Consider the following 57,671-nt stretch of genomic DNA (forward strand, 5'->3'; position numbering starts at 1 on the left):
AGTAAGCGTAATTCTGTTTCTTCACCATTCCGCTTAGCAACAGCAACAGCCTTCTTGAAAGCTAATTCTGCTTCTTCAGAACCATCTACTGGAACCAAGATATGTTTGTATTGTTGAGCCATGTTATGGTGCCTCCTTAATTATTTACTTCTATTATACACTGAAATAAAAATGACAGTAAAGCCTCAGGTGTCTAGTTTTTTCGTTGCTCTGCTTGGAAATAACCCATGAGTGAATAGGCCATTAAAGTTTCACAAATACAACCAATTACCACCATCGTAACGATAAAGAAAATTGAATTTGTCCATGCTGCAGTAATTGCAAGAATTCCAATTACTAAAAGGATAGTTCCCCATACCAGGAGCGCTTTTGAAAGTGCTGAGTGCTGTTTGGGATGAAAGATCAGAAAGGGCTTATGAAGATGAGTTAGGAAAAAGCAACCTTCATAAGTGGCGATTAAACCAAAAATGGTCATAAGGATAGCTAGTAGCATGATTTAAACCTCATAATTTATGATATTTAGAAAGAGAAAAGACCGGTAAAACATTAACGCTTTCCGGCCCTTTTAACTATTATGTACGAAAACTCCGTTAGTGCCGTTAATTGTCATTCAGTGTTGACCTGTGTTTAAGACAGGTGGGACACGGTTGCTAGTTATTCAGTTACCAAGTGAAAAGGCATACTGGCCAACTAGCAAAACACTAGTCCCAATTTTATAAGACTGTAAGGCAAACCTGCGTTTAGACAACGCGTACACCACAGAATTTTCATTAATTATGTTAGCATGATCTGGTGTAATGATCAATCGATCAGTGATTATGGGGTTGTTGGTAAAGCCCCTTTTTCTGGGCGTTTTTAAGTTGCCAATATTGATTACCAAATGCTTGCTCAAAGCGACCATTTTTCTTTGGATGAAAGTACTGGGCATTCTTAATGCGGTCTGGAAGGTACTGCTGGGCAACCCAATCTTGCGGATAGTCATGAGGAAAAAGGTAATCGTTTCCGTGTCCTAACTTATGCGCCCCTTTATAATGGGCATCTTTTAGGTGGTTAGGGACTTCCCCAACTCCGCCGGCCTTTACTTGTTCAAGTGCACTATCGATTGCACTGATTCCGGAGTTTGATTTTGGCGAGAGGCATAACTCAATCACAACGTCAGCTAAAGGAATTCGTGCCTCAGGGAGCCCAATTTGTTGGGCTGCTTGGACAGCTGTCACGGCACGTTGAACGGCAGGCATATTTGCCAAACCAATATCTTCATAAGCAATTACGATTAGACGTCGACAAATACTAATTAAGTCACCAGCTTCAATTAAGCGCGCAAGGTAATGTAAAGCGGCGTCAGTATCTGATCCCCGAATTGATTTTTGAAAAGCAGAGATAACATCGTAGTGAGCATCCCCGTTCCGATCGCTGTTAATTATTTTCTTTTGGACACTTTCTTCAATTACCGAAAGGGTAAGGTGAATGATATTATCTTCATTCGGATCAGTTGATTTAGCTGCTAGCTCTAGACCGTTTAAAGCACTTCGGAGATCGCCATTTGTTGCGGTTAAAAGGTGTTCTTCAGCATCTAAATCTAATTTAATGGGCATTTTACCTAGACCACGTTCTGAATCAGTGAGAGCACGTTTAACAGCAATTTTCATTTCACTAATACTTAAAGGGTGAATCGGAAAAATTTGGGTACGACTTCGGATGGCTGGATTAATACTAATATAAGGATTTTCGGTTGTTGCACCGATTAAAATAATTCGGCCACTTTCTAAGTGAGGAAGTAAGAAATCCTGTTTGCTTTTATCCAAACGATGGATTTCATCGAGCAAAAGGATTACGGTACCACTCATTTTTGCTTCTTCGGCAACAATCTGCAGATCCTTTTTGGTATCTGTGGCTGCGTTAAGTTTACGAAAAGCATACTTAGTTGAACCAGCAATTGCACTTGCAATACTTGTCTTTCCCGTACCAGGGGGCCCATAAAGGATAAGAGAAGAGAGCATCTTGGCCTTTACCATCCGGGAAATAATTTTACCAGGACCCACAAGATGTTGTTGGCCGACAACCTCATTAAGGGTTCGTGGCCGCATTCTATATGCTAGAGGCTGCAAAACTACTCTTCCTTCCTATCAAATAATCTTTCCCAAAAATGTTTTTTTGGCGTAGACTGCTCAGTTCGTGACTGAGCAGAAGCACCGGGATAACGTTTTTGAACATCAATTGGTGATTGGTAAACAGCGGTTTTAGCTGCTACAACAACTGCTAATGAATCAGGAGTAGTGCGAAATTCTGGTTCTGTTTTTAAGGTAAAATTAGCATTAGCATCAGTAGCAACTTTAATGTAATTTCGGAATTTTGAATGAGGAAGGTTATCGTTCAAGAAAACTTGATTACCAATTCCACGTTCTAGTTCTTTGGCAACCGCAAAGGACCAATCACGTTCCTCAAATTCAGTAACACTGATTGTTAAACAAACTCGTTCGCGAAAGGTACCAAGATATTTTCGTTGCTCGTCCGGTTTGATTTTCGGGGCTCCATAGATTGCATTATCGATTCGTTGCTCCATTGCGGATTTATCTTCTACCATAGCATTAACCTCCCGTTAATGTTTTTACTATTATACCAAGAATAATTAATTGGAGATATATTAAAAGCCCCTTAGCAGTATAGCTGCTAAGGAGCAAAAAATTAATTACCAATGTCCAATGCTTGGTGTTTTAATTTGGGGAAGATCTTCTTGTCAGCCCAACCAGTAATTGCTCCTTGGAAAACAAGGGCAAATAGGGTACCAAGACCAAAGTTGTAGATCCCACCTTGCATGAATGCTGCAATGATTGCCATGATTGTTGGTGGAATGTATGATAACCACATTGCGATTGTTGCATTCCCCTTGCAATAACGAAAACGAATAATTTGAAACAGATCATCGGCTGGATGAAGGACAAGATTAGCTCGTTGGTAAATAGAAATAGCTGTTCCGATGAAGGCAACCCCTAAGAAGTTAATAAATACGTAGAGGATAATCATGGGAAGAGTAGTGGCATCAGGCATAATTCGGTTGAAAATATTTGAGAACCACTGGATAAATAGTGAAAATGGCAGCATGAAAATAAAGTTACCCCCAATTCGTCGCCAATCCCACTTATGTAGCAAAATAGCATTTAAAACGGATATCAACATTCCCAGAACCATAAATGCCCAGAAAAGAGTTGTTGGCTTATTACCTAAAACAGCAATTCCTAGGTTGTTTTCAGCAGCAGTCCAGTATGCTGAACCTAAAAACTGAGGGTGAATATGAGAACTGGTTACCAGGGTTAAAACATTCCCCATTGAATTAATTATAATTGAAAAAGCAAAGAAAGCCCAACTTGCTGCTAAAGAAATTGTGCGTTCTTGTACTTTTCCTTGCGTTAGAACATCGTTGTTCATTATTATCCTCCTTTAATGAGTTAACTTATAATCGTGAAAAAATTCACGCTCTTTACAAAAAGTAAATTTACAACCTTCTGTAGGGGTTGTCAATAGTGTAATAATAATATATTAAAATGATATAATTTTTTTAATAAGACTATATGTTAACCGGTTAACATATAAGTGATTTTAAACACAAAATTTGCCAATTAAAAAAATTTTAGTTATTTTGATTAGGAGGAGGGAAAGGCAATGAAAATTATTATTTCACCAGCAAGAACAATGAAAAGTGATCTAGACTCTTTGCCGTATTCTGGTCTTCCTAAGTATTTGGCACAAAGTAAAGAGATATTAAGCTGGTTAAGAACGCGTAATTATGAACAATTGCACCAATTATGGTGGAATTGTAGTGAACGACTGACAAAAATAAATTACCAACGAATTAAAAAAATGGATCTTACTACGAATTTAACCCCAGCAATTCTAGCTTTTCAGGGACTTCAGTATCAATATATTGGAGCAGGAGTGATGACTGATCAGCAGTTAAAATACCTTCAAGAACATTTGCGGATTTTATCGGGATTTTATGGAATATTAAGGCCTTTTGATGGGATTACTTTATATCGTCTTGGGATGGGAGATAAGGCAACGGTTAACAATACTAAAAGCTTATACGAATTTTGGGGTGACCGATTATACCAAGATCTTTTTACGAACAATCATTTGGTAGTCAATTTAGCTTCAAATGAATATAGCAAAATAATTCGGCCCTTTTTGAAGAGTAACGACAAGATGATTACCTGTATTTTTGGTGAAATGGTTGATGGCAAAATTAAACAAAAAGCAACTTTAGCAAAGATAGCTCGGGGAAATATGGTCCGGTTTTTAACGGAGATTGGTGCTAAAAAAGTAACTGATCTTAAAAAATTTTCTACTGGTGGATATAGGTTCAGGGCTGATCTCTCTACTGAAAAGACATTTTATTTTGAATTGGTTAAGTCATGAACAAAAAAAGATCTAGAAACTTGTTAGTGGTTTCTAGATCTTCAGCTTTTAATTAATTAAAGGTATTTCTTGTAATACAATACTTTATGGAAAGGAAAATGGTTGTTTAAGATATTCACTAGTGACTAAACTTAACTTTTAATTTTATTAGTCCTATGATCTAATCAATTCTTGAACATCATAGTTTATAAGTTAAAACAACAGATGATTTATTGAATTTTTAGAAGTGAGAAAGTAGGAGATTAGCACTTTTAAGTGAGCGGTATCTACTTATTCAAATTATTCATCTGGCGAAAACGGTTCTTAAAGATTTAGTATCTCGTTGTAACATGGCTTAGTAAAAGATACCTATATCTAAAAACTTGATCTAAAGAGTTCCTTTAATTACAGTAATCATTAGTAAATTGAGATAGGCATATTTTATTTAAGGAAGTATAAGGGAACTCCTGGCTGAGGGAATTAGACTAATTGCCCAATTAATTAGTTGAACATAAATAATAATTATCATTTACTATTATGGATATATAATATTTTTAATATTTTAGCAAATGAAGTGAACTTAAATCTAAGTTTTTACTATCAATTGATAATTAATTTAAACAAAAAAGGAACCGGAATTTCCGGTTCCTTTTTTGGGAACAAGTAATAATTAAATATTACTTGTTGTAGAATTCAACGATAAGTGATTCGTCGATATCAGCATCCATATCTTCACGAGCAGGGATACGGTTTAACTTACCTTCAAGCTTATCAGCGTCGAAATCAACGTATGATGGACGAGAAACAACTGCTTCAACAGCGTTCTTAATAACATCAAGGTTCTTTGACTTATCACGAACAGCGATAACTTGATCAACGTTAACTTCGTATGAAGGAATGTCAACACGCTTACCATCAACTGTGATGTGACCGTGGTTAACCAATTGACGAGCTTGACGACGAGTAGTAGCCAAACCAAGACGGTAAACCATGTTGTCAAGACGACGTTCAAGTAAGGCCATGAAGTTAGCACCGTGAGTACCTTCCTTGATCTTACCAGCACGTACGAAAAGATTTGAGAATTGACGTTCAGTCATTCCGTACATGAAACGAAGCTTTTGCTTTTCACGAAGTTGAGTACCGTATTCGGAAAGCTTACCATGGCGGTCACGACCGTGATCACCAGGAGCATAAGCCCGACGAGCTAATTCCTTACCAGTACCTGAAAGTGAAACACCTAAACGGCGTGAGAGACGCCAACTAGGACCTGTATAACGTGACATAAATAAAATCCTCCAATATTTTTGTTGGAGTAAAATAATCCGATGTGAGATTGACATTCGTGCAGGTTGATTTGAATCTTTCACCCTTGCAGCTGGGTTACTAAAAACACCTTTTGGGCACCAATCTGTTGACGAGCTTGCCCCTCACTGCTGCATTATTTTACACAAAGACTAATATACAACAGCTAGCCCTATTTAGTCAATAGTAGACATAAGCCGCTTAGCAAATTCATTCATTTGATCAGCAAACGATTGATCAAACCGACTAAGTACTGGAGCATCAAGGTCAAGAACGCCGTAAAGAGTGCCATCTTTCTTTAGCATCGGGACGACAAGCTCTGATTTAGCGGCGCTATCACAAGCAATGTATGAAGAAAACTTAGTGACGTCGTCGACAATTTGGGTTTGTTTAGTTGATGCTGCAACTCCACAAACTCCCTTGCCAAGCTCAATATGCATGCAGGCGACTTTTCCTTGAAATGGTCCAAGATCAAGTTGGTTACTTTGAGAATTGTAAAGGTAAAAACCAGCCCAGTTTAAGTCAGGGATACTTTCGTTAATTAGCGCACTGGCGTTTGCTAAGTTTGCAACCGCAGAGTGCTCACCAGTTAAAAGTGCTGAAATTTGTTCATTTAATAGGGAAAGCTCTGTCATGTTCAATCCTTCTTTCATAAGTGTTAAATTGATCCCAGTAATGATGGTTCATTATGGTATAATTTTCATAGAATTTTAGAGCCTTTATAGACACTTTGTCAATAATGGCTTAAAGATGTAGGTGGATAAATTGGTTTTTCAAATAATAATTGGGATTTTAATTGTTTTTGCTATTGTTTTAGCTAGCTTGTTTTATTACCAAAAACGGGTTATTCGGCAATATGAGCAAGTAAATATGCAGTTAGAAAGAATAAATGATATGAAGATTGGTCAGCAATTCGAAAAGGTTGATCAACTGAGTGTCACTGGTGATTCACAGGAACAATTAAAGAAATTAAAAAGAGAATTTCAAGAGAAAGTTGATCCACAAAAAAAGAAACTTACGGATCAACTAAAGGCAATGAAAGCACTTATTCATACAAGTAAATTTCTTACTCTTTCTAGTAAACTGAATGATTTAAGTACGGCAATCCAGGAATTAAGTGATCAGTACTTACAAATTAAGTCGGCCCTTCATCACTTAGAAGAACTTCATCGAGCGCACAAACAAGCAATTGATCAAATTAAACAGCGTTATCGTCATTTTCATCATGTCCTTGATGAAAAGAGTTTTGAGTATGGCGACAGCGTTAAGGCATTGAATAAGCGGCTTAATGATCTTGAACAACAATATGAACAGTTCACTAAGCTTAGTCAATCTGGCGATTATGATGCGGCTCAACAGGTTTTAACTGATTTAAAGAAAGAAAATCAACGTTTAGCTGATCTGATTAACCAAGTTCCAAAACTTTATAAGCCATTGATAGCTGAATTTCCAACCCAGTTAGATGAGTTGACAAGTGGATATCAACAATTAACGAGCCAAAATTATCGCTTTACTACAGATAATATTCCAGGAAAGATTGACCAACTTCGTCAATTATGTCGGGAGAACTTAGAGCAAATTAATCGACTCGAGCTCGACGGGGTTGAGAACGCAAATAAGGATATTGCCGATCAAATTGATGACTTATACGCGACAATGCAAAGTGAAATTGATGCACAACCACAAGTTAAACATTTGATGGGTGTGCTAGGCGAATTCATCACTCATGCAGCAAAGCAAAATACCGAATTAACTACTGAATTGGATCGCTTGAGTATTAACTACACGTTAAATAATCATGAAGTTGAAACGGCTCGATCATTGAATGAACAGATTATTAATATTAAGAAGGAATATGAAGATGATCAGGAAGCTATCAGGGATCATACTGCAATTTATAGCCAGGTACTTGTTCGACAAACTAAGAATGATCAGTCGTTAACTGAAATTGAAAAGCAACAGGCAAAAATTAATGATGAAGTTGCTAAGTTGCAGGGAGATCAGCAACGGGCTGAGCAAATGCTACAAAAATATTCAACCAGATTAAGAACCACTAGGCGGCAAGTGGAACGATTAAACTTGCCTGGTTTGCCAAAAGATTACTTGAACTATTTCTTTGGGGTAAGCGATGAAATCAAGCGCTTAGCTGATGAATTACGAAAATACAAGGTTAATATGGATGAGGTAACTAAACAATTAATTATTGTTGAATCTGATTTGGAAACCCTTGGTGAAAAGACTAGTGATATTCATGATAGTGTTGAATTAACTGAGCGCCTTCAACAATATGCAAACCGTTTTAGCGATAACCAAAAGATTGTTGCTGCGGCAGCAAAATCACAAGAAGAATTTAATAAATTTAATTACACTGCTAGTTTGGAGACGATTGCAACGGCATTAGAAGAAGTCGAACCAGGTAGCTATAAGCGAATTGAGGATAGTTACTACCACGAAAAGCAGTAATTAGTAGTATAAAACGCAGATCTTTTGTCTATTAAGGAGAAAAGATCTGCGTTTTTAATTGTTATCTGTTATAATTAAAAATCGGTTTAATGGCGTCGCAACCAAAATATCTATCCAATTTTAGCGCATTGATAAAATTTATAATCAAGCTTTGTTTGATGAAAGGAAAATAAGCATGATCTATTTTGATAATAGTGCGACAACTCAGGTAGCACCTGAAGTTCTCCAAACCTATAACACGGTTAGCCAAAAAATTTGGGGTAATCCAAGCAGTCTTCATAATTTTGGGGAAGAAGCTTGGAATTTATTGGAACAGGCACGGCAACAAATTGCTAACCTATTTCACGTTAAACCTGGTGAAATTATTTTTACCAGTGGAGGCTCTGAGGGAGATAACTGGGTAGTTAAGGGAACTGCGATGGCTAAACAACGATTCGGTAAGCATATCATTACTACTTCCGTTGAGCATGCAGCTGTTCGGAACCCGGCTGAGCAGTTAAAAGAACTTGGCTTTGATGTGACCTATCTTCCGGTTGATAAGGAAGGGCGGATCAATCCGGCAGACTTAAAGGCGGCAATTCGTCCTGACACGATTTTGGTTTCAGTTATGGCAGTTAATAATGAGATTGGGACAATTCAACCAATTAAAGAGGTTGGTGAAGTTTTGAAGGATTATCCCAATATTCATTTTCATGTTGATGCGGTTCAAGCAGTTGGTAAAGGTCTCGATAATATTGTCTTTAGCGATCGTGTTGACTTTGCAACTTTTTCTGGACATAAATTCCACGCACCACGGGGTACTGGATTTGTCTATGTTAAGGCCGGTCGGAAAATTGCACCATTAGTTGCAGGTGGGGGACAAGAACGTGGCCTTAGAAGTGGAACGGAAAACACGCCTGGTGTTGTCGCAATGGCACGGGCAATTCGTTTGGTCAAAGAGGGCGAAGATGCTACTGTTAAACGGGAACAAGCTATCAAGGAACGAATTTATAATCACATTAAGCAATTTGATCACGTGAAAATCTTTTCCGGACGTGATCAAGGATTTGCTTCCCATGTCCTTTGTTTTGCAATTGTAGGTGTTCGGGGCGAAACGATTGTCCACGCATTTGAGGATCAGGGGATTTATATTTCTACTACTAGTGCCTGCTCATCAAAGAAGCATGCTGAGGCCGGCACCCTTGCTGCAATGAAGGTACCCGAAAAGGAAGCAACCAGTGCAGTGCGGATCAGCCTAGGTGACCAAAATACGCTTGAAGAAGCAGATAAATTTAATGAAACCTTTGATAAACTTTATATGGGTTTTAAGAAGATTATTGAATAAAGAGGGGGAAGATTAGTGGATTACACTGAAATTATGGTTCGTTATGGTGAGCTATCGACCAAGGGCCATAACAAGAAAAACTTCATTGATCGTCTTGGTGCGAATGTGCGGAAAGCACTTCACCAGTTTGATCAAGTTAAAGTCCATGCACAACGTGACCGGCTTCACGTTGAATTAAACGGAGCTGACTATAACCAAGTAATGGAACGTTTACAAGATGTTTTTGGAATTCAAAATTTTTCACCGTCTGTTAGAGTTGAAAAGACATTTGAGGCGACTGCTAAGGCTGCTGAACAGATGATTCGTGAACAAGTTAAGAAGCCAATTACATTCAAGATTAATACTCGTCGCTCAGATCATAAGTTTCCTATTGATACGTTTGAAATGAATGATCAGCTTGGTGGTTATCTTTTAAAAAAGTTCCCGAACTTGTTAAAGGTGGATGTTCACGATCCTGATTTAACTCTTCGGGTAGAAATTCGCCTAAACGGGATTTTCCTTTCAAGTGAAACAATTGCTGGGGCTGGTGGTCTTCCTGTTGGAACTGCTGGCAAGGGAATGATGATGCTCTCCGGTGGAATTGATTCACCGGTTGCTGCTTACTTAGGGATGAAGCGTGGCGTTTCCATGGAAATGGTTCACTTCTTTAGTCCTCCATACACTAGTCCTCAAGCTTTAGCTAAGGCAAAACAATTAACGAGTAAACTTGCTCGTTATAGTGGTAGTATCCGTTTTATCCAAGTTCCATTTGCTGAAATTCAAGAAACCGTTAAGGAAAAGATTCCTGAAGGTTACCTGATGACAGTCCAACGTCGGATGATGTTGCGGTTAGCGGCAGCAATTACAATGAAGCGTCATGGCCTTGCAATCTTTAATGGTGAATCTTTAGGTCAGGTAGCTTCTCAAACAATGGAAAGCATGTTAGTGATTAATGACGTTACTAATCTTCCGGTATTACGACCGGTTCTTTCCTACGATAAGACAGAGATTATTGATGTGGCGAAAAAAATTGATACGTATGATCTATCAATTATGCCGTATGAAGATTGTTGTACTGTCTTTACACCACCTTCGCCAAAAACTAAGCCAAACCTTGAAAAAACACGGAAATATGAAGAACGTTTAGATATTGATGGTCTCCTTAAGCGGGCACTTAATGGTATTGAAATTACAGAAATTCATTCTGGCGAAGATTTTTTGAACCAAAATGAGGATGTTTTTGCAGAACTTCTTTAAAACTTCTGCTTGACGATGGTTTTTAAATTGGCTATCATTACAAACAAATAGTAAATGCGTTGATCAAAAGAGTAGTTAGTTGTTTTCTTGACAGAGAGGGAATAATTGATGGGATATTCCTAGAAGACAAGTAATGAAAGTAGTTTGGTAGCACTCTAGCTGAAATGGTAGTAGGCTGGAACGGTTCATTTTACCGTTATAAAATGAATGAGTGAGGTTACACAATGGTAGTGTAACTTAAAATAGGTGGTACCGCGGAACTCGTCCTATCTTTAGGGCGGGTTCTTTTTTTCAGCGTATAATACTTGATAATTAATTACTTAGAGGAGGACTCTTGATGAGTACTGATAAGGAAATGTCCACTAAGTATGACCCCACAGCTGTTGAAGCTGGTCGTTATCAATGGTGGATTGATCAAGGCTTATTTAAGCCGAGTGGAGATAAAAAGGCACATCCATATTCAATTGTTATTCCACCGCCGAATGTTACGGGGAAACTTCACCTGGGACACGCTTGGGATACAACATTACAAGATATGATCATCCGGCAAAAACGGATGCAGGGTTACGATGTACTCTGGCTACCAGGAATGGATCATGCTGGTATTGCTACTCAAGCAAAAGTTGAAGCTCGGTTACGAAAGCAAGGAGTTTCTCGTTATGACTTAGGTCGGGAGAAGTTTGTCCAACAAGTTTGGGACTGGAAAGATGAATATGCTGACATCATTCATAAACAATGGGCCAAAATGGGAATTTCTGTAGATTATGATCGTGAACGTTTTACCCTTGATAAGGGATTGAATGAGGCAGTTCGGAAGGTTTTTGTTGATCTTTACAATAAGGGCTTAATTTATCGGGGAACTTACATTATTAACTGGGATCCACAAGCAAGGACTGCATTATCAGATATCGAAGTTATTCACAAGGACGATAAGGGAGCCTTCTACCATGTTAAGTACCCATTTACAGATGGGACGAAGTTTAACGGTAAGGACTACATTGAAATTGCAACAACCCGTCCAGAAACTATGTTTGGGGATGAAGCAGTTGCTGTTAATCCACATGATGAACGTTACAAGGATCTGGTTGGTAAACATGTTCGAGTTCCGTTAGTTGATCGGGAAATTGAAATTATTGCGGATGATTATGTAACTCCTGATTTTGGTACTGGGATGGTAAAGATTACCCCAGCTCATGATCCAAACGACTTTAAGGTTGGTAAGCGTCATAATCTTCCTGAATTAAATACGATGAACGAAGATGCCTCAATGAATGAAAATGCCGGAAAGTACGAAGGAATGGACCGCTTTGAAGCACGAAAGGCTATCGTAAAGGACCTTGAGGATCAAGGGTACATGCTTAAAGTTGATCCGATTGTTCACTCAGTTGGTCATTCCGAACGGACCGGCGTTCAAGTTGAAGCGCGGCTTTCAACTCAATGGTTCGTCAAGATGAAGCCGTTAGCAGAAGCTGCATTGAAAAACCAGGAGACCGATGATCGGGTTAACTTTATTCCTGGCCGGTTTGAACATACCTTTACTCAATGGATGGAAAACATTCATGATTGGGTTATTTCTCGTCAATTATGGTGGGGACACCGAATTCCAGCTTGGTATAACAAAAAGACTGGGGAAGTTTATGTTGGCATGGAAGCACCTCAAGATGCTGAAAACTGGGAACAAGACAAGGATGTCCTTGATACTTGGTTCTCTAGTGCGCTCTGGCCATTCTCAACAATGGGTTGGCCCGACACTGACTCTGCAGACTTTAAGCGTTACTTCCCAACTAATACCTTAGTAACTGGTTATGATATTATCTTTTTCTGGGTTTCTCGGATGATCTTCCAATCGCTTGAATTTACCGGGAAAGCACCATTTAAGAATGTTCTGCTTCACGGATTAATTCGTGACGAACAGGGCCGAAAGATGAGTAAGTCTCTTGGCAATGGGATTGATCCAATGGACGTGATCAAGAAGTATGGGGTTGACGCATTACGGTGGTTCTTGATTACGGGTTCCACTCCGGGACAAGATATTCGCTTCAGTTACACGAAGATGGATGCTGCCTGGAACTTTATCAACAAGATCTGGAATGCCAGCCGTTACGTTATTATGAATCTTGGTGATATGACGGCACCGGTCCTTCCTGATAAGAGTAAGTGGGACCTAGCTGATCGGTGGATCTTAAGTCGACTAAACGCTACCGTTAAACAAGTTAACGCCCAATTTGAGAAGTTCGAATTTGGTGAAGCTGGTCGTGCTTTATACAATTTCATTTGGAATGATTTCTGTGACTGGTACATTGAAATGACCAAGGAAAAGCTAACTAATGGTTCTGAGGAGGAAAAGGCTAACACCAAGAATATCTTGGGTTACGTTCTTGACCAGATTTTGAAGTTAATGCACCCAATTATGCCATTTGTTACCGAAAAGCTTTGGCAATCAATGCCTCATGATGGAAAGTCAATTATGGTTTCCCAGTACCCAGTTGCCCATGATGAATTTGATGACAATGCTGCCACTGAACAGATGAATCACTTGATTGAATTAATTACTGCTGTTCGGAACATTCGGAATCAAGCAAATGCACCAATGTCCAAGCCAGTGGATTTGATTATCAAGGTAGAAAACGAACACCTGGCGGAAATCTTTAAGGAAAATAAAGATTACATTGATCGCTTCTGTCATCCAGAAAATCTGATTATTGGGACCAATGTTGAAACACCAAAACTTGCCTTATCTGGAATTTTAACTGGGGCTGAAGTTGATATTCCAATGGCAGAATTAGTTGATTTAGATGAAGAACGAGCACGGATGAAGAAAGAAATTGCTAACCTTGAGAAGGAAGTGCAACGTTCTGCAAAGAAGTTAGGAAACGAAAACTTTGTTAAGAATGCTCCGGAAAGGGTTGTTGAAGAAGAACGGACTAAGGCTAAGGAGTGGCAACAAAAACTTGATGCTGCTAAGGATCGCTTAACTTCGCTTCAGGATGCTTAATAATTATCTTTAATAAACGAAAAACGTGTATGATGAAGAACTCATTTATGCACGTTTTTTATTTATACTTTTATATGAATTATATATCATTTGATAAGAGAGAAAATTCAAATGTAGCAGGCACTTAGATCGAAAAAAGATTGAAATAATTATTAATAAAAATTGTAATTGTTTATCAACAGTATTATTATTAAAGATGAATGAAACGCGGTAACGGTTTCACGTATATTACTTTTTGGAGGGAGGCCTTTATTATGAGTATTCTTAGTCTTGCTCGATTTCAATTTGCAATGACGACGGTATACCACTTTTTCTTTGTTCCTTTTACTATTGGGACAGCGTTTATTGTTGCAATTATGGAATCAATGTATGTTCATACTAAGAATGAGTCATATAAAAAGATGGCGAAATTTTGGGGAAATATATTCCTCTTGAGTTTTGCCGTCGGAGTTGTTACAGGTATTATTCAAGAATTCCAATTTGGGATGAACTGGTCTGATTATTCACGGTTTATGGGAGATATTTTTGGTGCCCCATTAGCTTTGGAAGCTTTGCTATCATTCTTTATTGAATCTACTTTTATCGGTCTCTGGGTATTTACCTGGAATAAAGTAAAGCCGGGACTTCATGCTTTCTTTATTTGGATGACTAGTTTTGGTTCACTTACTTCTGCCCTGTGGATTTTAACTGCGAACTCATTTATGCAGCACCCAGTTGGTTATGCGATCCGTGGTGGTCGTGCAGTGATGGTTAATTTTAGCGCTTTGTTAAAGAACCCCCAGTTATGGTTTGAATTTGGTCACGTTATTTTGAACGCGATTATGATGGGTGGTGTTATCTTTGCTGGATTGACTGCTTTCCAATTATTAAAGAAACGATCAATTTCAAATGAAGCGCGGATAATTTACAAGAAGACAATGCGTTTAAGTCTGTGGATGTCATTGATTTTTGCCATTTTTGGTCTGGTTCTTGGCGATATGCAAATGCAATACCTTGTTAAGGAACAGCCAATGAAATTCGCAGCAACTGAAGATGTTTACACAACTACTGGTAATCACGCCCCATGGACGATTGTGGGAATAGCGAATACAAAAGAACATAAGGTTCAGGACAATATCGATATTCCATATGTATTAAGTATTTTGTCTTATCATAAGACTACCGGAGCCGTTACCGGGATGAATGAACTAAATGCACAGTACAAAAAGAAATACGGCAAGAATATTGATTATTATCCACCGGTAAATACATTGTTCTATAGTTTCCGGATCATGTGTGCAATTTCTGCTTGGATTATTTTGGTTTCATTCGTTGGCTTAATTATGAGTCGTAAGAAGTCCGGTTACCTTTACAAGCATAAGTGGACACTGTGGGTATTAGCGCTTACAACCTTTTTACCATTTATTGGGAACACTGCTGGTTGGTTTGTCACAGAATTCGGTCGTGTTCCGTGGACAGTTTACGGACTCTTCACGATTCAACAAAGCGTTTCACCAAATGTTTCGGTAGCTTCATTGTTAACTTCTAACATTGTTTACTTTGTATTATTCACAGCATTAGCGATCACTTTGATCGGGTTAATTGTGCGTGAATTAAGGAAGGATCCGACTCAAGTAATTGAGCCAAAATTCAAGAAAGTTCTTGATCCCTTTGATAAGGAGGCGTTCTAAATGAGTTTTCTCCAATTATTATGGTTTGTTTTGATTGGTGTCCTCTTTGCTGGTTTCTTCTTCCTTGATGGATTTGACTACGGGGTTGGAATGGCAACAGTAACGTTATCCAGTGACGAAGCAGAACGGGATCAAATGGTTCGAACAATTGGCCCTGTTTGGGACGGTAATGAAGTTTGGCTAATTACTGCTGGTGGAGCAATGTTTGCCTCATTCCCATTCTGGTATGCCAGCTTGTTTAGTGGTTACTACCTTATCCTGATGTTAGTTTTAGTTGGCTTAATCATTCGGGGAGTTTCCTTCGAATTCCGAAAGCGATCACCGATGCCGCAAAAACGAATTTGGGACTGGGCACTTGGTATTGGAAGTTTTATGGCGCCCTTCTTCCTTGGAGTTATGTTTATTAGTATGATCCAAGGGATGCCTATTGATGCTAATGGTAATTTCCATGCCACTTTCTTTGATTACATTAACTGGTTCTCGGTTGTTGGAGGGGTTGCCCTTACTCTTTTGACGTACCTTCATGGTCTTAATTATATTGCTTTGAAGACGGCGGGAGATATTCGGCAACGAGCAAATAACGTTGCTCAATTTCTCTACTGGGTACTTTATGTTGGCTTGATTGTCTTTGCGTTAATGCTGATCTTTATGACAGACTTTATGAAAGTTCATCCAGTTGCCACAATTGTAATGCTAGTTGTAATGGTTGTTTTGACAATTATTGCTCAAGTAGCTGCAATTAAGGGTAAAGAATTAACCGCTTTTATAGCTAGTGGATTAACTTTGGTTGCCCTAGTAGGCCTTCTCTTTATTGGGTTATTCCCGCGGGTACTGATTAGTTCAATTAGTCCTCGTTATGATTTGTTGATTCAAAATGCATCATCCACCCAGTACACATTGACAGTAATGACAATTGCTACATGCTGCTTATTGCCATTTGTCCTTGCTTACACAATTTGGGCATACTGGATTTTCCGGAAGCGGATTGCCATGCCAGTAATTACGGAGGCTAAGTAAGTATTATGATTGATCGACTACTCTTCACGCTGAAGGGGAGCAAGCAGATCATGATGAAGCTTGTAGGGTTTTATGTCCTGCAAGCTTTTCTTATCATTGGTCAAGCAATATCTTTAGCCTCACTTTTAACAAATCTTTGGGCTGGTTATTCACTAGCAAGCGAATGGGGCTGGTTGCTAGGATTTGCTGGTTGTTTTATTGGGCGGCATGTTATTAATTGGCTTGATACGGTAATACTTGATAACTATGCCCGGAAAACTGCGCAAAAACTACGACAACAGTTATTAGCCAAATTATTTAAGCTTGGTCCTCGATTGGTTCAACAACAAGGAACCGGTAATATTGTTACTTTAACTTTAGATGGAATATCTGAAGTAGAAAATTATATCAACCTGCTTTTTAGTAAGTTTGTCAGTATGATGATTATTCCAGTAATGATCCTAGTAGTTTGTTTTTGGTTAGATTGGATATCGGGGGTAGTGATGCTCCTGGTTTATCCGTTGATTATTCTATTTATGATTATTCTGGGTTATGCAGCCAAGGCCAAAGCTGATCGTCAATATACAAGCTTTCAAGTTCTTTCGAACCATTTTATTGATTCGTTGCGGGGAATTGATACTTTGAAATATTTTGGCTTGAGTAAACGTTATTCTAAGAGTATTTTTCGCTCAAGTGAACGTTTCCGAAAGTCAACGATGAGTGTTATCCGTGTAGCAATGTTATCTACGTTTGCCCTTGACTTTTTCACGACGTTATCAATTGCTGTTCTTGCCGTTTTTCTTGGTTTAAGGTTGATTGATGGTCGGTTATTATTATTTCCAGCGCTTGGAATCTTGATCTTAGCTCCGGAATATTTTATGCCAATCCGTAATTTTGCTAATGATTACCATGCTACCTTGAATGGTAAGAATTCTTTTCATGCGGTTGAAAAAATTTTGCATGAAGAAGTACCTCCTGAACCCCACGTTGATATTAAGCAGTGGCAGGACGATAGTCAATTGCAATTAAATGAAGTTGAATTCCAATATCAACATGGTAGTCGTTTAGCGCCCGTAAATCTTAAACTTCATGGCTTCCAAAAAATTGGGATTGTTGGGATGAGTGGTGCTGGAAAGACTACCTTGATTAACCTTCTTGGTGGCTTTCTTCAACCAACGGACGGAACGATTAAAATTCAAGAGCAAACCGTGAAGACACTAAACATTGGAGATTGGCAAAAACAGATTATCTATATTCCCCAGGATCCGTATATATTTGATGATACGTTGAGAAATAATATTAGTTTCTATACGCCAAACGTTAGCCAGGCTCAAATTGAAAAAGCAGTTAAAATGATGGGACTAGGTTCATTAGTGGCTGAACTGCCTAATGGATTAGATACAATGATTGGTAAGGGGCACCGTCAATTAAGTGGTGGTCAGGCTCAACGAATTGCCCTTGCACGAGCATTTTTGGACCAATCCCGACGAGTTCTAATTTTAGATGAGCCGACTGCCCATTTAGATATTGAAACCGAGTTGGAACTAAAAGAGCGGATGATTCCGATTATGAAAGATCACTTAGTCATATTTGCGACTCATCGTCTTCATTGGATGAAACAAATGGACTATATTGTAGTGATGAAACATGGACAAGTTATTGAGCAGGGAACCTACGATCAATTAATGACCAAGCCAGGTTACTTTACGGATCTCATTTTTGATCGTTCAAAGGAGGGAAAATGATGGATAAAATTCCTTTACTAAAAGCCCTCCGTAATGATCGCTGGGTTCGTCCTTTTTTAAGAAAGTACCGCTGGACATTGGTATTAGCAATTTCGTTAGGTGTTTTAACGTTTGTTTGTGCTGGAGGACTAATGTTTACTGCTGGATACTTGATTAGTAGGTGTGCAACGATGCCATTTAATATTTTACTGGTTTACGTTCCAATTGTTTTAACACGGGCATTTGGGATCTTTCGTCCGGTATTTCACTATGCAGAACGCCTTACTAGTCATAACTGGGTTTTTAAGATGACGTCAATGTTTCGGAAAAAACTCTATGATTCCCTTGAAAGGGACGCAGTATTCTTTAATAGTAAGTATCGGATTGGTGATGTTTTAGGTCTTCTTTCAGAAGATGTTGCCCATATTCAAAACTTATATCTACGAACTATTTTTCCAATGCTAGTCGCATGTGGCCTGTATTTGATTATTGTAATTAGCCTCGGGGTTTTAACACCGTGGATGGGATTGCTAATGTTAGTTTTATTTGGCCTAATTATTTTTGGAATTCCAGTATGGTCGATCTTGGTTAATGGTGCTCGTCAAGAGCAGGAAAAGCAGGCAACTAATCGATTATATTCTGATTTGACTGATAATGTGATGGGAATTACCGATTGGGTTCTTTCCGGAAATTCTGGTAAGTATATGAGACGACATGATAGTGATGAGAAAAAGCTTTTCAGTTCCCAAAGGGTAATGCACCGTTTTAATAATCTTCGTGACTTTGTTCTTCAAATGATGATCCTTTTAGTTATTATCTCAGTGATTGCCTGGGCGTCCTACCGGTTTGGGGGGCATTGGGGAGCTAATTGGATCGCTGCCTTTGTCCTATGTGTTTTTCCAATTGATGAGGCACTCGTGGGGCTTCCGGCAGCTGCTCAACAAACGAATGTTTATACTGATTCACTGGTACGGCTCAATAAACTTCCAGAACCAGCTAAGGTAAATAGGCAAGTTCCGCAAATTAAAGCTCCATACCAAATTAACGTAGATAATGTTAGCTTTAAATATTCACCATCTACCAAGTTGATCTTGGAACGCTTAAATTTAACCATTATGCCGGGGGAAAAATTAGCTATTCTTGGTCGAAGTGGAACTGGAAAAAGTACCATGGCAAGTTTAATTCGTGGTGATCTCTACCCGACAGAAGGAAAAATAACAATTAATGGGGTACCTACGGATGAGTTTGGTGATCATATAGCTGACTATATTGGGGTTGTTCATCAATCACCTTACCTGTTCAATACCACTGTTTTGAATAATATTCGTTTAGGAAATGAAGATGCTACGGAAGAAGATGTCTGGAATGTTTTAAAACGAGTTGGCCTTGAGGAAAAAATTCGTCAGTTACCAGATGGGTTAAACACAAAGATCGGTGAAGCAGGCTTAATCTTTTCTGGGGGCGAACGTCACCGGTTATCGTTAGCTCGAATTCTATTGAAGGATGTTCCGATTGTCATTCTGGATGAACCGACAGTTGGGCTTGATCCCTTAACTGAACAACAGGTGATTGATACTTTTATAAATGAATTAGCTGGGAAAACACTTATTTGGATTACCCATCATTTACAAGGAATTGATGCGATGGATCGCGTTATTTTTCTGGAAAATGGTAGAATAACAATGAGTGGGACTCCACATGAACTGTGGGAAACTAATTCTCATTACCAAAAGTTAAAAAAAGCAGATCAAGGATTATTAAATTAATTTATAAAAAATGTTTTATACTAATAATTAATAGGGGATGAATAATTTATGAAAAAGATTGTTGTATTGGGTGCCGGATACGCGGGACTAAAAACGGTTGTCCTCCTGCAAAAAAAATTGAAGGGCGAAGCACGAATTGTCTTAGTTGATCGGAATACTTATCACTATGAAGCTGCTGATCTTCATGAAGTTGCCGCAGGAAATGTTCCACCTGCAAAGATTTCATATCAGGTTAGTGACTTAATTAATTCAAAGGTAACCACTTTTATTCAAGATGAAGTTGTCAAAGTCAATCCGGATGATAAGACCGTTGAATTGGCTCATCGCGAACAACCGTTGGACTATGACTACTGTGTTATTAGCCTCGGCTTTACTTCCGAAACGTTCGGAATTGAGGGCGCTAAGGAAAATGCTCTTCAGATGACTAATGTAAAAGAAGCTTTAGAGATTCACAGTCATATTATTGATAAGATGAAGGATTATAAGATTACTAAGAATCCAGATGATCTAAAGATTATTATTTGCGGAGCTGGATTTACTGGAATTGAATTGGCTGGGGCATTAGTTGATGCTCGTCCACGGTATGCACAAATTGCAGGGGTCAAGCCTGAGGATATTCAAATTTCTCTTATTGAAGCTTCAGAACGGCTTTTGCCAATGTTTAATCAGGATTTAGCAGATTACGGAATTAACCTCGTGAAGAAGCTTGGTGTCCATCTTTACACAAATTGCTTAATTTCACGGATTAAACCAAGTACAGTAATTTATCAACATGGTCGTGGTAACGGTGATGAATCAATGACTGCGGGAACAATCATTTGGACGACTGGTGTTAGCGGTAGTCCTGTAATGGCAGAATCTGGTTTTAATGAACGTCGTGGTCGGGTTGTGGTTACCGATCATCTGACTGATCCGGATCATGATGATCTTTACATTATTGGAGATGTGGCTGCTGTAATGGCACCGGGTTCACCTCGCCCATACCCCACCACAGCACAACTGGCACTTTCAATGGCTGATTATGCTGCTGATGACATTGCTGACCGGATTAAGAATGGAAAACGGTTAAGCGAACCTTATTCATACAAGTCATTAGGGACCGTTGCTTCAGTTGGTAATACGCGTGGCTTTGGTGTAGCTATGGGACACGAAGTAAAGGGTTATCCTGGTTCATTTATGAAGAAAATGATTGCCAATCGGTCGCTCTTAGAAGTAGGTGGCCTCAAGGAACTATTTGCTAAGGGACGTTTCGATTTATATCACTAGAAGTTTTTTAATGATCGATATAACTATAATGGATCGCTAAAGGGGGAATCCTTAAGATTAGCGATCCATTTGTAGTTTAAATTATGATAAGATATTGTATTAATTCTAAATTGATGATGGGGGAAACAGGATGATTGAATCTTATACCGATGCGTTGAATTTTATTCATGGCCGGACAAAGTTTAAAAAGATTCCAACTTTAGACCGGATGCGACTTTTCTTAGACCGATTAGGAAATCCACAAAATGGCTTACAATACATTCACGTTACCGGAACTAATGGTAAGGGTTCAACGGTAGCGATGATGAGATCGATATTAATGGCCACAGGACTAAACGTAGGGAGCTTTGCGTCACCTTTCATAACCCGTTTTAATGAACGAATTGCTCTTAACGCAGAGCCAATTAGTGATACTGATTTAACGAGGTTAGCAAAAAAGGTCGAACCAGTTGTCCATCAATTAGACCAAGAGCTAGCCACGGGAGGGCCGACTGAATTTGAGATTGATACAGCTATTATGTTTTGTTACTTTGCTGAAAAGAAACCTGACTTAATCCTGCTTGAAGTAGGAATTGGTGGTCTATATGATTCAACGAATGTGATTACATCCTTGGTAAGCGTAATTACAACGGTCGGTTGGGACCACATGAAGTACCTTGGTGATACGTTAGCTCAGATTGCCCACCAAAAGGCTGGAATTATAAAAAAAAATGTTCCGGTAGTGATTGGTCATCTTCCCTTATCAGCCCGTAACGTCATTATTAAAGAAGCGGCAGAGAAAAAGGCCCAGATCTATGAGCTAGGAAAGGAGTTTTCGATAAGAAAGCTTAATCGGCACACAATGAATGCAGAGATTGAATATGATGGTGGAGAATTACACCATTTTCGGGGGAAACTTAATCTATCTGGAGATTATCAGGTAGAAAATGCAGCAATTGCAATAACGACAGTTCAAGTAGCACTGAAGAAATTAGGAATTCCGGTGAATACAGTGGACTTGAAAAAAGGATTAGCGACAACATGGTGGCCTGGACGGATGGAAACTATAATTGATGAGCCATTAGTGATGATTGATGGAGCACATAATCTTCCCGGAATTCAGGCATTAGTAAAGTCAATTCGGGATGATTTTAGTGATCGTAATGTTTACATTCTTGTTGCAATATTAGCTGATAAACAATATGAATTGATGCTCGGGGAATTAGCCAGTCTGGGGAATGTTCATTTAATGGTAACTAACTTTGCGGGTCCGGGTCCTAAGCGGCCGAGTGCTGACTTAACCAGTGTTATTGGTGAGTTTAAGACACGATACCCGATTCAGATTGCTGAAAATTGGCAAAGCGGTTTTGTTAAATTATCCCAAGAATTGGGAACCGACGATGTGATGTTTATTACGGGGTCACTCTACTTTATTTCGGAAGTCAGAAAAATTTTAAAATAATGCAAATCTCCTTTTTTCTCGTTTTCTATATATAGAACGGAAAAAGGAGATTTTTATTTATGTTTTCAGCAGAATCAACTCAATATCTTGAGCTTGTCGCTAGACTTTTAATTGATGGGAGTGAGGAGGGGGACACGCTTTTTCATCAATTTATTAAAAGCTTTCCTACACCTCTTGCTGTGAAAAATATGACAATTGATGAAAAGAAAGAACTTCTTGAAGAAGGAGAACAGATGGAAATCCTTTTAGCAGCACTAAAATTAGGAGAATTAGTTGTTCGGAGTAAGACTTGTTTATTTGGTCATGCCTATTCTAGTCAAATATTGAGTAACGAGGTGATGAATCGATTAAGTGGCGAAAGTCAGGAGAGCTTATATTTAGTTGGGACTGATATCCATAACGACATTATCGATATTAAGCAAATGTTTATTGGTGGACTTAGCGAATGTAATGTTTACCCTGATCAGATCTTTCGGCGGGCATTAATTCAATCTGCTAGTGGAATTGCCGTTGTTCATAATCACCCCTCAGGAAGTGTGGAACCCTCATCAGCTGATCGGGCAATGATTAAACGGTTAGAAAGGGGCTGTCAAATGTTAGGATTGACTTTCCTCGATTTCTTAATAGTGGCTCAAGACAATTATTATAGTTGGCGTGAAAATCAAGCTTTTCAAAAAAATGACGAAATGAAAAATTAAAGAAATCGTTAATTTATTAAAGAATTAGTCTTCTCTGGTAATTTATTGTGTATATTAAAGTTCGTATATGGCGTTTGCTATGGTATAATATGCTCGATATTAGATAAAAATAATTTACTAGATGAAGGGAAGAAGCAGATTGCTAGGAATCGGAACCAAAAACATTGGCATCGACCTCGGAACAGCAAACACGATTGTGTATGTTGAAGGCAAGGGAATTGTATTGCGTGAACCATCAGTTGTTGCTCGTAATACCAAGACTAATGAAGTTATTTCTGTAGGTAAGGATGCTCGTGATATGATCGGCCGAACTCCGGGTAGCATTACAGCTATTCGACCAATGAAGGACGGGGTAATTGCTGATTATGATACTACTGTTGCAATGATGAAATACTATATTGAAAAGGCTTTGGGGAATTCTAACGGAAAGCCTTACGTAATGGTATGTGTTCCAAGTGGAATTACCGAAGTTGAGAAACGGGCCGTGATTGATGCTACTCGTGTTGCGGGTGCACGTGACGCTTACGTTATTGAAGAACCTTTTGCTGCCGCAATTGGTGCAGGACTTCCAGTGATGGATCCAACCGGTAGTATGGTTGTTGATATTGGTGGTGGAACTACCGATGTTGCAACTATTTCCTTAGGTGGAATTGTTTCTAGTCGTTCAATTCGAATGGCTGGGGATGAAATGAATGATGCAATTACACAATATGTTCGGCAGAACATGAACTTATTAATCGGTGAGAGAACAGCCGAGAAGATTAAGTGGGATATTGGTTCTGCTTCGGTCGATGCAGCTGCTGAAATGGGTTCGACAGAGGTTCGGGGTCGTGATCTTGTTACTGGATTGCCAAAGACAATGGAAGTTTCTGCTAAGGACGTTTCTGTTGCCTTACAAGATACTGTTAATTCGATCATTGATGCAATTAAAGGCACATTAGAAGAAACTTCTCCAGAAATTGCAGCCGACGTTATTGATCATGGAATAGTCCTCACTGGGGGTGGTGCTTTATTGAAGCATTTGCCTGATGTGATTGCCGATGCTACTAAGGTTCCCGTATTCATTGCAAACGATCCACTTGATTGCGTTGCAACTGGTACTGGTGAATCACTAAAGAGTATCGATGTAATGAAAAAGAAGTAGTAAGTAATGGGATGGGGCTGGTCGCAAAACAATTTGTTTTGTTCAGTCCTTTCTTATTGTTTAATAAAAATGCTGGAGGAATAAAATGCGCAAGTTTTTTTCCAATCGACGACTTGTTATTCTTGTGCTAATTCTGATTGTTTGTTTTGGCTTGATGGCCGGTTCGGTTTCGATGCGTAACCGACGGAATACCCCACCATTGATTCAACAATTCGGTAACGATGTTGTTGGATTTGTGGATAGTATAGTTGCTATTCCAGTAAATGCTGTTCAAAGTGGAGCTAGCTCTGTTGGTCAATTAATAGATACGTATTCTGAAAACCGGGAACTAAAGCAACAGGTAACCGAATTAGCGCAAACCAAGGTTCGTGATCAGACTTTAGCAAAAGAAAATAAAGAACTTAAGCAAGAGTTAAAGCTTAATAAGTCATTAACTGATTACAATACGATCACCGCTTCGGTAATGATGAGGACACCATCATCATGGCAAAAACAACTGATAATTAATAAGGGCCAATCTAATGGAATTAAGAAAAATATGCCTGTAATGAGTGGGAGTGGCTTAATTGGACGAATTAGTGAAGTAAATAAGACCAACAGTAAGGTTGAATTGTTAAGTAATACTAGTGAGTCAGCAAACCGCTTTGCCATAACTATTGATGGTTCAAATGGTCAAACTGTGAACGGGCTTATTACCGACTATAACGCTTCAACAGGTGAATTAGTTATGGGACAAGTTAGTTCTAAGGCTAAGCTGAAGAAAGGCGCAAAGGTAATGACAAGTGGTATGGGAGGTGTAATACCTAAGGGCCTCTATGTTGGTCGCGTAACTCGGATTGGGAAGGACGACTATGGATTAGCCCAAAAGGTATACATAAAACCAGCTGCTAATATGAATGATGTTAATATTGTAACTGTTGCGGAACCTGTTTAATCGAGGTGATTAGATGTATAGATTGTCACGATTAAGGTATATATTTCCGTTAGGTTTATTCATATCATTATTTTTAGATGGTTCTTTGAGTAGCGTTTGGGCAAAGTTCTTCTTTAGTTATCCTTATTCAATGATGAGTGAATTGGTTTTACTTTGGCTGGTACTTTCGTACTACTTTGAAGAAGGCATTGAAATTCCATTGATTCCCTTCGCTGTTTTTGCGGGGATCGTATTTGATGTTTATTTTACCGGTATTTTAGGGTTAGATATATTTCTCTATCCACTAATTGTTGAGCTAACAAAGATTTTATCAAGGTATTTTGATCAATCGTTTTTGACGGTTATTATGATTTTCTTTATTGATATTGTTGTTTTTGTAACATTAACGTACTGGGCATACTCATTAGTAGGAATTACTCACATGAATGTTGGGGACTATCTTGTATATACTTTAGCACCAACGCTCGCTCTTAATTTGGTTTACTTTGTAATTCTTTACTGGCCAATCCAAATGATTTATACATGGGCTTTAAAGCAAAGAAAATCCTAAAAAGGGATTGACAAAGTGAATTATCGAGTGTAGGATACATGACAATATTAAAAAAGCGAAGAACAGACTAGTAAAGGATTAACTGATTCTACAGAGAGTTCGGGATGATGGGAAACGAACGAGTTAGTGATTCTTGAATCACATCTGCAAGTTGATCTGTTGAATTAAGTAGGCAGATCCGGGGTAGCCCGTTACAGCGCGGAGTTTAATTAATGAACTTACTGAGGTTACTTTTGTGAGAAAGTGACAACATGAGGTGGAACCGCGTAAAACGTCCTCATAGTCGAAAGACTGTGAGGGCGTTTTCTTTTTCCTATAGTGAATTAATTAAACTCATGAGGTAGTTGCTGTGAAGTAATTATAAAATGAGGTGGAACCACGACTTGCTCGTCCTCTTAGGCTGACTAATTAGCTTAAGAGGATTTTTTGTTTAACGTTTTTTATTCAAGGAGGTTTTAAAATGTCGCTTAATTACGTATCACAAATCTTGCCTTCACTTATTCAGGGGGCCGGATTAACACTACAGATCTTTTTTTGGACACTAATTGTTTCAATCCCTTTAGGAATTATCGTAAGTCTCGGACTGACTTCAAAAATTAAACCCCTTAAGTGGATCCTTGAGATTTATGTTTGGTTAATGCGGGGAACGCCATTACTTTTACAATTAATTTTTGTTTTTTATGGACTACCAATTATTGGAATTGTATTTGAACGTTATGATGCAGCATTGGTAGCATTTATTCTTAACTATGCGGCCTATTTTGCTGAAATCTTCCGTGGTGGATTTCAATCGGTCAGCGTTGGGCAGTACGAAGCTGCTAAGGTACTGCGGTTGAATTACTGGCAAACGGTTCGAAAAATTATCATCCCTCAAGTTGTTAAAATCGTTATTCCTTCGATTGGAAACGAAGTTATTAACTTAGTAAAGGATTCTTCACTTGTTTACGTGATTGGACTTGGTGACCTTCTTCGCGCAGGAAACATTGCCACTTCTCGAGACGTAACTCTTGTACCCCTTTTACTTGTTGGGTTAATTTACCTGATTCTTGTTGGTATTTGTACGTTAATCTTACGTCAAGTTGAAAAACGTTATTCATATTTTAAGTAAGGAGGAATAGCCGATGTTAGAAGTTAAGAATCTAAAGAAAAGTTTTGGCGATCGGGTAATACTTGATGATATTAACTTGACCGTTAAAGGTGATGAGATCCTTTGCATTGTTGGTCCTTCAGGGGCAGGAAAAACAACTTTGCTCCGTTGTATTACTGGATTAGATACTCCTGATAGTGGTGAATTTCTAATGGACGGCAAACCGTTTGATCCTTCTGGAACGGATGCATCTGACCGGGTAATTGGGGTTGTTTTCCAAGATTTTAACCTTTTTCCTAACCTATCAGTAATGGAAAACATTACATTAGCCCCAATGATGGTTCTTAAGCAGTCGAAATCTGAGGCAATGAAGAAGGCCCAAGAATTATTGGCCAAGTTAGGATTATCAACGAAAGGAAATCTTTATCCTTGGCAATTGTCTGGGGGACAAAAACAACGAGTTGCGATTGCACGTGCTTTAGCAATGAAGCCTAAGATCCTTTGCTATGATGAACCGACCTCAGCACTTGATCCCAATCTTCGTCAAGACGTTGCAAACATCATTCTTTCACTAAAGAAGAGTGGTGTCACTCAATTAGTAGTTACTCACGACTTCGACTTTGCTGAAGAAATTGCCGACGAATTGCTAAAGGTTAACCCGATTGATCAGAGTCAAGATTAAAAGTGGGAGGTGCTCGCTATGCGGAAAATTAAATATTGGCTGGTGCTTCTGATTTTAGTCGTTCCTGCTTTTGTTCTTAGTGGTTGCCAAAGCGTTACTCAACGGGCAAATACTCAGGATACTTGGAACCGAATTGAAAAACGAAAGCGTGTTGTAATTGGATTAGATGATAGTTTTGTTCCAATGGGCTTTCGACAAAAGAATGGTAGACTTGTTGGGTATGATGTTGATTTGGCCCGAGCTGTTTTTAAGCAATACGGAATAAAGGCTGACTTCCAACCTATTGATTGGTCGATGAAGGAAACAGAATTAAAGAATGGGACAATCGATTTACTGTGGAATGGTTACTCGATTAATCCTACACGACGAAAAAAAGTTGCGTTTAGTCGTCCGTACTTAAAGAATGAGCAAATCTTAGTTACGAAAAAGGCTTCTAATATTCTGGATTTTGCTGATATGAAGGGTAAATCTTTAGGGGTTCAAAATGGTTCGACGGGGTTAACAGCGTTGGATGAACGCCCCAAGGTTCTGAAAGATTTAATTAAGAATAAGAAACCAATTCTCTATGATACTTTTCCGGATGCCTTCATTGATTTAAATGCTAATCGAATTCAAGGAATTTTAATGGATCAAGTTTATGCCAACTACTATATTAAGCACCAAAAGGATAGCTCTTCATACCGAACCTATACAAGTAAGACCCTTCCGGTTGAATATTATGCTGTTGGAATGCGAAAAGGGGATAAGACCTTGCGACAAAAAATTAATGCTGGTCTAGGCCGACTACAGAAAAACGGTGAGTTAAGAAAAATTAATCAGAAGTGGTTTGGTACTAATAGTAATTACTTAGGTGCGGATTAGAAAATATTAAATTATAAAAATGACTCCTGACACTTTAAGAGTGCTAAGAGCCATTTTTTATCTATAAGAATTTAATTTTTACCAAAGTTTGTAATTTAGCACGGGATAAAGTATCATTAATCAGTATGATTTGATTTCGAGATGTAATTTAATTACATTGGGGAAGGGAGATATATCAGTGGATTATCGTCTTGCTAAAGGTGTCGATCTACATGTTATTCCGACAGAGCAGTTTAAGATGACCCATATCTTAATTGACTTTGCGACACCACAGACAACTACGAATACCACAGCAAGGAACCTCCTTGCTAATCTGTTAGAAACAAGCACTCATCTTTACCCGACGCAAACTGCCCTTGCTCGGCAAATGGCTAAGCTATATGGTGCATTTGCTTCGCTTGGAGTTGGTCGAGTTGGACGTTTGCATACCGTTCGCTTACGGTCAAGTTTTATTAATAATCACTTGGCACAAAAAGATTTATTTGCACAGGTAACTGAATTAATTAATCAAATCCTGTTTCATCCGTTAATTGATGATGAAGAATTTGATAGTCCAACATTTCGTCTTCAGGTAAATAACCTTACTAGTTCAATCAAGGCGCTGTATGATGACAAGCAATTTTATGCTAATCAACAATTACTAAAGTTGTATTATAATTCTGATTCAGTTATGCAGGTGCCAAGTTTTGGAAGAATTTCTGATCTTGATTATTGTACGCCAGCAAGCTTGGTACGGACATATGAAAAGATGATTAATCAGGATAAAGTAGATATATTCGTTCTGGGAAATGTTGAGCCGGAAAAGGTATATTTAGCAATTCGCCAGTTACCATTTGTGGATCGTGATCCGTTTCTTCCAGAAACACCCTTTTATTTTCAAGAGCCTCATGAAGAGGTGTTTAATAAAAAAGAACAGCAACGGGTTAATCAGGCTAAACTGGATTTAGGGTATAGTCTACCGATTTATTATCGTGATCCGTTATACGCGGCTGCGTTAGTTTTTAATGGCCTTTTTGGTGGAACTCCTTATTCAAAGCTCTTTACTAATGTTCGGGAAAAAGCCGGGCTAGCATACTATGCTTCTAGTCGCTTGGCTCCTTTTTCTGGATTAGTTAATGTGCAAACTGGTATTCAACCAGCTGATTATCAAACTACTCTGGAAATGATTCAAGAACAGGTAGCCGAACTCCAGGCAGGAAATTTTGCTACAGAAGTAATGCGTGAGGTTCAAGATGCATTGATTAATCAGCATTATGCGGGATTTGACTTGGCAAATAATATACTAGAGCATCACTTGGTTAACCAGTTACTTTCATTGCCAGAACAAGTTGATTTTGCACAGCAGGTTAACCGAGTAACTAAGGATGATGTGACCAAAGTTGCGTCAATGATTAAACTACAAGCAAGCTATTTATTGAGTGGTGAGAAATAAAACTATATGAGTAAAGAAGTTTATGAAGAATTTAATCAGCCAATTTACCGACAACAACTAGCGAATGGCTTGACACTCCAGATGATGCCGATGACTGGATACCATAAGACATATGCAAGTTATACTACTGATTTTGGCTCAATTGATAATTACTTTGTTCCATATGGTAAACAGGATCCCATTAAAGTCCCTGATGGGATTGCCCATTTTTTGGAACATAAGATGTTTGAGAAATCTGATCATGATGCATTTGATTTATTTGGGAAACTTGGTGCTGACTCAAATGCCTTTACCAGTTTCACCCAAACGAGTTATCTTTTTTCAACTACAAGTCATGTTCACGAAAGCTTGGATGTTCTCTTAGATTTTGTTCAGGAACCATATTTTACCGAACAGACGGTGAATAAGGAACAAGGAATTATTGGTCAGGAAATTAAGATGTACGAAGATGATGCATCTTGGCGACTATATCTTGGGATCCTGGGGAATCTTTATCCACATGATCCAATGCATATTGATATAGCAGGGACAGTAGAAAGTATCAGTAAGATTACTCCTGAATACTTGATGGAGACATATAAGACATTTTATCAACCAAGTAACATGAACTTAGTTTTAGCTGGTAACTTGAATCCTGATGAAATCGTTAATTGGGTAACCCAAAACCAAAATCAACGCCAATTCTTACCCGCAATTAAGCCAAATCGGATTTTTAATCTTAATGATCCAACGGCCCATGATGTAATTCCATTTAGATCGTTGACCATGGATGTTGCTCGACCAAAAGTGATTGTTGGGTTACGAGGAATTGAGATGCCTGGGGATGGCCGGGAACGGTTGCGTTATAAGTTAGCAATTGATTTATTACTGGACGTCCTTTTTGATGATACATCGGATAATTACCTTCGCTTGTACAACAATGAAATTCTTGATGATTCATTTGCTTATAATTTAGAAATGCAGCGTGATTTTTACTTTGCCTATTTCAGTTCTGATACCGATCAGATGGAACGATTTGCGGACGAAGTAATTGCTATTTTAGAAAGTGCTGATCAACAGATTGATGCTGCAAGAACACGGTTTAATGAGATAAAAAATGCAGAAATTGGTCGGTTAACGGGTTTGCTGGATTCACCAGAAGCGGTTGCTAATCATTATGGGGGAAAGTTCTTTGACGGGGCTAATTTGATGGATGAAATTCGGGAGCTACGTTTAATTAACCTAGATGATCTCTATGATGTTGCGAAGCGATTCATTGTTTCTCAAGGAATTTCTGTATTCCAAATTATTCCGCAACACCGTTAATTCAAGATTTTCTTAATAATTGGTAACGAAATGCCATGCTATAATTAACAGGTAGGATTAAAATTCAGAGATGGAGATATCACAATGAGTGAAAACGATAATGAACAACGAATCGAAATTGGGAAGAAATTACGTGATGCTCGACAGGCAAAGGGCTATACGTTAGATGACTTGCAACAATTAACTAAAATTCAAAAGCGGTATTTAATTGCAATTGAAGACGAAAAGTTTGATGAGTTACCAGGTGACTTTTACGTTCGGGCATTTATTAAACAATACGCAGATACTGTTGGGCTTGATGGCAATGAGTTACTAAAAGAATTTAATGAACAATTACCGCAGGCTAAAACAAAAGAATATTCTGAGCATATTAGTCAGGCAGTGGAGACACGAGCTAACCGTCGGAAAACAGTCAGTCAAGGTGTCAGCAAGGTTCGCCAGTATCTGCCAACCATTATTATTGCCTGTGTAATTGTGATTATTTTGGCAGCAATTTGGGTGACCGCAATTGTGCGTGGCCATCAAGACGCTTCCACGAAGATTGACAACAGTTCTGTTTCAGTTTCTGGTGAAAGCCGGAAAAAGAGCAGTAGTTCTGTAAAGAAAGATTCTACTAAATCGCTAAAGAGTTCTGCAATCAAATTAACAGAAACTAATCGGAATAATAATAGTGTTACTTATAATGCTGCTTCACTGAAGCAAGACACAAAATTACAGATTAAGACAAGTGAACGGGCATGGAATAGTGTGACTAGTGATGGAACGAGTGCCTTAAGTCGAACGATGGATGCTAACTCAACGGCCAATGTAACCATTAAGCGCACTGCTAATACTGTTGTAATTACGGTTGGAAATGCTTCAGTAACGAGTTTAAATCTCGGTAATAAAAAGATTAACTTTACTGATAATGGTCGCTACAATAATACTCGGACAGTTACGATTCACTTTGGTAATTCTTCTAGTTCGGCGGTTTTTAGTAGTGCATCCGCTACTCGAACAACAACTACTAACAACCAACGGACTGCTACTCAGACAACGAGAACAAACGAAACAAACCAGAATACAACGACTCCAGTTCGTTCAACCAATGCTTCTGCTTCAAACCAGGGGCAAAATCAAAGTCGGTCACAAACCCAACAAACACAGACTAACCAAACGCAATCACGTTAATGGTTATGAGGAGGAAGTAATTTGAATTTACCTAATAAATTAACAGTTGTACGTTTAATCATCATTCCTTTTTTCTTATTGTTAATGGTTTTACCATTGCAATCGTGGGGGACCATTAGCTTCTGGGAAGCAACAATTCCGGTTTCTCAATTTATTGCAGCAATCTTGTTTATTGTGGCAACCTTGACCGATAATTTAGACGGTCGAATTGCACGAAAGCATCATTTAGTAACTAATTTTGGTAAGTTTACCGATCCATTAGCAGATAAACTGTTAGTAATGACAGCGTTTATTGTCTTGACTGGAAATCAAGTAGTTCCGGCATGGGTAACCTCAATCATTATCTGGCGAGAACTATCTGTTACTGGTTTGCGGCTCTTGTTGGTAGAACAAGATGGAGTTGTTTTGGCTGCTAAAATGCCAGGAAAGATTAAGACGACTACTCAGTTCATTGCGATTATTTTCTTGTTACTTAATAACGTTATTTTTGCAATTTGGGGAATACCGTTTGGACAAATCATGCTGTATGTTTGCCTAATCTTCACTGTTTACTCTGGTATTGATTACTTTATTCAAGGTAGAGATGTCTTTTCAGATGGTTTTAAATAAAATGAAGAGAGTGCTTGGAGTCAATAATGGCTCTTAGCACTCTCTTCGTTTTATTTTTCTGAAGGAATTGTAGCTATTTTGGCAAGAAATATTCATTTTAAATTTTGAATATGATAATATTTGCCTGTACCTTAAAAAGGTGCAATGTTTATTATAGGAGATGAAATTATGCTTTCATTTTTAAAGCCGGCTCCTGATGCTAAGGTTAAGGTTCCAAAGGATAAAATTGCGACCGTCTATAAGTGGCGTCAGGTTGGTGTATTATTGTCAATCTGTATCGGTTACATTGGCTATTATGTTATTCGTCTTATTTTTACAACCGAGCAGAATGATATTATGAAGCAGTATGGCTTTACCACTGCTGATATTGGGATGGTCCTTTCATGTTTTGGTGTCGGTTATGGTATTTCTAAGTTATTCATGGGGGCACTTAGTGATAAGAGTAACCCAAATCACTACTTAGCAACTGGTTTAATTATTTCAGCAATTTTGAACTTCGGTTTAGGAGCCACGAGAAACCTTTATGTAATGATGTTCCTAATGTTGGTAATGTCAATTGCGCAAGGCATGGGGGCTGCTGCTTGTCAGCGGATTGTTCAACTATGGTGGGGAAAGAAACACCGTGGGGCAATCTACTCTATTTGGTCATCCGCTCATAATGCTGGTGCCTTTGTCTGTGTTGCCGTTGTTCAATTAGCAACTTTCATGTTTTCGGGTTCAATTCCTGCAGTATTCTACACTGCATCAGTTGTATCATTGATCATTGCAGCTTTTGTGTTAATTTGTGGAGCTGATCGTCCTACTACTGTTGGGCTTCCAAGTATTTCTCAATATATGGGTGATGAAGTTGTGCTTGAAAATGGGAAGGCTTCTTCTTCAGAATTGACGAGCTTAACTTTGCCACAAATCTTTGTAAAATACATTTTAACTAATAAGGTTGTTTGGGCGATTACATTGACTTCGATGTCTCTTTACCTAGTTCGTTATGGGGTAATGAGTTGGATCCCTAGTTTCTTGGTTCAATCTAAGGGCTTTAGTCCATCGTTTGCTAAGTGGTTAGTCGGAATTTTTGAGTTAGCGGCTGTTCCCGGCGTAATTATTATGGGTGTAATCTCTGACTTTCTGAAAGATCGTCGGGCAATTGTCTGCATTGCTTGTGTAATTTTACTATTTATCTGTTTGACAACCTACTTCTTTAGCACTAGTCACGTTTTAATTGTTACTGTTCTTTTTATCATGGGAACATTAATTTATGCACCATTAACTTTGGTTGGATTAATGGTAAATGAAGCCGTTCCCAAGTTTGCTGTTGGTTCATCAACAGGATTTATGGGCTTCTTTCAGTATATCTTTGGTGAAACCTTAGCAACTGCCTTAATTGGTGTTTTGGTTTCCAAGTATGGTTGGTTGGCAAGTAATATTGTTCTTTATTCCGCAGCAACTCTTGCGTTATTGTTATTAATTTATATTATGTTTAATGAAAATCGAACTGCAAAGCTTGCTAAAGAAGAAGGCATAAAAGAATAAAAACTTGTTAATGCTATTTTATTTTGGGCACTAGTTTCAATTGGTATTGAATACTAGGCCCTTTTTAGATCAAGTCTTATATTAATAGGGGATTAGTTATATGATTAATCTAGGATTCAGAAAAATAAAAAGTAGGATTAGATAATTTTTACGTTATTAATACTTGGAGGCAAAAAACATGAATGCAGAAATTATTTCGGTTGGTGATGAGCTCCAACGTGGTGAAATTACTAATACTAATTCAGCGTTCCTAGCAAAAAAGTTGAATTCTTTAGGAATTATTGTAAAGTCACAAGTAACTGTCGGTGATGATCCAGATGTTATTATTAGCAGTGTTCATGAGGGAAAGAGGCAAGCTGATTTGATCTTTGTTTGTGGTGGCTTAGGACCGACTGCAGATGATGTTACCTTATCAGCGGTTGCGAAAGCGCTTGACATGCCATTAAGAACTGATATCTCGACATGGCAGCATCTTTTGACGATTTTTGTTCAACGCCAAATCGATGTTCAACCAGAAAATAAACGTCAGGCTCAATATGTTGGAAAATTAATCCCTAATTTACGGGGATTAGCTTTAGGAAGTTGGGTTAGGCTGGGAAAGCAACGCGTCATTATTCTTCCAGGTCCTCCTTCTGAATTTCAAGCGATGGTGGAACAAGAAGTGATTCCCATGATTATTAAAGAATTTAATATCCAAAAGACAATTAAAACCCGAGCACTTCATTTTTTGGGGAGACCTGAGTCCAATTTAATGAATGATTTAACACCGGTGATGAAAGCCTATCCTAACGTGATGATTACTTCATATGTCAAGCCGACAAACATTGAACTCCGGTTAACTAGTTTTGCGAATAAGCAAGCAGATATTAATGCTGAATTTGATTTAGTAACTAAGATGATTCTCGAAAAAGAAAACGAATATTACTTAGGAATGGGAAATGATTTTAGCCTAGCAAGCAAAGTGGTTAGCTTACTTAAGCAACAAAAATTAAAAATTACTGGAGCTGAAAGTCTAACTGGAGGCCTCTTTCAGAGTACGATTTGTTCAGTTCCTGGTGCTTCAGAAATCTTTGATGGGGGATTTATCATCTATGCTGCATCAGCAAAGGTTAAACTGTTAGGGATCAACCCTACGTTAATTGAACATAATGGGGTGGTAAGCAGGGCTACTGCTGAAGCAATGGCTGAATACTCTCGTGAAAGACTTGATGCTGACATTGGACTTGGCTTTACCGGAGTTGCAGGTCCAGATAGTTTAGAAGGAAATCCAGCTGGAACGGTTTGGCTTGGGTTAGCCCGTAAAGGGAAAAAGCCTATTTCAAAACGATTAAGGCTGGCTGGATATTTAGGGCGCCAAGAGATTCGCTTGTTAAGTGTTCAGTATGGTCTACAAATGGTGTTACGAGAATTAGAAAGTAATCGAACCATTGTTCGCTAAAATCCTTGTTTTTTTGTCCAAAACTGTTATGATTATTAACGGATATTCCGTTTCAAAGGAGGAATTAATTTGGCTGATCAACGAAAAGCAGCACTTGATGTCGCAATTCGTAAGATTGAAAAGAATTTTGGTAAAGGTTCCATCATGCGGATGGGTGACGCAGCCGATATGAAGGTTGCGACGGTATCAAGTGGCTCATTAGCAATTGACAAGGCCCTGGGGGTAGGAGGTTACCCTCGTGGCCGAATTGTTGAAATTTATGGTCCTGAAAGTTCAGGGAAAACAACTGTTGCATTACAAGCAGTGGCTGAAGTTCAGCGCCAGGGTGGTACAGCAGCTTATATTGATGCTGAAAATGCTCTTGATCCCCAATACGCAGAAGCATTAGGGGTTAATGTAGATGACCTGCTTCTTTCTCAGCCTGATACGGGTGAAGAAGGGCTGGAAATCGCTGATGCGTTAATTTCAAGTGGAGCAGTAGATTTAGTTGTTGTTGATTCAGTTGCTGCCCTTGTACCACGTGCCGAAATTGAAGGTGAGATGGGGGATGCCCACGTCGGCCTTCAAGCGCGGTTAATGTCACAAGCATTGCGGAAGCTTTCTGGAGAAATCAATAAGACAAAGACGATTGCAATTTTTATTAACCAAATTCGTGAAAAAGTTGGGGTAATGTTTGGTAACCCTGAAACGACTACTGGTGGTCGGGCATTAAAGTTCTATTCAACTATTCGGATGGAAATTCGTCGTTCTGAACAAATTAAGAACGGTACAAATGTTATTGGTAATCGAACTAAGATCAAGATTGTTAAAAATAAGGTTGCTCCACCATTCAAGCGTGCGGAAGTGGACATCATGTATGGTGAAGGAATTTCTAAGACCGGTGAACTGCTTGATATGGCGGTTGATAAGGACCTTGTTAATAAATCTGGTGCTTGGTATTCATATGGAGACGAACGGATTGGTCAAGGCCGTGAAAATGCAAAGAAATGGTTAGCAGAACACCCTGATAGTATGGCAGAACTAATGAATAAAGTTCGTGAGGCTTATGGAATGGAGCCATTGAAGGGTACTAATAACGATAAAGATAAGAATGAAAAGCAAGATTCTAAAACTGGTTCTAAGCAAGAAACCATTGAAGAAGCAAGTAAAAAGTAAAGATTTTAAAATTTTAGGTGGGAAATTACTAAATTGGTAGTTCTCCACCTTTTAATTATTAAAAGAGTGGTTGACACTAATTAATGGCAAGCTTAAAATTTAACTTGTGTGATATTTAATTTATCATACGGTTAAATTAAACTAATTAATTGAACCAATAATAAAAATATAGTGAAAGCGGAGGTGAAATGATGGAAGCTTTCGGCTTAGTTTTCGCCGCGCTTACTATGGTTGTCGGTATTATTATTGGATATGCAATTCATAAGGTTTCTGTTGAGAAGCAACTTAAAGCTGCAAACCAAACTGCAGATCAAATTCTTTCCACTGCAAAACAGGACGCAACGACGGCGAAAAAAGAGGCTATTTTAGAAGCTAAGGAAGAAAGCCATCGTTACCGGGAAAGTGTCGAACAAGAATTAAAACAACGGCGAAGTGAGGTTCAAAAGCAAGAGGATCGGCTTTTGCAACGGGAAGCATCATTGGATCGTAAGGATGATGTTTTAGAAAAACGTGAAGATACCGTTGGTAAGCGAGAACACCAACTTGAACATCAAACAAATCAGTTAAAGTTATCCCAAGAAAAGGCTAATTCATTAATTGAACAACGGCAACAAGAATTAGAGAGGGTTGCCCAATTATCCCATGATGAAGCTAAAAAGCAGGTCTTAGAGCAAGTCAAGGAGGAGCTGAAGACTGATCGTGCAATCATGATTCGTGATAGCGAACAGAATGCGGAATTAACTGCTGATAAGACAGCAAAGAAGTTAATTGTCGAAGCAATTCAACGGAGTGCAGCTGATGTTGTTTCCGAAGCTACTGTTTCCGTTGTTAATTTACCAAATGACGATATGAAGGGGAGAATTATTGGTCGTGAAGGTCGTAATATTCGGACCCTTGAAACGTTAACCGGGATTGATTTAATTATTGATGATACTCCTGAAGCTGTTGTGTTAAGTGGATTTGACCCGGTCCGACGTGAAATCGCAAAGATTGCATTGGAGAAGTTGATTCAGGATGGCCGAATCCATCCAGCAAGAATTGAAGAGGCTGTTGATAAGGCTCGTCAGGAAATGGACGCTAATCTCCGGGAAACTGGGGAACAAGCACTCTTTGATCTCGGAATTCACTCGATGCATCCCGACTTGATTAAGACAGTTGGTCGAATGAAGTACCGGACAAGCTATGGTCAAAATGTTCTCGATCATTCTATTGAAGTTGCTAAGTTGGCTGGAATTATGGCCGCTGAGTTAGGTGAAGACACAACTCTTGCTAAGCGTGCCGGTTTATTGCATGATATTGGAAAGGCAATTGACCATGAAGTAGATGGCTCACACGTTGAGCTTGGTGTCGAACTAACTACGAAGTATAAGGAAAACAAGGTAGTTATTAATACGATTGCCTCACACCATGGTGACGTACCAGCTAAATCAGTAATTGCTGCTCTTGTTCAAGCTGCTGATGCTATTTCTGGTGCACGTCCTGGTGCGCGTAGTGAATCACTTGAACAATATATTCAACGATTAAAGAAACTAGAAAGTATTGCAAATGATCATAATGGTGTCGATCATAGTTACGCAATTCAGGCAGGTCGTGAATTACGGGTAATTGTAAAGCCAAAGAAAATATCTGATCTTCAAGCGACTGTTTTATCTCATGACATTAAGCGTGAGATTGAACAAGAACTTGAATATCCTGGACACATTAAGGTAACAGTTATTCGTGAAGTTCGCGCGATCGACTATGCAAAATAAATGTTAGTTAAGGTGTTTTAATATAGGAAAGAGACCGGGGAGGCTCCTGGCCTCTTTCTTTATTTAAAAATAGTTAATACTAAAGTAATAGCTTTATTTGTTTTTCACTTTCTTGCACTTGAATTATGCAAAAAATATAATAAGTAAAGTATAGTTATGCGGAAAAAACGTTATATATTATTGTAAAGAGAAAATTTGCGGGGTGAATTAGGTGGCAAAGAAAATGACGCCAATGATGGAACAGTACCAAAAAGTTAAGGATCAGTATCCAGACGCGTTTTTATTTTACCGTTTAGGGGATTTTTATGAACTATTTAACGATGATGCTGTTAAAGGTGCACAGTTACTTGAATTAACACTGACAACAAGGAATCATAGTGCGAAGAACCCGATTCCAATGTGTGGGGTTCCACATCGAGCAGTTAATAGCTATGTAGATGTCCTGATTGATAAGGGATATAAGGTTGCAATTTGTGAACAAATGGAAGATCCAAAAAAGGCTAAGGGAATGGTTAAGCGGGCGGTTACTCGGTTAATTACCCCAGGAACCCAAATGGATTTAAATGGTGATCAAGCAAAGAGCAATAACTACTTAGCGGGAATTATTCGTCAAAATAGTCACTACTATTTGGCATATACGGACTTATCAACCGGTGAATTAAAGACTACTGATTTTTCAAGTGAGAATGAAACAATTAATGAGTTAATTAACTTGCAGAGTCGGGAAGTGGTTGTTGATGATTCAGTTGAAGCTGATTTTAAACAACAATTAACTAAGCATAACATTCTTCAATCCCACCAACCAGATATTGTTAAGGGGGCTGAAGTGAGTTATTTAATTCAGGATTTAACTGATAAAGGACAGCAAGCCGTTGTCTCACTTTTGGTTTCTTACCTGTTGACAACCCAAAAACGGTCACTTGCTCACTTACAAAAAGCGATTTCTTACCGGCCGAGTTCCTTTATGAAAATTGATCATTATTCTAAAACGAACCTTGAATTAATGACCAATATGAGAAGTGGTAAGCGTCAAGGAACATTAGCCTGGTTGCTTGATGAAACTAAAACGGCAATGGGGAGTCGACTTTTAAAGCGATGGCTTGATCGACCGCTCATTGATCCTAAACAAATTAGTGCCCGTCAGGATAAAGTTCAGGAACTTCTCGAACACTATTTTGAACGGAATAATATCCAGCAAGAATTAATTAAAGTATATGATTTAGAGCGCCTTGCGGGACGTGTAGCATACGGAAGCGTTAATGGACGTGATCTGATTCAGCTTAAGACATCGTTACTCCAAGTTCCAAAGATTAAGTATACTTTAGAAACGCTTGATGCACCTGCATTTGTTGATTTGGAAAAACAACTGGATCCACTAACTGATGTTGCATCATTGATTAATAAATCGATTGTGGATGATCCCCCAATTAGTGTCACTGAAGGGGGAGTAATTAAGGATGGTTATGATAAACAACTTGACGAATATCGGGATGCAATGAATAACGGTAAGCAGTGGATTGCTGATTTGCAGGAGCAAGAGCGTAAAGTAACTGGGATTAATAATCTCAAGATTGGGTATAACCATGTCTTTGGTTATTACATTGAAGTAACCAAGGTTAATCTCAGTAAGATTCCTCGTGACCGTTATGAACGAAAGCAAACCTTAGTAAATGCGGAACGGTTCTCAACTCCCGAATTAAAAGAAAAGGAAGCATTGATTTTAGGCGCTCAGGAGAAGTCAACTGCGCTTGAATACGATGTTTTTGTTAAAATTCGAGAGAAAGTTAAAAAGCAAATTAAACGTTTGCAAAGCCTAGCCAAAGCATTATCTGAATTAGATGTCTTACAAAGTTTTGCAGTAGTTAGTGAAGATTACCATTTTGTTCGTCCATCAATGAATACGGGGCATGTGTTAAAGATTAAGGATGGCCGTCATCCCGTTGTCGAAAAATTTATGGGGCATCAGGAATATGTACCTAATGACGTTTTAATGGATAATTCTACTGATATTCTCTTAATTACTGGTCCTAATATGTCTGGTAAGAGTACTTATATGCGTCAATTGGCATTGACTGCGGTGATGGCACAGATGGGATGCTTTGTCCCTGCTGAGCGTGCGGAATTGCCGATTTTTGATCAGATTTTTACTCGGATTGGGGCAGCGGATGATTTAATTTCCGGGGAAAGTACCTTTATGGTTGAAATGATGGAAGCAAATAATGCTTTAGTCCATGCGACGGATCGAAGCTTAATCCTATTCGACGAAATTGGTCGGGGGACTGCGACCTATGACGGAATGGCACTTGCTCAAGCGATTATTGAATATATCCACGAGCATTTACGAGCAAAGACACTTTTCTCCACTCACTACCATGAATTAACTGCTCTTGAAGCAACCCTACCACGATTAAAAAATGTCCATGTTGGGGCGACTGAAAAAAATGGGGAATTGGTCTTTCTTCATAAGGTTAGCGCTGGTCCTGCTGATAAATCATACGGGATTCACGTGGCTAAATTAGCAGGGATGCCAGATAAGTTGCTCAAACGGGCTGACCAAATCCTTAGTTCGTTAGAAAAGAAAGATGTAAAATTACCAACGATTTCTTCAAGGGGTGCTCAGCAGACAGAACCAAATAAGGTTAAGGAAAAGACTGCTCAGTTACTGAAGCCGACGGTAACTGAAGAGCCATTAGTTGATCTAAATGGCCAAATGGAACTATTCAACACCCCTAAACCAAAGCTAAAGGATCCGGCTGCGACTAAGATTATTAAACAGCTAAAGAACCTTAACTTAATGGGGATGACACCAATGGATGTGATGAACCAGATCTATCAATGGCAGCAAAAGTTAAAGTAAGGTGACGTAGATGGGAAAAATCCATGAATTAACAGATGTTTTAGCAGATCAAATTGCCGCCGGTGAAGTGATTGAACGCCCTGCATCGATTGTTAAAGAGTTAGTAGAAAATTCTTTGGATGCTGATAGCAAGAGAATTGATATTATTGTTGAGAATTCTGGACTAGATAGCATAAGGGTAATTGATGATGGCTCGGGGATCGCTTCTGATGACGTAAAAATAGCGTTTAAACGTCATGCTACCAGTAAGATTGCGACGCGACGGGATCTTTTTAAGGTAAAAACAATGGGCTTTCGTGGTGAAGCTTTACCAAGTATTGCTTCTGTGGCTGATATTACTTTAACGACAGCAACTTCAGAAAGTACCAGTGGTTCTTTAATCCATATTCATGGAGGCGAATTAGTTGATTTAAAACCAGGACCGGCACGTCAGGGAACTGATGTAGTCGTTCGTGAATTATTTTTTAATACTCCAGCTCGGTTAAAATACCTAAAATCACCACAGACTGAATTAGCCCGAATTACCGATATTGTAAACCGTTTGGCATTAGCTAATCCCCAAGTAGCATTTAGTCTTACCCATAATAATAAGGAGTTGTTTCGCACCGCAGGAAATGATAATCTTCAACAGGTTGTGGCAGCAATTTATGGAATCCAAGTCGGTAAAAAAATGTTATCATTTGCGGGTGAAGACAATGATTTCCAGATTGATGGGTTAGTATCGTTACCTGAACTTACGCGAGCATCTCGGCAATACATTACAATTACTATTAATCATCGTTATATTCGAAATTTTGAATTGACTAAAGCAATTATCAATGGTTATGAATCAAAGTTAATGGTTGGTCGTTACCCAATTGCTGTTCTTAATATTCAACTTGATCCGGTATTGGTTGACGTCAATGTTCACCCGGCAAAGCGGGAAGTACGGTTAAGCAAGGAACCTGAACTATCAGCCTTAATTGCTAAAGTGATTCGCCAGCGGATATCAACTGAAAATCTTATTCCTGATGTTGACGCTAACCAATTTATTCCCGATAAACCAGATGTGGATAATTTGGAACACCAATTAAGTGAAGCCGCTAAGCAATACACAACTCCAAGCATCGATTTTCATTCTCAGTCCCCTGTTACTGTAATTAATAATGGTGGGCCAGCGGATGCCGATGCTAGTGATAGTATTGTTCGGGAACCCATTGTGATTCACAAAAAGGATGAATTAGCGAGTTTGCCAATGCAGGCATTCGACCAGCGGTATCAGGATGAGGGGATTATATATCCGTTTGGAAGTCCGGATGAACAGGCACCGCAAAAGTCTGTTAAGGCAGAAAATATTGAACTGGATGTCCAAGATAAGAGTGATCAATCTAAGAAGCGTTTTCCAAACTTGCAGTATATTGGTCAATTACAGGGGACCTTCCTGTTAGCGCAGGCGAGTGACGGCTTGTATATTGTTGATCAACATGCGGCACAGGAGCGGATTAATTATGAACGATTCCGAAAAGAGATTGGTGAGGTAAGTAGTGATCAACAGGCCTTTTTAGTACCGTTAGTTCTAAATTATTCAACGGTTGATACAATGACGATCACTCAGCATTTAGATGTGCTTGAGTCAGTTGGTCTTCATCTCGAATCGTTTGGTCCTAATAGTTTTATCCTGCGTTCTCATCCAATCTGGTTTGCGGAGGGGCAAGAAGAAGCAACTGCTAAGGAAATGATTGAATGGTTAATTAATGATGGTAAAATCTCAATCCATGACTTTCGGCAGCGAACTGCAATCATGATGAGTTGTAAACGGGCAATTAAAGCTAATCACCATCTTGATGATCGTGAAGCAAAAGCGCTTTTACAACGGCTGCCAAAATGTGAAAATCCCTTTAATTGTCCTCACGGGCGGCCTGTGACCGTACACTTTAATGATCGGGATCTGGAAAAAATGTTTAAACGGATTCAAGATTCGCATGTTCCGTTTGCTCAAGATTTTGATGAACATGAATTTTAAAAGAGGAGGACAAGAGAATGTATGAATACCTAACAGGACTGGTGACAATTGTTAAGCCACGTTACATTGTAGTAGAAGTAAACGATATTGGTTATCAGTTGCTAGTTGCCAATCCTTATCGTTATCATGTTGATAAGCAAGAGAAAGTGACAGTGTATATTTACCAAGCGGTTCGTGACGATGATATTTCACTTTTTGGGTTTAGTGATGAGGATGAAAAACAACTTTTTTTGCAATTAATTAATGTTTCAGGAATTGGGCCCAAAAGCGCTTTAGCGATTTTGGCTAACCCGGATCATGAGGGATTGATTAATGCAATTGCTAATGATGATGTTAAATATTTAACCAAGTTTCCGGGAATTGGTAAAAAGACCGCTTCACAAATCTGCTTAGACCTTAAGGATAAGATTGAACGATTAACTGTAAGCGAAACGGATCTCTTCAAACCATTATCGACAGATGAACTAGCTACTAACGATGCTTTACAAGATGCTTTAGAAGCATTGACTGCCTTAGGTTATAAGGAACGAGAAGTTAAACGAATTAAGAAAGAATTGGAGAAAAAACCGGTTACTTCTACAGAAGAATACCTTCGTCATGCGTTAAAGTTATTAAATTAAAGGAGGGTGGTTAAAGAATGGCAAACCAGGATGAACATGAAATTGTTTCTGGTAAGACGACAGGAGAGGAAGAGGCAACAATTGAATTAACCCTTCGTCCTCAAACGCTAACTGATTATATTGGTCAAGCAAAAATTAAGCATGAATTAAGCGTATATATTAAGGCAGCTAAAGCACGTGAAGAAGCTTTAGATCATGTCCTCTTATATGGTCCTCCCGGTTTAGGGAAAACGACCTTAGCAATGGTAATCGCCAATGAATTAGGGGTAAACATTAAAACTACGAGTGGACCGGCAATTGAAAAACCAGGTGATTTGGTTGCTTTGTTAAATGAACTAAAACCAGGTGATGTTTTGTTTGTTGATGAAATTCACCGGTTACCAAAAGTGGTTGAAGAAATGCTATATTCTGCAATGGAAGATTACTATATTGATATTGTGATTGGTGAGGGGCCAACCGCTCATCCTGTTCATTTTCCTTTACCGCCATTTACATTGATTGGGGCTACAACCCGCGCTGGGATGTTGTCTGCCCCATTGCGGGATCGTTTTGGAATTGTAGAACACATGAACTACTACAATCAGGATGAACTAACTAAAATTATTTTTCGTTCTGCTAATATCTTCCAAACGAAAATTGAGGATGAAGGTGCCCATGAGTTAGCCCTTCGCTCTCGGGGAACGCCACGAATTGCTAACCGACTATTAAAGCGAGTGCGTGACTTTGCCCAGGTTGCGGGGAAAGGTTCAATTGATTCGGTTAGTGTTCAACGAGCACTTAAATTGCTGCAAGTTGACAATCAAGGACTTGATGAGATTGACCGAAAACTTTTGCTAACCATGATCAACTACTACAATGGTGGGCCAGTTGGGTTAAAAACAATTGCTGCTAATATCGGTGAGGAGAAATCAACGATTGAAGAAATGTATGAGCCATACCTTCTACAGATTGGTTATTTAACCAGAACGGCACGAGGACGAATGGTGACTGCAGCAGCTTATAAGCATTTAGGCTTAGAGTACCCAACAAAGTGAGGTAAGTAATGAGTAAATATTTTGAAATTGAGTGTTCGAAGAATGGGTTGCGGGTCGGAAAGTTGGTACTTGATGATTTACAGTTAACAACGCCATTACTTGTTCATTCAGGAAGGGTAAACCATTACTTGCTTCCCAAACAAGTCTGGGAAACAAATACGCGAGCTTTGTATTATGATCCGGTTATTTTTGCAGAAAAATTGGGTGAAAAGCAGTTAAGGGACCTGCCTAATTTACGTCAATTGTTCGCCTGGAAGGGAGCGTTATTTACGACTTCTGGAGCAGATGAAATAGCTAAATTAGCTAAACCACGAGGATATAAAGCTAATGGTGTTAATTTTCGTTTGCCAAAGGAAGGGCAGCTAATAAGTTTATCTCCCCAAGATTCACTTCAACTACAAGAACAATTAGGAGCAGATATAAGTGAGCAACTTTATCGGGCGGTGGATTATTACTCGCCAATCGATGACTTAACAGCGGGAGTAGCGTTGACTAATCAGTGGACCGCTAGTGATAGTAATTCACTTTTTCCGGTTACTGGTGGGGGATTAAAAGCCCTTCATCGTAAGAGTATCGCTTCACTAGGGGGGTCACGATTATTTGGCTACCGAATTACTCAGACGGAACAAATTGACACGGTTGCGGAGGTAAAACGTAATCTTTTAACGGTTATCAAAATGCTACCATCTGAAAGTCTTCGGGTAACTAAGGTCAAGGCTAGTCTTGAACAGGTAATCGCTGCCCTGCTAGTAGGAGTTGATGTTATTTATTCTGATGTTGCTGTCCATGAGGCAGTAACGGGTAATGCATTGGTAGCTAATGGAAAACGGCTTAACTTTGATCATGCCCGTTTCGCTAATGATTGGGGAGTAATTGATCCAAATTGTGGTTGTTCCGTATGCACAAGTAATTATTCACGGGCGTTCCTTCATTACCTTGCAAAAACTGATTCACCACAATATTTGAATTTGATTTTGGAACATAATTTATTTTGGCTTAATCAATTTATTATTAAGTTTCGTTCCCAGATTAATTGATTTAGGCCACTATTCTCCCTAGGAATGTAGCTTTTTACCGTGTTTTTTGTTACAGTTAAACTTGAAGAATTTTGAAGGGATGGATATTCAGTGAACGGGTTAAACTTTTTAAATCTTGGTGCTGCATCAAGCAGTGCCAGCAGTTATTCTGGAATGATTTTGATCATTCTGATGATTGCTTTAATGTATTTCTTTATGATTCGCCCACAGCAAAAGCAACGAAAGCAACATCAAGATATGATGAGTCAGTTGCATAAGGGTGATGAAGTTGTCACTATTGGTCGGATGCACGGAAAAATTGATTCAATTAATCGTGAAGACCGGACAGTTACTTTGGATTGTGAAGGAATTTACTTAACCTTTGATATGGTTGCGATTGCGCGGGTTGTTAAGCCCGCTACTGATGCAGAAAGTAAGGAAACTAAGGAATCATCTGAAAATACTGCTAGTTCAGATGTAAAAGAAGAACTAGCTGCACCTGATTCTGCTAAGAGTGAAGTACCAGCTTCAAATGCTGATAATGACGAAAAGTAATTGACACGTTTAACAAAACGTGGGACACTTTTAAAGAATGTTATTGCAAGCCTTTTAGTTTGTAATTTCATAGTGGTAATGATTGATTACCATTATTGCTATTGAGTGTTGCATTTTCGCTCATCACGACTGTAAAACAGGAGGGAATTTTAGAATGCAAATTGGATTGATTGGTTTAGGTAAGATGGGGATTCACCTTGCCCAAAACATGATGAACAATGGTAACGATGTTGTTGCCTTTGATTTAAACAAGGATCTTGTTGACGAAGCAGGCTCTTACGGTGCTACTAAGGCTTATACCTTGGAAGAAATGGTTTCTAAGCTTGACAAGCCTCGTACAGTTTGGGTAATGGTTCCTGCTGGTAAGCCAACTGACGAAACTATGGACAAGTTAGCTGAACTACTTGATGCCGATGATGTTGTTATTGATGGTGGTAATACTTTCTGGAAGGATTCTATGCGTCACAACCGCATGTTTACTGAAAAGGGTATTCACTACTTCGACTGCGGTTCCTCCGGTGGTTGGAAGGGTGCCCTTAAAGACGGTAACTTTATGATCGGTGGGGATGATAAGGAAGTCTTTGATGAACGGCTTGCCCCACTTTATGATGGTATCGCTGAAAAGGACGGTTACCTTTACACTGGTAAGGCTGGTTCAGGTCACTACCTTAAGATGGTTCACAACGCTATCGAATATGGTATGATGGAAGCAATTGGTGAAGGTTTTGAAATCCTTGAAGCTTCTGACTTTGATTACGATAACGCTGCTGTTTCTAAGATGTGGAATCATGGTTCAGTTATCCGTTCATGGCTGATGGAATTGGCTCAAGAAGCCTTTGAAAAGGATCCACACCTTGATAAGATTGCTGGGCGGATGCACAGTTCTGGTGAAGCGCACTGGACGTTGATGGATGCAATGGACAAACATGTTCCAGCTCCAGTTATTTACGAAGCATTGAGTGCTCGTTTCCGTTCAATGCAAGATGATAGCTTTGATGGTAAGGTTGTTTCTGCATTGCGGAATGGTTTTGGTGGCCACGCAATGGACAAGGCTAATAAGTAAACTAGTTAAATACTAATAATAAAAAATGATATAAGGTTATTCACGACTTTATATCATTTTTTTCGTTTTTATAGATAGGTTTAGGTATTCATAAATGAGTGCCTAGGCCCATTTTTATATAGTAAACCTAGACTTTTAATAACTTTGTCGGTAGAATTAATGTTTTAATCGAACTGGTTAGCAGTGATATAATTTAAAAAGTATTAAATTAGAAACGGAGATACAACATGGCTGATCAATTAGAAGCAATTCTTGAACAAATAGAAAAATACAACAAGATTATTATCCACCGTCACCAACGTCCCGATCCGGATGCAATTGGTTCTCAGGTTGGTTTAGCTGAGATTATCAAAGCTTCTTTCCCGTATAAGCAAGTTTACATTGTCGGAAAAGATATTCCTGGTCTAGATTGGATTGGACAAATGGATGATATCGAAGGACCAATGTTCGATGATGCATTAGTAATTGTTACAGATACAGCAAATGCTCCACGGATTGATGATCGGCGGTTTGATAATGGTGATGAGTTAATTAAGATTGATCACCACCCGAATGATGAACCATATGGTGACCTAATGTGGGTTGAACCTGAAGCATCAAGTTGTTCGGAAATGATTTATTCCTTTTATCAACACTTTGCAAAGAAATTAAAGTTACCGAAGAAGGCCGCTTCAGCTCTTTATGCGGGAATCATTGGTGATACTGGGCGATTCTTGTATCCTGCAACTACTCCACGAACAATGTTGGTTGCAGGTGCACTAATGGCAGCTGGGGCAGATGCTGCAGCAATTAGCCAACGAGAAAATGAAATTTCAGAACCAGTTGCTCGTTTATCTGCCTATGTTTATGAGAACTTAACGATTAGTGAAAATGGTGTCGCTTATATTGTTTTAGATAATGACACTTTAGCTAAATTTGGAATTGCTGAATCTGGTACATCTGCTGTTGTCTCACTTCCAGGAAGAATCCAAGATGTGCTTGTCTGGGCAATCTTTGTAGAACAGGAAGATGGTCATTTTAGAATTCGGCTACGCTCAAAGGGACCAGTTATTAATGAAGTAGCTAAGCATCATGACGGTGGAGGTCACCCCTTGGCAAGTGGTGCGAAGGCCGCTGATCACGATGAAATTAAACAAGTAGTTGAAGAATTAGATACATTAGTAAGGAAATACCAAAAATAAGGAAGGGAGGCCAATAATGAGCCAACAAAAAACATTCACAGATTTTAAATTACAACCATATTTATTAGATGCTATTAAGGAGATTAATTTTCATCAGCCAACTCCAGTTCAGGAGAAGGTAATTCCGTTAATTTTGAGAGGAGAAAGTGTTGTTGGACAATCAGCAACTGGTAGTGGAAAAACGCATGCTTTCCTCTTGCCAATTTTTTCTCAATTAGATCCAAATCAACATGAAGTTCAAGCTGTGATTACTACTCCAAGTCGGGAACTGGCCTACCAAATTTATGCCGCTGCTAAACAATTAAATAAGCATTTACCAACTCCAGTAACAATTCATAATTATGTCGGCGGAACGGATAAGCATCACCAAATTGAACAATTAAAACGTCAGCAGCCACAACTAGTAATTGGAACTCCAGGTCGAGTACTAGATTTAGTAAAAAGTCAGGCCCTTGATATTCATACCGCTACTAAGTTTGTTGTTGATGAGGCTGATATGACTCTTGATATGGGATTCTTGGATCAGGTTGATCAAATCGCCAGTCGTTTCCCAGATGATTTACAAATGATGGTCTTTTCTGCAACAATTCCGCAAAAGCTTCGCCCATTTTTAAAGAAATATATGGAAAATCCCATGATGGAGGAAATTCCAACTGAAACAGTGATCAATCCTGATGTTAAGAACTGGTTAATGTCAACTAAGGGTCGCGATAAGAACCAGTTGATTTACCAATTACTTACGATGGGCGAACCTTACTTAGCATTAGTCTTTGCTAATACTAAGGAACGTGCAATTGAACTTGCGCGTTATTTAGGTGAGCAAGGGTTAAAAGTTGCTTTGATTCACGGTGGACTAGAGGCACGGCGTCGAAAACGGACGATGCGTCAGATTCGTGATCTCGATTTTCAATATGTAGTTGCTACAGATTTAGCTGCACGAGGAATTGATATTGATGGAGTTTCTTTAGTAATCAATGATGATATCCCTGGTGATCTCGAGTACTTTATTCACCGTGTTGGGCGGACTGGTCGAAATGGAATGACCGGTACTGCAATTACTCTTTATGCACCTTCTGAAGATGACTTAATTGCTAAGCTAGAAGAGCGGGGAATTAAGTTTGTACCAAAGGAAATTCGTCATGGACGAATCGTAACCACCCATGACCGTAACCGGCGACAAAACTATAGTCGACGGCAAGCTAAACTTGACCCAACGATGAAGGGCTTTGTAAAGAAAACAAAGAAAAAGGTTAAACCAGGTTATAAGAAACGGATTAAGCGGGCAATTCGTGAAGATGAACAACAGAAACGAAAACTCGAATTGCGGCATAAAATTCGTAAGGCTAAGCGTGCCCGGCAACGGCAACACCGGCGAGAACGAAATAGTCGTTGATCTTGAAATCATAATTAGTTATAATATGGTTCGTTTGGGACATATCATTTAAATCTTGGATTGCAGAGACAACTGGGGTGGTGTAACAGTTGGGGAAGGTTTAAGTGGTGCTACCCATACGAAAAATTTGATATTGAACTTGCCTTAGGGTAAGAAATAAGAGGTTAACGAAATCCATCGTTGCAATCAGAGTGGTACCGCGTCAGTTCGGCGTCTCTGGAAGCAAGGATGGATTTTGTTTTTTGAAAGGGAGATATTATGAAGCAGTTAAAGAAGCTGAATAGTGCTCAAGTACGACGGATGTACTTGAAGTTCTTTGAAGAACACGGCCACAAGATTATGCCAAGCGCTTCCCTTGTCCCGGTTAATGATCCAACATTATTGTGGATTAATTCCGGTGTTGCAACAATGAAGAAGTACTTTGACGGAAAAGTTGTTCCTGAAAATCCACGGATGACAAGTTCGCAAAAGAGCATTCGGACCAATGATATTGAAAATGTTGGAAAAACCGCTCGTCACCATACCATGTTTGAAATGCTTGGTAACTTTTCAGTTGGTGATTATTTTAAAAACGAAGTTATTCCATGGGCATGGGAATTATTAACCAGTGATGATTGGTTTGGCTTTGATCCAGAACGACTTTATATTACTTACTATCCAAAAGATCACGATGCCTATAATAAGTGGCGTGAGGTTGGTGTAGCTAAGGATCACTTGATCCCGGATGAAGATAATTTCTGGGATATTGGTCAAGGTCCTTCTGGTCCAGATACAGAAATTTTCTATGATCGGGGTCAAGAATTTAATAATTTGGATGATGATGATCCAGAAAATTACCCCGGTGGCGAAAATGAACGTTATCTTGAAATTTGGAACATTGTATTCAGTCAATTTAACCATACTCCTGAAGATACATATGAACCACTTCCTCATAAGAACATTGATACCGGGATGGGCCTTGAGCGGGTAGTTTCGATCTTTGAAAATGCTCCAACTAACTTCGAAACTGACCTCTTTATGCCATTAATTAAACAAGCTGAAGAGTTTAGTGGTAATAAGAAATATGCTGAGAATAAGGAAGACGACATCCAATTCAAGATTATCGCTGATCATATTCGGACGATTACCTTTGCGATTGGGGATGGTGCACTTCCTTCAAACGTTGGTCGAGGGTACGTTATTCGGCGGTTACTTCGGCGGGCCGTTGTTGCTGGAAAGAAACTGGGAATTGACGAACCATTCCTTGCCAAGATGGTCCCAACGGTTGGTAAGATAATGGAAGATTACTACCCAGATGTTCTGGAAAATGCTGATTACATTGCATCGGTTATTAAATCTGAAGAAGATCGCTTTAGCGCAACCTTAAATGGCGGGCTTAACCTCCTAAATAATGTGATTGCTAATGCTAAGCAAGATGGTACTAATGAAATTGATGGGCGGACTGCTTTCAAACTTTACGATACTTACGGCTTTCCAATTGAACTCACTAAGGAATATGCCAGTGATGAAGGATTAAACGTTGATGAAAAAGGCTTCCAAGCTGCAATGACTGAGCAACAAAACCGGGCACGGAATGCTCGTGATATGGATAACGGGATGGGGGTTCAGACTGATCTATGGACTGACTTCAAAGAAGACAGCGAGTATGTTGGTTATACCAATTTAACCGTTGATAATGCTAAAGTAATTGGGTTGGCCCATGATGGCAAGCAAGCTGATGAAGCTCAACCAGATGATAAGAACATTGAAGTAATCTTTGATACGACACCATTCTATGCTGAAATGGGTGGTCAAGTTGCTGATACAGGTGACATTATTGATAATTACGGGAAGAAAGTCGGTCGAGTTGTTGATGTTCAACATGCTCCTAACCAACAGAATCTTCACCGAGTTGAATTAAGTGAGCCATTGAAGAAAGGTGCTCGTTATAAACTCGTTGTTGACCGGATTCGCCACTTAAAGATTGAAAAGAATCACACGGCAACTCACTTGCTTGATCAAGCGCTTCGAAACGTTCTCGGTGGTCATACTCAACAAGCTGGTTCACTAGTTGAGGCACATTATTTACGGTTTGATTTTAACCACTTTGGTCAAGTTACTGCTAAAGATCTTAAGGCAGTTGAGCAAATGGTTAACGAACAAATCTGGAAGGAAATTCCAGTTAAGACTGTTGAAACCGATATTGATTCTGCTAAGGAAATGGGAGCAATTGCACTCTTCTCCGATAAGTACGGTGATAAGGTTCGGGTCGTAAAGATCGGTGATTATAACACCGAATTCTGTGGTGGAGACCATGTCAAAAATACAAATGAACTTGGTCTTTTTAAGATTGTTTCTGAAGGAGGAGTAGGTGCTGGTGTTCGGCGGATTGAAGCCGTAACTTCAAGCGATGCTTTTAAGTTCCTTCAAGATCGGGCCGATCTTCTTAATGAAGTTGCTACTGATTTGAAGGTTGCCCAAATCAAAGAGGTTCCTCACCAAGTAGAAGCATTACAGAGTGACCTTAAAGAAGCACAAAAGCAAAGTGAAGCCCTTCAGGCGAAGATTGCCGCTCAACAAGCTAATAGTGTCTTTGAAAATGTTCAGAAGACTCAAGGCGGAAGCTTAATTGCTGCTGAAGTACAGGTTGCTGGAATGGGTCAATTACGTCAATTGGCTGATAACTGGCGTAGTAAGAATCTTTCTGATGTTCTGGTTTTAGGAACTGCTAACGATGGCAAGGCTAGCTTATTGGTTGCTATTAGTGATAGCAAGGTTAAAGATGGCCTTAAGGCTGGTGATCTTATTAAGGCGATTGCGCCTGCCATTAATGGTGGCGGTGGTGGTCGGCCAAACCTTGCTCAAGCTGGTGGAAAGAAGCCTGAAGGAATTCAGGATGCATTGAAACAAGCGGTTGATTACTTAAATAAGTAACGAAAATAGTTTACTTTTACTTTAATTGAATTATTATAGTGAAGTTTCAAATTGGAATATGGAGGGAGTTATTTATAACTTTACTTTCACGTTCCTTATAAATACTTGGGCTCCAGAGTTGGTATTTTCCGTACTTTGGAGCCCAATTTGTATAATTGTGTTTTGACTAGAGAAATAAGTTTGGATCATGATCAGTTTTTCATAATAATAAATTGTGATTTGTTGGTGATTATAGTAAAATTAAGCTATGAATAGTCACTGGAGGTGACAAGTGTGTCAGGGAATAATGATAAGACAATGTTTTTTAATTTTGGTCAAAACAGCCAAGAAGATATTAAACAAACATTAAAGACCGTTTATGAAGCACTAGAAGAAAAGGGATATAACCCAATTAACCAAATTGTTGGCTACCTTCTTTCAGGCGATCCGGCATATATTCCTCGTTTAAATGATGCTCGGAACTTAATCCGCCAACATGAACGTGATGAAATTATTGAAGAGTTAGTTCGGTCATACCTTAAAAATAATGGGGAAACCAAATGAGATTATTAGGGTTAGATGTCGGTTCTAAGACTGTAGGAATTGCAGTTAGTGATCCACTGGGATGGACCGCTCAGGCAGTTGAGATTATCCCTATTAATGAAGACGAGGAAGTCTTTGGAATTGACCGGGTTGCCGAAATCGTCAAGCAAAAACAAGTTGCGGGATTTGTGGTTGGTTTACCCAAGAACATGAATAATACGGAGGGCCCACGTGTTGAGGCTTCGCATCATTATGGTGCGTTGCTTAAGAAGCGTTTCCCCTCAATTCCCATTGATTTTCAAGATGAACGGTTAACAACTGTGGAAGCTCACCGGATGTTGGTTGAGGAAGCTGATATATCTCGGGCTAAACAGAAAAAAGTTATTGATGAAGTAGCGGCCACTTTTATTTTACAAAGCTACTTAGATCGACACGGAAAACTTGTCCAAAGATTGAAATGAGGTAAGAATTAATGAGTAAGCAAGAAAGTACGGATGAACAAATGATTACCCTAATTGATGAAAATGGTAATGAGCAACTCTTTAAGGAGCTTTTTACCTTTGATTCAGATGATTGGGGAAAATCATATATTTTCATTTATCCAGCTGAACAAGAAAATGACGACTCAGTGGATATTCAAGCCTACGCTATTGCTAATAATCAAGATGGCGATGGTGAAGATTTGGTACCAATTGAAGATGATAAAGAATGGGATATGGTTGAAGAAGTTTTAAATACCTTCTTAGATAATGATGGTAATTTTAAAGCTTAATTTGACTTTATTCTGAAAAGGCTGGGATGTGACTAGGTCACGATCCCAGTCTTTTGATTTGTGTTGCCATTTTAAAGAGGGGATAAGCAATTGATTCTTTCAACTATTATTTTATTATTATTACTAATAAGTGCTATTCGTGGTTACCGAATTGGCTTATTATCAATGGTGATTTCTGTTTTAACATATTTTATTAGCTATTTTGGGGCTAAATATTTAGCCCCAGTGACTGGAAAATGGTTAATGAACATCTTTCCGGAGATTAATCATAGTACAGTAATTTCAGGAGAAAGCCTCGCAAGTTTAAACCTTAACCAATTCTTTTATCGTGGAATTGCATTTATTATTAGTTTTATGGTTTTAACGGTAGTTATTAGAATACTATTGCGTCGTTTAAAATGGTTAGCAAGATTACCCATTTTAGGAACAGTTGATCGTTGGATTGGTGCGGCAATAGATCTGATCATTTGTTATGTAATTATCTTCATTGTACTTATGGTATTTCAGTTATATCCTGCAGAATGGTGGCAAGTCCAGCTAGCTAATTCGGAAATTGCCCAACTAATAATTAAGGAAACACCATTTTTAACTCAAACGGTTATTAATCTTTTAGGTTAGAAAGGAAAAAGTATGGATCAAAAAACAATTTCAACAATGGAATTTGATCAAATTAAGCATGAATTGGGACGCTACCTTGTATCTGCCTCGGGAAAGCGAGAATTAGCAGCGTTAACACCATCAGCTGACTATGATCAAATTCAATATTGGTTAAATGAAACGACAGATGGTGCTGATATTTTACGATTAACAGGTGGTATTCCAATTCCAAAGTTAAAAAATATTCAGCCCCAGTTAAAGCGGTTGCGGATTAACGCTAATCTAAATGGAACAGAGCTTGCACAAATTACTAAGGTCCTTCAGACGAGTATGAGTGTTAAAAACTTTTTTATAGAGTTTAAGGAACAACAAAAGTTTGAGCTGCGGGTAATTAATGATGCAGTTCAACAGCTAATAACAATTCCTTCGGTAACTAAGCGACTAATTCAGTCAATTGATCCTGATGGGCGGGTTACTGATGAAGCATCAACTAAGCTTCATGGAATTCGTCGTTTAATTACCAAAACAGAAACAGAGATTCACCACCAGATGGAGCGTTTTACTCAAGGAAAAAATGCTAAGTATCTTAGTGATGCGATTGTAACTGTTCGGAATGACCGTTACGTTGTTCCGGTATTGGCTCGTTACCGGAATAAGTTTGGCGGGGTGGTTCATGATCAAAGTGCAAGTGGGCAAACGTTATATATTGAGCCTGCAACAGTGGTTGAATACAATAACCGTCTTCGCCAAGCACAAGTAGAGGAAAAGCAGGCGATCTTAGAGGTATTAGCCGAGTTATCAAAGCTTATTTCTCCTTACCAAGATGAAATTAAGGAAAACGCGAAGATTTTAGGGCACCTAGACTTTATTAATGCCAAAGCACGATATGCACGGGATCACCAAGATAGTTTGCCATTATTAAGTACTGATAACCGGGTTATTATCCGTCAAGCCCGTCACCCAATGATTGATCCACAAAAAGTTGTTGCTAATGACATAAAAATTGGTGATGAGTATAAGGCAATTGTGATTACTGGTCCAAACACGGGTGGTAAGACAATCACCCTTAAAACGTTTGGCTTAATTCAGATGATGGGACAGGCCGGTTTATTTATTCCAGCCCAAGAGGGAAGTACTATTGCGGTTTTTGATAATATCTATGCTGATATTGGTGATGAACAATCACTTGAACAAAATCTTAGTACTTTTTCTGGCCATATGGAAAATGTGAAGTCAATTCTTGAACGAATTACTGACCGGAGTTTAGTTCTCCTTGATGAATTGGGTGCTGGAACAGATCCTAAAGAGGGAGCTGCTTTAGCGATGTCAATTTTAGATTATATTGCTAGTAAGGATAGTACAGTGGTAGTAACAACTCACTATCCTGAATTAAAGATTTATGGTTATGAGCGGCCAAAAACGATTAATGCTAGCATGGAATTTGATCAGGAAACCCTTAAGCCAACTTATCATTTGCTTTTAGGCATTCCGGGACGTTCTAATGGGGTAGAAATCGCTCAACGACTAGGAATTAATGAAACAATTATCACGGAAGCGAAGTCCTTAGTGAGTGAAGATAGTCAGGATCTTAACCAAATGATTGGGGAGTTAGTGGAGCAACGAAAGGCTGCCCGCGAGGAAAAAGAACGGTTGCAGAAGTTACTAGTCGTAAACCAGAAAAAGCAAGACGAATTAACGATAAAATTAGACCGGTTTAACGAACAACGTGATTCGTTATTGGCAAAGGCCCGGAATGAGGCTAATCATGAGGTATCGGTAGCCAAGAAGAAAGCAGACCGGATAATTCATCACTTGCGTCAGTTAGAAATAAGTCAAGCTGGTAATGTTAAAGAACATGAACTAATTGATGCGCAGGGGGCATTAAATGCTCTTCACCAAGAAGATCCTCGTCTAAAGAGAAATGCGGTATTACGCCGAGCAAAAGCAAAACATGACTTTCATGTTGGGGATGCAGTTCTTGTTAAGTCTTATGGCCAACAAGGAGAATTGCTATCGAAGCGCGGTAAGCATAAGTGGGAAGTCCAAATTGGAATTCTTCGGATGGAAATTGACGAAAATGATCTTGAAAAAATTAGTCACAAGCAGTTAAGAAAGGAAGAACGAGCAAGAGAAAAAGTTAGTTCTGGAATTCGAACAACGCAAACCCGTCATACCAGTGCCCAACTTGATCTTAGGGGACACCGCTATGAACAGGCAATGAGTGAATT

General features: G+C 38.9%; 48 protein-coding genes, 1 other RNA gene and 2 other annotated features (2 of these 51 cut by a window edge). Of the genes, 41 read left to right on the forward strand and 8 right to left on the reverse strand.

Annotated elements, in window-relative coordinates:
- The 6 genes from H5R64_RS04505 to H5R64_RS04530 form a co-directional block, all read right to left on the reverse strand.
- A protein-coding gene (locus H5R64_RS04505; RefSeq protein ID WP_182580613.1) for a universal stress protein crosses the window boundary here: on the reverse strand, positions 1-122 show its start. It extends 364 nt beyond the left edge of the window; only the first 122 of its 486 coding nucleotides appear in the window; it begins with the start codon at positions 120-122; the stop codon falls past the left edge of the window.
- Between the two features lie 71 nt (positions 123-193).
- Positions 194-493, reverse strand: a complete 300-nt coding sequence (locus tag H5R64_RS04510) for a hypothetical protein (protein ID WP_182580612.1) — start codon at positions 491-493, stop codon at positions 194-196.
- Between the two features lie 87 nt (positions 494-580).
- A non-coding RNA gene (gene ssrS, locus H5R64_RS04515) (6S RNA) lies at positions 581-768 on the reverse strand.
- Between the two features lie 41 nt (positions 769-809).
- Positions 810-2,087, reverse strand: coding sequence for a replication-associated recombination protein A (locus H5R64_RS04520; protein ID WP_182580635.1), 1,278 nt, complete (start codon positions 2,085-2,087; stop codon positions 810-812).
- Between the two features lie 23 nt (positions 2,088-2,110).
- Complete coding sequence (locus H5R64_RS04525) at positions 2,111-2,584, reverse strand: YueI family protein (protein ID WP_182580611.1); 474 nt, start codon at positions 2,582-2,584, stop codon at positions 2,111-2,113.
- A gap of 101 nt (positions 2,585-2,685) precedes the next feature.
- Positions 2,686-3,426, reverse strand: a complete 741-nt coding sequence (locus H5R64_RS04530) for a fructose permease (protein ID WP_182582942.1) — start codon at positions 3,424-3,426, stop codon at positions 2,686-2,688.
- Between the two features lie 234 nt (positions 3,427-3,660).
- Between H5R64_RS04530 and yaaA the strand changes: the two genes are divergently transcribed.
- Positions 3,661-4,413, forward strand: a complete 753-nt coding sequence (yaaA, locus tag H5R64_RS04535; RefSeq protein WP_182582944.1) for a peroxide stress protein YaaA — start codon at positions 3,661-3,663, stop codon at positions 4,411-4,413.
- A 656-nt stretch (positions 4,414-5,069) separates the two neighbouring features.
- On the opposite strand, the gene rpsD is transcribed toward yaaA, so the two are convergent.
- Positions 5,070-5,675, reverse strand: a complete 606-nt coding sequence (gene rpsD / locus H5R64_RS04540) for a 30S ribosomal protein S4 (RefSeq protein WP_182580608.1) — start codon at positions 5,673-5,675, stop codon at positions 5,070-5,072.
- Positions 5,676-5,870: 195 nt separating this feature from the next.
- Positions 5,871-6,329, reverse strand: coding sequence for a GAF domain-containing protein (locus H5R64_RS04545; protein ID WP_182580607.1), 459 nt, complete (start codon positions 6,327-6,329; stop codon positions 5,871-5,873).
- A 130-nt stretch (positions 6,330-6,459) separates the two neighbouring features.
- Here H5R64_RS04545 and ezrA point away from each other — a divergent pair, with 130 nt between their 5' ends.
- The 40 genes from ezrA to H5R64_RS04745 all read left to right on the forward strand — a co-directional run.
- Positions 6,460-8,157, forward strand: coding sequence for a septation ring formation regulator EzrA (ezrA, locus tag H5R64_RS04550; protein WP_220476734.1), 1,698 nt, complete (start codon positions 6,460-6,462; stop codon positions 8,155-8,157).
- A gap of 175 nt (positions 8,158-8,332) precedes the next feature.
- Positions 8,333-9,481, forward strand: a complete 1,149-nt coding sequence (locus H5R64_RS04555) for a cysteine desulfurase family protein (RefSeq protein WP_182580605.1) — start codon at positions 8,333-8,335, stop codon at positions 9,479-9,481.
- A gap of 15 nt (positions 9,482-9,496) precedes the next feature.
- Complete coding sequence (thiI, locus tag H5R64_RS04560; RefSeq protein WP_182580604.1) at positions 9,497-10,717, forward strand: tRNA uracil 4-sulfurtransferase ThiI; 1,221 nt, start codon at positions 9,497-9,499, stop codon at positions 10,715-10,717.
- A 50-nt stretch (positions 10,718-10,767) separates the two neighbouring features.
- Positions 10,768-10,989 (forward strand) — a binding site (T-box leader).
- 65 nt (positions 10,990-11,054) lie between these two features.
- Positions 11,055-13,712 (forward strand): valine--tRNA ligase, encoded by a 2,658-nt coding sequence (locus H5R64_RS04565; protein WP_269448431.1) that lies wholly within the window; start codon positions 11,055-11,057, stop codon positions 13,710-13,712.
- A 254-nt stretch (positions 13,713-13,966) separates the two neighbouring features.
- Positions 13,967-15,382 carry a cytochrome ubiquinol oxidase subunit I gene (locus tag H5R64_RS04570; protein WP_182580602.1) on the forward strand — a complete coding sequence of 472 codons (1,416 nt, stop codon included), beginning with the start codon at positions 13,967-13,969 and terminating at the stop codon, positions 15,380-15,382.
- Complete coding sequence (gene cydB, locus H5R64_RS04575) at positions 15,383-16,399, forward strand: cytochrome d ubiquinol oxidase subunit II (RefSeq protein WP_182580601.1); 1,017 nt, start codon at positions 15,383-15,385, stop codon at positions 16,397-16,399.
- Between the two features lie 5 nt (positions 16,400-16,404).
- The gene (gene cydD, locus H5R64_RS04580) at positions 16,405-18,123 is read left to right on the forward strand and encodes a thiol reductant ABC exporter subunit CydD (RefSeq protein ID WP_182580600.1); all 1,719 of its coding nucleotides are present in this window, start codon (positions 16,405-16,407) and stop codon (positions 18,121-18,123) included.
- Positions 18,120-19,868 carry a thiol reductant ABC exporter subunit CydC gene (gene cydC / locus H5R64_RS04585; protein ID WP_372456591.1) on the forward strand — a complete coding sequence of 583 codons (1,749 nt, stop codon included), beginning with the start codon at positions 18,120-18,122 and terminating at the stop codon, positions 19,866-19,868. The genes cydD and cydC overlap by 4 nt, the downstream gene beginning before the upstream one ends.
- A gap of 48 nt (positions 19,869-19,916) precedes the next feature.
- A complete protein-coding gene (locus H5R64_RS04590; RefSeq protein WP_182580599.1) occupies positions 19,917-21,134 on the forward strand; it encodes an NAD(P)/FAD-dependent oxidoreductase in 1,218 nt (405 codons plus the stop codon).
- A 130-nt stretch (positions 21,135-21,264) separates the two neighbouring features.
- Positions 21,265-22,575, forward strand: a complete 1,311-nt coding sequence (locus tag H5R64_RS04595; RefSeq protein WP_182582945.1) for a bifunctional folylpolyglutamate synthase/dihydrofolate synthase — start codon at positions 21,265-21,267, stop codon at positions 22,573-22,575.
- A 59-nt stretch (positions 22,576-22,634) separates the two neighbouring features.
- Positions 22,635-23,273, forward strand: a complete 639-nt coding sequence (locus tag H5R64_RS04600; RefSeq protein ID WP_182582947.1) for a JAB domain-containing protein — start codon at positions 22,635-22,637, stop codon at positions 23,271-23,273.
- A gap of 139 nt (positions 23,274-23,412) precedes the next feature.
- Positions 23,413-24,417 carry a rod shape-determining protein gene (locus tag H5R64_RS04605; RefSeq protein ID WP_269448430.1) on the forward strand — a complete coding sequence of 335 codons (1,005 nt, stop codon included), beginning with the start codon at positions 23,413-23,415 and terminating at the stop codon, positions 24,415-24,417.
- 85 nt (positions 24,418-24,502) lie between these two features.
- The gene (gene mreC / locus H5R64_RS04610; RefSeq protein WP_182580595.1) at positions 24,503-25,351 is read left to right on the forward strand and encodes a rod shape-determining protein MreC; all 849 of its coding nucleotides are present in this window, start codon (positions 24,503-24,505) and stop codon (positions 25,349-25,351) included.
- A gap of 13 nt (positions 25,352-25,364) precedes the next feature.
- Positions 25,365-25,901: a rod shape-determining protein MreD gene (gene mreD, locus H5R64_RS04615; RefSeq protein ID WP_182580594.1), complete on the forward strand. Its 537-nt coding sequence runs from the start codon at positions 25,365-25,367 to the stop codon at positions 25,899-25,901.
- A gap of 49 nt (positions 25,902-25,950) precedes the next feature.
- Positions 25,951-26,183 (forward strand) — a binding site (T-box leader).
- Positions 26,184-26,361: 178 nt separating this feature from the next.
- On the forward strand, positions 26,362-27,009 hold the full coding sequence (locus tag H5R64_RS04620; RefSeq protein ID WP_182580593.1) for an amino acid ABC transporter permease: 648 nt from the start codon (positions 26,362-26,364) through the stop codon (positions 27,007-27,009).
- Between the two features lie 13 nt (positions 27,010-27,022).
- Entirely contained in the window at positions 27,023-27,670 is a 648-nt protein-coding gene (locus H5R64_RS04625; RefSeq protein ID WP_182580592.1) for an amino acid ABC transporter ATP-binding protein, read from the forward strand.
- Positions 27,671-27,688: 18 nt separating this feature from the next.
- Positions 27,689-28,531, forward strand: a complete 843-nt coding sequence (locus H5R64_RS04630) for an amino acid ABC transporter substrate-binding protein (RefSeq protein ID WP_182580591.1) — start codon at positions 27,689-27,691, stop codon at positions 28,529-28,531.
- Positions 28,532-28,709: 178 nt separating this feature from the next.
- The gene (gene yfmF / locus H5R64_RS04635; RefSeq protein ID WP_182582949.1) at positions 28,710-29,963 is read left to right on the forward strand and encodes an EF-P 5-aminopentanol modification-associated protein YfmF; all 1,254 of its coding nucleotides are present in this window, start codon (positions 28,710-28,712) and stop codon (positions 29,961-29,963) included.
- Positions 29,964-29,969: 6 nt separating this feature from the next.
- Positions 29,970-31,268, forward strand: a complete 1,299-nt coding sequence (gene yfmH, locus H5R64_RS04640) for an EF-P 5-aminopentanol modification-associated protein YfmH (protein ID WP_182580589.1) — start codon at positions 29,970-29,972, stop codon at positions 31,266-31,268.
- Positions 31,269-31,352: 84 nt separating this feature from the next.
- Positions 31,353-32,438: a helix-turn-helix domain-containing protein gene (locus tag H5R64_RS04645; RefSeq protein ID WP_182582951.1), complete on the forward strand. Its 1,086-nt coding sequence runs from the start codon at positions 31,353-31,355 to the stop codon at positions 32,436-32,438.
- Positions 32,439-32,459: 21 nt separating this feature from the next.
- Positions 32,460-33,047, forward strand: a complete 588-nt coding sequence (gene pgsA, locus H5R64_RS04650) for a CDP-diacylglycerol--glycerol-3-phosphate 3-phosphatidyltransferase (RefSeq protein WP_182580587.1) — start codon at positions 32,460-32,462, stop codon at positions 33,045-33,047.
- A gap of 168 nt (positions 33,048-33,215) precedes the next feature.
- Positions 33,216-34,574, forward strand: coding sequence for an MFS transporter (locus H5R64_RS04655; RefSeq protein WP_182582953.1), 1,359 nt, complete (start codon positions 33,216-33,218; stop codon positions 34,572-34,574).
- 178 nt (positions 34,575-34,752) lie between these two features.
- Positions 34,753-36,012: a competence/damage-inducible protein A gene (locus H5R64_RS04660; RefSeq protein ID WP_182580585.1), complete on the forward strand. Its 1,260-nt coding sequence runs from the start codon at positions 34,753-34,755 to the stop codon at positions 36,010-36,012.
- A 69-nt stretch (positions 36,013-36,081) separates the two neighbouring features.
- Positions 36,082-37,167, forward strand: coding sequence for a recombinase RecA (gene recA / locus H5R64_RS04665; protein ID WP_182580584.1), 1,086 nt, complete (start codon positions 36,082-36,084; stop codon positions 37,165-37,167).
- A gap of 191 nt (positions 37,168-37,358) precedes the next feature.
- Positions 37,359-38,918 carry a ribonuclease Y gene (gene rny / locus H5R64_RS04670; RefSeq protein ID WP_182580633.1) on the forward strand — a complete coding sequence of 520 codons (1,560 nt, stop codon included), beginning with the start codon at positions 37,359-37,361 and terminating at the stop codon, positions 38,916-38,918.
- Between the two features lie 211 nt (positions 38,919-39,129).
- Positions 39,130-41,775, forward strand: coding sequence for a DNA mismatch repair protein MutS (mutS, locus tag H5R64_RS04675; protein WP_182582955.1), 2,646 nt, complete (start codon positions 39,130-39,132; stop codon positions 41,773-41,775).
- A gap of 10 nt (positions 41,776-41,785) precedes the next feature.
- Positions 41,786-43,777 (forward strand): DNA mismatch repair endonuclease MutL, encoded by a 1,992-nt coding sequence (mutL, locus tag H5R64_RS04680; protein ID WP_182580582.1) that lies wholly within the window; start codon positions 41,786-41,788, stop codon positions 43,775-43,777.
- Between the two features lie 17 nt (positions 43,778-43,794).
- Positions 43,795-44,397: a Holliday junction branch migration protein RuvA gene (ruvA, locus tag H5R64_RS04685; RefSeq protein WP_182582957.1), complete on the forward strand. Its 603-nt coding sequence runs from the start codon at positions 43,795-43,797 to the stop codon at positions 44,395-44,397.
- A 17-nt stretch (positions 44,398-44,414) separates the two neighbouring features.
- On the forward strand, positions 44,415-45,431 hold the full coding sequence (gene ruvB / locus H5R64_RS04690) for a Holliday junction branch migration DNA helicase RuvB (protein ID WP_182580580.1): 1,017 nt from the start codon (positions 44,415-44,417) through the stop codon (positions 45,429-45,431).
- A gap of 8 nt (positions 45,432-45,439) precedes the next feature.
- Positions 45,440-46,468 carry a tRNA-guanine transglycosylase gene (locus tag H5R64_RS04695; protein WP_182582959.1) on the forward strand — a complete coding sequence of 343 codons (1,029 nt, stop codon included), beginning with the start codon at positions 45,440-45,442 and terminating at the stop codon, positions 46,466-46,468.
- A gap of 90 nt (positions 46,469-46,558) precedes the next feature.
- A complete protein-coding gene (gene yajC, locus H5R64_RS04700; protein ID WP_182580578.1) occupies positions 46,559-47,002 on the forward strand; it encodes a preprotein translocase subunit YajC in 444 nt (147 codons plus the stop codon).
- Positions 47,003-47,156: 154 nt separating this feature from the next.
- The gene (gene gnd / locus H5R64_RS04705) at positions 47,157-48,065 is read left to right on the forward strand and encodes a phosphogluconate dehydrogenase (NAD(+)-dependent, decarboxylating) (protein WP_182580577.1); all 909 of its coding nucleotides are present in this window, start codon (positions 47,157-47,159) and stop codon (positions 48,063-48,065) included.
- A gap of 227 nt (positions 48,066-48,292) precedes the next feature.
- Positions 48,293-49,246 carry a DHH family phosphoesterase gene (locus H5R64_RS04710; RefSeq protein WP_182580576.1) on the forward strand — a complete coding sequence of 318 codons (954 nt, stop codon included), beginning with the start codon at positions 48,293-48,295 and terminating at the stop codon, positions 49,244-49,246.
- A 16-nt stretch (positions 49,247-49,262) separates the two neighbouring features.
- Positions 49,263-50,639 carry a DEAD/DEAH box helicase gene (locus tag H5R64_RS04715; protein ID WP_182582961.1) on the forward strand — a complete coding sequence of 459 codons (1,377 nt, stop codon included), beginning with the start codon at positions 49,263-49,265 and terminating at the stop codon, positions 50,637-50,639.
- Positions 50,640-50,897: 258 nt separating this feature from the next.
- A complete protein-coding gene (alaS, locus tag H5R64_RS04720) occupies positions 50,898-53,552 on the forward strand; it encodes an alanine--tRNA ligase (RefSeq protein WP_182582963.1) in 2,655 nt (884 codons plus the stop codon).
- 297 nt (positions 53,553-53,849) lie between these two features.
- Positions 53,850-54,095, forward strand: a complete 246-nt coding sequence (locus H5R64_RS04725) for an IreB family regulatory phosphoprotein (RefSeq protein ID WP_182580632.1) — start codon at positions 53,850-53,852, stop codon at positions 54,093-54,095.
- Entirely contained in the window at positions 54,092-54,535 is a 444-nt protein-coding gene (ruvX, locus tag H5R64_RS04730) for a Holliday junction resolvase RuvX (protein ID WP_182580573.1), read from the forward strand. The genes H5R64_RS04725 and ruvX overlap by 4 nt, the downstream gene beginning before the upstream one ends.
- 11 nt (positions 54,536-54,546) lie before the next feature.
- Positions 54,547-54,846: a DUF1292 domain-containing protein gene (locus H5R64_RS04735; RefSeq protein WP_182580572.1), complete on the forward strand. Its 300-nt coding sequence runs from the start codon at positions 54,547-54,549 to the stop codon at positions 54,844-54,846.
- A 90-nt stretch (positions 54,847-54,936) separates the two neighbouring features.
- Positions 54,937-55,464 (forward strand): CvpA family protein, encoded by a 528-nt coding sequence (locus tag H5R64_RS04740; RefSeq protein WP_182580571.1) that lies wholly within the window; start codon positions 54,937-54,939, stop codon positions 55,462-55,464.
- A gap of 12 nt (positions 55,465-55,476) precedes the next feature.
- Positions 55,477-57,671, forward strand: partial view of an endonuclease MutS2 gene (locus tag H5R64_RS04745; protein ID WP_182580570.1) — the 5' portion only. Its footprint extends 184 nt past the window's final position; the window shows 2,195 of its 2,379 coding nt (coding positions 1-2,195); the start codon lies at positions 55,477-55,479; its stop codon lies off the right edge, out of view.

The organism is Limosilactobacillus fastidiosus, assembly GCF_014145505.1.
Taxonomy (GTDB): domain Bacteria; phylum Bacillota; class Bacilli; order Lactobacillales; family Lactobacillaceae; genus Limosilactobacillus; species Limosilactobacillus fastidiosus.

What these genes read in the sequence shown, in the direction of transcription:
- H5R64_RS04510 (WP_182580612.1), bottom strand. Translation starts at nt 493, where the DNA reads ATGCTACTAGCTATCCTTATGACCATTTTTGGTTTAATCGCCACTTAT.
- H5R64_RS04520 (WP_182580635.1), bottom strand. Translation starts at nt 2,087, where the DNA reads ATGCGGCCACGAACCCTTAATGAGGTTGTCGGCCAACAACATCTTGTG.
- H5R64_RS04525 (WP_182580611.1), bottom strand. Translation starts at nt 2,584, where the DNA reads ATGGTAGAAGATAAATCCGCAATGGAGCAACGAATCGATAATGCAATC.
- H5R64_RS04530 (WP_182582942.1), bottom strand. Translation starts at nt 3,426, where the DNA reads ATGAACAACGATGTTCTAACGCAAGGAAAAGTACAAGAACGCACAATT.
- yaaA (WP_182582944.1), top strand. Translation starts at nt 3,661, where the DNA reads ATGAAAATTATTATTTCACCAGCAAGAACAATGAAAAGTGATCTAGAC.
- rpsD (WP_182580608.1), bottom strand. Translation starts at nt 5,675, where the DNA reads ATGTCACGTTATACAGGTCCTAGTTGGCGTCTCTCACGCCGTTTAGGT.
- H5R64_RS04545 (WP_182580607.1), bottom strand. Translation starts at nt 6,329, where the DNA reads ATGACAGAGCTTTCCCTATTAAATGAACAAATTTCAGCACTTTTAACT.
- H5R64_RS04555 (WP_182580605.1), top strand. Translation starts at nt 8,333, where the DNA reads ATGATCTATTTTGATAATAGTGCGACAACTCAGGTAGCACCTGAAGTT.
- H5R64_RS04565 (WP_269448431.1), top strand. Translation starts at nt 11,055, where the DNA reads ATGAGTACTGATAAGGAAATGTCCACTAAGTATGACCCCACAGCTGTT.
- H5R64_RS04570 (WP_182580602.1), top strand. Translation starts at nt 13,967, where the DNA reads ATGAGTATTCTTAGTCTTGCTCGATTTCAATTTGCAATGACGACGGTA.
- cydB (WP_182580601.1), top strand. Translation starts at nt 15,383, where the DNA reads ATGAGTTTTCTCCAATTATTATGGTTTGTTTTGATTGGTGTCCTCTTT.
- cydD (WP_182580600.1), top strand. Translation starts at nt 16,405, where the DNA reads ATGATTGATCGACTACTCTTCACGCTGAAGGGGAGCAAGCAGATCATG.
- cydC (WP_372456591.1), top strand. Translation starts at nt 18,120, where the DNA reads ATGATGGATAAAATTCCTTTACTAAAAGCCCTCCGTAATGATCGCTGG.
- H5R64_RS04590 (WP_182580599.1), top strand. Translation starts at nt 19,917, where the DNA reads ATGAAAAAGATTGTTGTATTGGGTGCCGGATACGCGGGACTAAAAACG.
- H5R64_RS04595 (WP_182582945.1), top strand. Translation starts at nt 21,265, where the DNA reads ATGATTGAATCTTATACCGATGCGTTGAATTTTATTCATGGCCGGACA.
- H5R64_RS04600 (WP_182582947.1), top strand. Translation starts at nt 22,635, where the DNA reads ATGTTTTCAGCAGAATCAACTCAATATCTTGAGCTTGTCGCTAGACTT.
- mreC (WP_182580595.1), top strand. Translation starts at nt 24,503, where the DNA reads ATGCGCAAGTTTTTTTCCAATCGACGACTTGTTATTCTTGTGCTAATT.
- mreD (WP_182580594.1), top strand. Translation starts at nt 25,365, where the DNA reads ATGTATAGATTGTCACGATTAAGGTATATATTTCCGTTAGGTTTATTC.
- H5R64_RS04620 (WP_182580593.1), top strand. Translation starts at nt 26,362, where the DNA reads ATGTCGCTTAATTACGTATCACAAATCTTGCCTTCACTTATTCAGGGG.
- H5R64_RS04625 (WP_182580592.1), top strand. Translation starts at nt 27,023, where the DNA reads ATGTTAGAAGTTAAGAATCTAAAGAAAAGTTTTGGCGATCGGGTAATA.
- H5R64_RS04630 (WP_182580591.1), top strand. Translation starts at nt 27,689, where the DNA reads ATGCGGAAAATTAAATATTGGCTGGTGCTTCTGATTTTAGTCGTTCCT.
- yfmH (WP_182580589.1), top strand. Translation starts at nt 29,970, where the DNA reads ATGAGTAAAGAAGTTTATGAAGAATTTAATCAGCCAATTTACCGACAA.
- H5R64_RS04645 (WP_182582951.1), top strand. Translation starts at nt 31,353, where the DNA reads ATGAGTGAAAACGATAATGAACAACGAATCGAAATTGGGAAGAAATTA.
- H5R64_RS04655 (WP_182582953.1), top strand. Translation starts at nt 33,216, where the DNA reads ATGCTTTCATTTTTAAAGCCGGCTCCTGATGCTAAGGTTAAGGTTCCA.
- H5R64_RS04660 (WP_182580585.1), top strand. Translation starts at nt 34,753, where the DNA reads ATGAATGCAGAAATTATTTCGGTTGGTGATGAGCTCCAACGTGGTGAA.
- rny (WP_182580633.1), top strand. Translation starts at nt 37,359, where the DNA reads ATGGAAGCTTTCGGCTTAGTTTTCGCCGCGCTTACTATGGTTGTCGGT.
- mutL (WP_182580582.1), top strand. Translation starts at nt 41,786, where the DNA reads ATGGGAAAAATCCATGAATTAACAGATGTTTTAGCAGATCAAATTGCC.
- ruvA (WP_182582957.1), top strand. Translation starts at nt 43,795, where the DNA reads ATGTATGAATACCTAACAGGACTGGTGACAATTGTTAAGCCACGTTAC.
- ruvB (WP_182580580.1), top strand. Translation starts at nt 44,415, where the DNA reads ATGGCAAACCAGGATGAACATGAAATTGTTTCTGGTAAGACGACAGGA.
- H5R64_RS04695 (WP_182582959.1), top strand. Translation starts at nt 45,440, where the DNA reads ATGAGTAAATATTTTGAAATTGAGTGTTCGAAGAATGGGTTGCGGGTC.
- gnd (WP_182580577.1), top strand. Translation starts at nt 47,157, where the DNA reads ATGCAAATTGGATTGATTGGTTTAGGTAAGATGGGGATTCACCTTGCC.
- H5R64_RS04710 (WP_182580576.1), top strand. Translation starts at nt 48,293, where the DNA reads ATGGCTGATCAATTAGAAGCAATTCTTGAACAAATAGAAAAATACAAC.
- H5R64_RS04715 (WP_182582961.1), top strand. Translation starts at nt 49,263, where the DNA reads ATGAGCCAACAAAAAACATTCACAGATTTTAAATTACAACCATATTTA.
- alaS (WP_182582963.1), top strand. Translation starts at nt 50,898, where the DNA reads ATGAAGCAGTTAAAGAAGCTGAATAGTGCTCAAGTACGACGGATGTAC.
- H5R64_RS04725 (WP_182580632.1), top strand. Translation starts at nt 53,850, where the DNA reads ATGTTTTTTAATTTTGGTCAAAACAGCCAAGAAGATATTAAACAAACA.
- ruvX (WP_182580573.1), top strand. Translation starts at nt 54,092, where the DNA reads ATGAGATTATTAGGGTTAGATGTCGGTTCTAAGACTGTAGGAATTGCA.
- H5R64_RS04735 (WP_182580572.1), top strand. Translation starts at nt 54,547, where the DNA reads ATGAGTAAGCAAGAAAGTACGGATGAACAAATGATTACCCTAATTGAT.